This is a genomic window from Dyadobacter sp. HNCC25DJ185 (assembly GCF_056895195.1).
Genome location: NZ_JBXHAR010000010.1, coordinates 1 through 57,671, shown reverse-complemented (window position 1 = coordinate 57,671; position 57,671 = coordinate 1). Strand labels below are relative to the sequence as shown.

The following is a 57,671-nucleotide window of genomic DNA, read 5'->3' as shown; positions in this document are numbered from 1 at the left end:
ATGAGGCAGAATAAGCATAACTCACCGCAAAATCCTCAAAAAGATAAGTGCTACCTATTCCCAGCACCTCAAAGGGTATTGTGTTCAGGTCCGCATCCCTGGCAATGATCAGTCTTTTAGATCCTCCCAGGTCATCTCTGACCGGCCTGATCAGCAAATCATAAAGCCAGTTGGAAGCGGCAACACCGTCAAAGGCAAACATTTCGGGGTTGGTTTGTAACGATTTCCTGAGCGATTGAATGTTTTCGAGCAACCTGTGGTCTGTTTTTTGACGATAGGCTTGCATCTTATCCCTAAAAATCAGGGTTGTATACAAATAGTCGGAGGCTATGTAATAGGCGAGATAAGCGGTTTCCCCATCAAGCTTGCGCTGAATATTGCCGAGATTGACGGCCTCAACTTCATATCTCAGCTTGAGATAACGGTCGTCCAGCCTATTAATGCTGGTTGCCAAATTTTGGCGTTTGACAATCAGGTTGTTCAATAGCACTTCACTTTGTTTCTGCGTCTCCTTGTCCACGGATAACGCCAGTTGCCTTTTGACCGCTTGGATCTTCTGAACGTAAGCGCTTTCCTCTTCCAGTATCTCCCTGGAAAAGTTTCCGGGTTTGATCAACTGTTCATGTAAAACGTCGGATAACACTGCGTTACGGCTTCGCTCCTGCAAATCGATCAGCTTCTCAAGCCATTGTGTCTCTTTAAGTCGCTCATACAATCTATAAGTCCTGTCGATTGCTTTGTCGAAAACGGGCCGGGTCTTTTCGGCGAAGAAAACTTTGGAATCCTGGGCGTTCATTTCCTTGCGCATCCGCTCGGCTATAGACAGGGCGCTGGTGTAAGTTACCGCTGCGAGCTGCAGGTCTGTTTTTCGTTTTGTCGACAAATAGAGCTCATCAAGGCACCCGGCTTTTGAAGTAAGCGCATCGAACAACGCTCTCCCTGAAAAAATCTGCTCCGGGCCGGGGTTTTTAGAAGGCACCGTATCGTTAAATGCTATACTGGCGCTGATCACCGCCTGCTGAAAGAAATGCAAGGCCAGATCGAACTGCCTTTTGGATTGAAAAAGCCTTCCCAACCCCATCATTGCCGAGCTCAACTCTTCCGATTTATTTATACCCTCCCTGCGACTTCCCACGATCACCTGCTCATAAGTAAGCTCGGCCTCTTTACCTTTCCCAACTCCCTGGTAACTTTTGGCAATCTGAATCAATAACCATTTTTCAAGCTGCGGGTGCATTTTACCAGGATCTGCCTTAACCAACCGGCGGTATAGACTCCTTCCTTTTTCCAAAAATGCCAATCCGTCCTGATAGTGGTGCGAGGTATTTGCGTTGTTCCCCAGCGATTGGTAAATCCAGCACCGGTCAATCGATTTCACTTCAAAATAACTGAGTGCTTTCAGGTAACACTTTTGGGCTTCATGATACTGGTTAGTTTGGTTATAAAAATTACCCATACTGTTCACAGCGATGCCAATAGCCCTTTTATCACCAAGCTTTTCGGCAAGGAACAAGGCTTTCTTCATAAATAACAGCGCATGATGGGTGTCCCTTTTCTTGAGGTAGAAAGCACCTAGGTTATTGTAAAAGGCTTTGACATACGCCGCAATTTCAATCTCCAGCTTCGGATTGCTCCGAAGCAAGCCCACGCATTCGTCAAACCAGTATCCGGCCGAATCGGTCATGGGAATGTTATTGTAACCCTCGCCAATCGTAGAAATATGCTTGAAAGCCAGTGCATTCGGAATTCGCAGATGTAACAGGCTTAACCCTTTCAGCGAATAGGAAACGCTTTTTCTAAACTTGCCCGAGAAATACGCGGCCGAACTAATTTCATTGCAAACCTTCGACGCTCCTAAACTATCCTTCCGGGTAATCAATTCCTTGAGAAGCCGATCACCGAAATAAAAAACCAACTCGTAGTTGTCCTTTTCAACAGCCTCCTGAAAACTCTTTTCCAGGCTCAGTTTTGATTGTCCGCGTAACGGAGAAATGTTAAAAAGAATGAGCAAAAAAAGGCAAGCTAAAAAAGAGGGTTTCATAAATGAGGTCGGTCGAGATCGGGATGATAAATATAAAAGATGTCAACCAATTTTGTAATATGCCCGACGGACCTGACTGTTCATTTAAAGCGGACTGATATTTGCCTTATCACCAAAAATAATGGCAAAAAAGGGCCTGGGTGCATTCCATTCACGCGGCACCGCCCTCGACTGCGCCGTTCAAGTAGCTTCCAGCACCCCCGCCAGGCCAATCCCGATGCCTTTGTCAATGCATTGCTCTTTCATTGAATCGGCTACCGAATTGGAGTCATTGTTGTTAGAAAAAAGATCTGTCAGCAAAATGCTCACAGCGTCAGGATGGGTATTCCGTATGGTATCTGCAAAGTCCGTCCGGTCATTGAACGTCTGGCCGGTACAGATTTTCTTCTCATTTTTCGCGGAAATCGCGGCGGAGCGTCCTTGGTATTTTTAGTCTGTTTTTCTATTTCGTTTATTTAGTACAGGACCATGACCATCCCTTTTACTTCGTACCGCCCGTCAACAACTAACCTATATCCGTATACGCCACTCGGTACCCTGGTTCCTTTGTACTTACCGTCCCAGGGAACCCGATAATCTGGCGCGTGATAGATACATTGTCCCCAGCGGTTATATACAAACAACTCACCTGTGGGATAGGTCTGTTTTTTCAGCGGGTCCCAGGTCTCATTTGTTCCGTCGCCGTCGGGCGTGAAAACATCCGGTAACAGATTACCGAATTGCTTCGGTATGGATCTCAAAACAATAAATGCGGAATCCACACATCCTGCTTCGCTTTGGGCATATACTGAAAAGAGGCTGTCGCTTTCGGTTACCTTCACGGTCTGCTTAACCGCCTTTTGATCAGGAAAAAGGGATACCGGCGTCCAGGAAGTGACTGTAAATTCCCCGGAGCCGCTGTTTGCCGTTAGCTCTACCAGATCACCGTTATAAATGGTGCCCGTATGGCTTGCTTCCAGGCGGAGCTCCAACGGACGGATCATGATGCGGACGGTGCGGTTCACGCTGTCGCAGCCAAACCGGCTTTGCAACATTTGCTGTATGGTGGTGTCGCTCCTGAAAAATTTCCCCTCAAATTCCACCGAATCACAGCCCATCAGGTTGACAGTCTGATCATAGGGTTTATTGGGGTACACCTGTAGCGGCACCGGATCGGTGGTCTGCACTTTCGGAATAGCGCAGGGATCCGGATTGGTCACTTCCAGCGTCACCCGGTCGCCGTGCTTAAAATCCGATGAACTAAATGTTTCGGAATGAGCACCCTGTACATTTACCCCATTGATTTTCCATTGATAAACGGGGTCGTCGACATCGTTTACACGGGACGAAAAAACGATCTCCGTACCTTCGCAGACCGCGGTAGCCGACGCGGATATCGCCGCGTTCATCGGAGGTGGCAGTGGCGGTACTGTTACCCTTACACTGTCAGTAACCTGCTGATTGCAGGCGTCTTTCACCGTGACGGTATACGTGGTAGATTGCAGCGGCGCCACTTCCGCCTCGCTGCTGGCGCTGTTGGACGGTGCCCACAAAAATGAATGTGGCTTTATGCCGAAATCTGCTGTGGCTGCAAGCTGTACCGCCTCTCCGGGACATTGCGTGACATCGGGCGTCGCCAAGACCGACGTCATTTCGAGTGTCCGCCCTTCGATGGTTGTAACAAAAGGCCCTATCCCCTGCACGCAGGACGATTCGCATCCTGCAGGCCCCATACACCCCCGCAGAATGGACATGTTAAATTTGACATAGGAGAGTTCACAGCTCGCCTTGATGCAGTCATTAAAGCTTGCAACAATATTCTGATTGCCCCCAGTTGTGCCGGGAGACGCGGGGAGCCCTAGGGTTTGCCAGATAATGTCTTGCCCGCATTCCCGGTCCCCAAAGCCATAAATGATCCGCATTTTGTCGCGGGTACAGGGCGCGATGGTCAGGAACATGTCGAGAAGATAGGTGTTTGTAACGGTGATGTACGGCGGGACGGGTACCATCCAGCTGTAGCTGCATCCTTTGTTGAACTCATAGGTGCAATTGGCGCTATTGTACGAATTCATCACATTGGCAGGGGAATAAACACCGTCCGGACCGACCACAAGGGGATCTATCACGACCTTCCCTTTTTTTAGCAGCGTCCGCAGCATGCCTGCATCTACAGTCATACCTAAGCGGCTGCCTTGGACAGCATAACGGAGATAAGCGACGTTTTCCGGCTCGCTTTCCGCATAAAGAACCGCCTGCCCTACCCTCGCCATCAGCTTATTTTGAACCTTGTAGTCCACCTCACCCACCGCGGATTTCTGCCCTGGGGCAGCCACGAAAGTGAAACTGCCGTTTTGCGATGACTGGAAAGTGTCGGTAAAAAGATAGCTGTCAAAACCGCCGAAACGCCATTCCCGGATGATCAGGTTCGTCTTGATCCTGCCTCTTAAAACGCGCATTTCGGCATCTACGCCAGGAAAGATATTCCTGACGAATACGCCATCGTCCCCGGCGGTGTAATGGTCCCAATTGGCCTCTGCAAGTAATTTCACTTTTTTTCCATCGGCACCGAACAATCTCCAGTCATTAAAAAACACCTGCCCGGCAGCGGTTTTCATGTATGATTTCCTGGTTTTAAGATCGAAACCAACAGGCTCCGGCTGGTGGGAGGCTTCGAGCAACCCATTGCCCCGGTTGTCGAGCCTGCCGTCCAGGATTAGCCACTGACCATTTTTTTTATAATGGATCGGACCGTACGATCCTTGAGAAAAAACTTTCCCGGGGGTATCCGCGTCCACGTAAAACCGGGTGGTTTCCGTCCGTTTTTCTATGATCTCCGTTACATTACCCGGAGGCTGTTCTTTTGCCATGTAGCCGGCATCCGGGTGGGCAGCATACCGCGCATTTTTTGTCATCCAATGTCCGGTGACCGGCTTTTGCTTCCGGCTAAAATGGTCCAGGTTCAGTTCAGCGGCATCCGTTTTTTGGATAAAATCCGGCTTCGGCACCGGCATTGCTTCAAACTGCGCCAGGCATCGGGCCCAGCAGAAAATGAGAAAGCCGACATTCGCAAATTTGATTTTCATGTGTGCCTCAGGCTGATTTTTTTTGATAGAGTCGAAATTATGTGTTGATACCGGCCCTCAGGCACGAGGTAAAAGCTTTGCTACGGCCGTGTCGTCCGCAGGATGAATCCCATACATTTGCTGGAAGGTAACTGCCAAAAGGAAGTTTCAGCCGCTGCAGGCCGGGTCGCGGCCGTATTAATTCCAGCCGATCTTAAAAGGTAACATGGAAAAAATCAGGAATTAGCCCTGATATGCGTCGGCGCGCCGGAATTGCCGGTTTCTCTCTTGTAGAAATATTTTATTTTTCTAATCTCGTTTGCAAATGTTTTTATTTCAGATATTTAATTCGTAAAAACTCCCCCTTACTCAACAAAATGAAGAAACTTCTACGCATCGCGTTCGCGGCCCTTTGTGTGTGGGGTTGCCAAAGTGTCCCCGAGCCTGCAGTCAAATCCTATTACATCAGTGCCGCGCCAAATGATCCTGGTAAACGCCTGGAAGCCTGCGCATTCCGTTACAAGGTCGAGAATTCCTTCAGCAAGCTGGATAACACGCTTCAGCAGAAGGCGATCAGGGCAGCATTCGATCTCTGGCAGCATGCCGATCCCAACATTCTTTTTCTGCAGAAGCAGGACGCTCTCAAAACAGAACTGACCATCCGGTTTGAGCAACCGTCGGCGGAGCAAAAACAGGAGATCTCCCCCATTGGCCTGATCCGTGGAAACCTTACTACTTTATCGTCAGGCAGAAAAGAAAACGGTGCCTATATTATTTCTCTTGACGACAGCTTTGTATGGGACACACATGCGCTGACCCGGGTAGTTGCCTACCACATCGGTAAATTCCTGGGGCTGAACGATTCCGAGCAAACCGGCTCTTTTCTGAACCGCATTTATGTTGAGCAGGCGTTAAGCTTATCAAAGGATGACTCCCTGACATTGAACGCGCTGTATTCGAAACCGTGCGTGGGAGATTGTAACACGTATCTGCCTCTTTCCTTACCTGTAGGGGGATTCGTGACCAAGAGTATCCGCATCGACAAGCCCGGTAAAATTACGATCACTGCATCCAACCGTATGAGAGTTGGCTTTTGGGTTGGCTGGAGTACCCCGGAAGGACTAGAGAATGGGCTGTTCAACTTTCCTATTGGCGACTACAGCCTGGACCGGTCCATCAATCACGCTGCCCTCATTTACAAGGTCAACAATGACCAGAACTGGCGGACTTGCGGGAAGGCCTGTGAGTTCGAAACCGACGGCGTGAGCCAGTGTATCGACATCCTGTTTGCGATCAACGACAATGATTTATCCGATGACTACGGAGCATACGACATCGTGATGGATTACAAGAAATAGTCATGCTATGAGACGCTGCTTTGTTGTGCTGCTGGGCTTCCTTATGGGCATTTCTTATCCGCTTCTTGGCCAAAAAGAGCTGTCGGACAAGTATTGGCAAAAAGCGGAAAAACTGGCTATCAAAGGCAAAAATGAAGAAAGCCTTAGATTTTACGAGAAGGCTTTTGATCTGATTAAGGACATTGATCCATTTCGCGCGGCTAATTTGTGCAATGATATGAGTAGCGCGCACTTTGCCGGCGGCCATTACAATATAAGCATTCGTTATTGTTACGAAGGACTCTCTTATCTTAAAAAGCAAACGCGGGCACCGGATTCCCTTTATTTCAAACTCTACACCAGTTTGGCAACCATGCATAATGCACTGGAGCGGGCTGACTCTTCCTATTATTACTTTCAGGCAGCAGACGAGGTTCTGATCAAAAATCCAGTTGTTGAAAAGCAAATTCCACTTTATGTATTACATCACTATCTACATCAGGGAAGGGCCGTATGGCTTTTACACCGCTATCACCAAAGTATTAGTTATTTTACAAAGGCAAAGACATTATCTGAAAAATATAAGCTTTATGGTGAAAACGACTACATCGAAAGTAGTCTTGCAGAGGTTTATGATTTGTTGGGAGAACATCATAAAGCCCTTAAGTATCGCTATATAGCAATTAAGCATCCGTCCTCTGACTTCAATCGAAAGCAGTTATTGTATTCAGGGATCAGTTACACATATGAAAAACTAAATATGCCAGATAGCGCTTTGTTCTGGCAAAAAAAATCTTGGGCGACTCATTTGCAACAACCGAAACATACTTCACAATATAAAAAGCAACACGTAGAACTTCTATTTCTTATAGGCAAGCTTTATAGAAAAATGGGATTAAATCAACAAGCCTGGACATATTTGGATCGAGCTAGTCGGTACCAGAAAAAAGAGTCGTCGAGGAATATTTTGATCATTGCACTAATTCTGATTGAAAAAGGGAATCTATCGCGCTTACGCCACGACCTGATCCATGCACAGCTTTATTTTCGTAAAGCTTTCGAAGAGATTAGCTTGTCAAGCGGGGATAGTGATGCTTCTTCCATTGATCTAGTTTATCCGCAACTCGGACTTCAGGCTTTAATTCTTCAAGCAACAACATCATTTGACAGATATAAACTATCAAATGATCCAGCACATTTGTCGGCCGCGTATAAATCTTTTGTTAATGTTATTAAATTAAAACGATCCACATACATATACGCTGCCGAAGATACTGACGAAAGGCATTTCTTATCTTTTGAAAGCCACGATCTTTTCAAGGTAGCCCTACCAATAGGATACGCATTTTACAGGTACAACCCGTCCGCTGCTGTTATGCAGGAAATCTTCAATTGGTTTGAAGAGGCAAACGCGACCTACCTCTATGATGTAATTAAAGCCAAAAAGATCCACTATCAAAAGTTATCTCCTAGCGTAATTGAACAGGAGCAAATGCTCCTTCAAAAACGGGCAGCACTGGCCAGTCTTCCAAATCGCGGTTCCAATTCAATAAAAAAAGAGTTGAACGATCTCAGAATTCAATTATATAATCTTCAAAAAAAAATAAAAAAGGAACATCCTTCGATATATAACATTAAAAATGAATCCATACAATTTGAACGGGTTCAACAAATGCTTGGAAAAGAGTCCGCTTTTATTTCCTACAAATGGTTTGACGAGCAGTTATATGCTTTTGTAGTTACGAGGGAAAAGTGTAACCTACTTTTCTGGCCAGTAAAAAGGACGTTACTAAATTCATATTTATCCGACCTTCATCACGAATTAAAAAACAATCCTGGGTTTGGAAATTATAAAGGTTCACCCTCCGCTGTTGGCTGCTATAAAATACTTTTTGAGCCATTAAAAAAATGGATTTCTGCTAGGAAACGTATCGTGATCGCCAGGGATTGGCAGTTCAATTTCCTGCCTTTTGAAATCCTCGAAACAGGATCGAAAAACCATGATTTTCTTGCAAAAGATTTTGCAATCTCCTATACTTACTCAGCCGCATATTTCTGGCAACATCCCTTTCAGGCCACCAGCAAAGCAAGGACCAGTCTGACAATTGCTCCGTTTGTTAGAGAGCAGCCATTGTCGGATACAACTTGGACCGCTGTTTCTAGTCTTGCAAGCATTCTCAAACTAGGTGGTGAAAATCTTTGGGGCAGCAGGGCGACCAAACAACAGGTTCTCAAAACAGGGCTGGATTATGACATTCTCCATTTTGACACACATGCTTATTCGGCCGATGACAATCCAAATGATTCTTTTATTCAGTTATTTCCCGGAATCGACAGCCGTTTGTATCTAAATGAAATCTATGCACTCCCATTACAGTCTACCCGGTTGGTCGTATTGAGTGCCTGCTCTGCAGGAATGGGAAAAAATCTACAGGGAGAAGGAAATATTTCACTGGCTCATGCGATTGCTCAGGCTGGATGCCCTTCGGTGATCACAACAATTTGGGAAGCTAATGACGAGGTTACCAATTATTTGACGCGAAGGTTGCATACCCACCTGAATGAAGGGCTTGCCCTTGATCAGGCATTACAAAAATCCAGACTGGACTTCTTTAATAATAATGATTTCAAGCAGTATGCACATCCCTACTATTGGGCAAATCTGACTTTGATAGGTAACAACGAACCTGTTTATGCAAAACCTGAATTTTTTTTTACGTCAAGTTCAATAGTAGTCATGTTAATGATCTCTTTAGCGGTAGTAGCTATAATAATTTTAATCAAAAAGAAAGGCCACATCATGATGTAACGTGGCTTTCCGAACGCCTTTACGTTTATTTGCAGCTAGACAATCCAGTACAGTCAGATTTCGGCGATTGTTCGTCCTCAACCGATATTTTAGAAGCATTGTCTTCCAGATTTACTTTCATTTCCGAACATCTGGAAGATGGCATGGTAAAGAGAAGGAAGTTTTCATAAAAATTTAGTTGTTATTGCCTTAGTTGACAATTAACCAGCATATCAAACTCATATTGAATATGGTATATAAAAATACAGGGCGTACCAAAACTGATGCACCCTATCAGAACTCTTTGCCTAATCAGTGGCAGTTAGGTAAACCTGTACAGCCAGATTTTGGAGGTTGTTCATCCTCGACCGAAATTTTAGAGGCATTGTCCTCCGGATCTACTTTCATTTCGGAACATCCGGAAGCTAACAGAGTAAGAACAAAGAAAGAGAATAAGGTTTTCATAGTAATTGAGTTATACTGCCTTCGTTAACATTTGAACTAATATATAAACTTATATTCAATATCGTACACAAAAAATGAATGGCGCACCAAAACTGTCGCACCCTAATTTGAAACCTTTGCCTTAATCAGTTGCAATTAGGTAATCCCGTGCAATGCGATTTCGGAGGTTGTTCATCCTCCGCAGCCATTTTGGCTGCATTGGTTTCTGGTGCAATTTCTTTTTCGGAGCAACTTGATGCTAGTGCGGCGAGCAACAGGAATGAGAATAGAGTTTTCATTTTAGTTAGAGTTAGATACTACCTTCGTTGGCAGATGAAGTAATATACAAAACTTGTATTCCAAATAACATAAAGTAAAATAAAAGCAGCATTAAAATTGGCGCGGCTTTCTCTCCGATTTCACTTACAGTTTAGTAACCCGCTGCAATTTGAGTTCGGTGATTGTTCGTACTCGACCGAAATTTTAGAGGCATTGTCTTCCGGATTTACTTTCATTTCTAAACATCCGAAAGCTAACAGTGCGAGAACAAAAAGGAGAATAAAGTTTTCATAAAATCCAGTTACCACTGCCTTCGTTGACAGTCGAACTAATGTACAAACTCATATTCAATCTAGTGCATAAAAATATAGGGCCCACCAAAACTGATGCGCCCTATCAGAAATCTTTGACTCAATCAATGGCAGTCAGGCAAGCCTGTGCAACCAGATTTCGGAGGTTGTTCATCCTCCGCGGCCATTTTGGCTGCATTGGTTTCTGGCGCAATTTCTTTTTCGGAGCAACTTGATGCTAATACGGCGAGCAACAGGAATGAGAAAACAGTTTTCATCTTGGTACGATTTAGATACTGCCGTTGTTGGCAGATGAGGTAAGATATGAAACTCTTATTCAACACCGTAGACCGTAAAATAAAAGCCGCATCAAAATTGGCGCGGCTTTCTATCAAATTTCACTTGCAATTAGGCAACCCACTGCAGTTTGATTTCGGAGGTTGTTCATCCTCCGCAGCCATTTTGGCTGCATTGGTTTCTGGCGCAATTTCTTTTTCGGAGCAGCTTGATGCTAATACGGCGAGCAACAGGAATGAGAATAGAGTTTTCATCTTACGTTCTTTTTTATGAGCCCCTTCGTTGGCAGCTCGAACGTCAAGTGGAAATGGGATCTGACATTGCCCCCGGTTCTGGGCAAAAACTTTTGAAAAGAATTCGTTACTTTTTTTTAAGCCGCAGGTATCAATCAGTAAACAGGCCCAACGCTACTTATGAAGGATTTTACAGATCGCGAAATTGTGGATGCCATACTGACGCGCGAGAACTCGGCTGTCAATGAAGCAGCGAAGCAACTCTATCATCAGCACCATAAAATGATCACGCAATTTGTCTGCACCCACGGCGGTACCCGGGCCGACGCGCAGGACCTTTTCCAGGAGGTAATCGTCGCTTTCCTTGATAATGTTTGGACAGGGACTTTCAAATGGGATGCAAAGGCAAAAGTGGGCACCTATATGTACAAGATTGGGCAAAACCTGTGGTACAAAAAAATCAGGTCGGGCAAATCGACTTTTGAACGCGAACAAAATTATTCGAAGGATTTGGAAGAATCGACGCCCGATGACCCCAATCCTTTGGACCTGATGATCTCGGCCGATGAAGAAAGAACAAGCCTGTCCATTTTTCAAAGATTGTCCGAAGATGCCCAGAAAATGCTGAAAGCGTTTTATTACGACAAGCTGAGCTTCAAGGAAATTGCCGTCGCATTGGGATACCCTACCGACAATGCGGCAAAAATGCAGAAAAGTAGGTTTATGCGGGAACTAGGTAACTTAATGAAACAACCAAAAGCACTATAATCCATGGAAAGGCCAACCGACAAGACAGAGGTACAAGAATGGATCGAGCGATATTTAATGGGCGACATGTCGCCGGAAGAAATCCTTTTTTTCGAAAACGAGCAAAAAAAAGATCCCGATCTGACACACCAAATGGCACATCTCAAAAGTCTGCACCAACTCATGCAGGAAGCATTTCTTCAGGAAGAAGCGCTCGGTACAATCCGGCAGCTCCAGGCCAGGGAACGCCTGCGATTGAAAACCTTCACAGTTATACGTTACATGGCGGTCGCGGCGGCGGCTTGTATCGTGTTTGCTACCTATCTGACACTGAGCACGGTCCGCTTCCCGGATTCTGAAAACGATTTCACTGTAGTGCGAGGGGCCAGAAAATCCACCATGTCCCCGGCACAGCGTGTCATTTTCGATGAGTTTTTCGAAGGACAGGCGCATATTGTAGAAGGGCAGTATGTATTGGCTGTCCGGAATTTCGAGAATGTTCTCGAATCGGAAGACCTTCGCCCCTACTTCCGGGAGGCTGCGGAATGGCACCTCATTGTGGCCTACCTCAAAAGCGGGGACCTTTCGCGTGCCGAAAACCTCTACATGCGGTTTGATCATTGCATCGATTGCGAGTACCACGTCGGCTCCATCAACCGCTGGAAAATATGGTGGCAGATCCACATGCAGAAACTGACCTCCTGACGCCCAGCAGTCCAACTCTCCCTATCGATAACTCCCCTTCACATCATGCTATTCTGGAAACGTTCCAATGAGACCCTGGCCAAGCTTTTCCAGGGAACCCCTCTCCATTCCATTGCACTTTTATCCGACAGGGTCTCAGAAATTTTTGCAGACAACATCTCAGAGGCGATCCGCAAATCACGGCTGGAACAACACAACAGCGGAAACGCATTGCTGAAAGAAACCATCAATGAACTTACTTCCCTGCTCAGAAGTCAGCGCGATAAATGGGAAACCTGGAAACAGGCCGACGTCATGCGTCTGCTCCCGAAACTGACCGCCGCTACCCAATGGAAATTGCAGATCAGGGGATACCGCTACACCAAGGAGGAAACTTCCAGACTTGCTGAAGAAGGTATGCTTGTGTTGCCGGCACTTGAAGAGACGCTGGCCGCTTTCAAAAACGACAGGCAGGAGTCACAAGCTAAAAAGCTGGCCGTGAAGCACCTGCATTCCCGGGCGGAACATTCCGAAGTAACGGAGCGGGCCCTCAGGTGTGTGATCACCCATCTGCGAAACCCTGATAAATTCAACCAAACCATTTTTGCCTGGAACCGGAAGCATGAATTAAAATTGAAACTGCCCGTGATAGAAAGGTATCTCTATGAACAGCTAGCCCTGTTTGCCTACATGGCCAAGGGCGATTCGAATGCGCTGCCGGTGAGGGAAATAGAAATAAGGCTCCGCAGGTATATCGAACACAGGATTGGAAATGAAGAGAAAGACCAGATCGCCAGCGACATCATTCAAAACACTTTCCTCACTTTTCTGGACAACCGGAAAACATACCAGCAGAAAAGTTTTTACGTAGATAAAGCGCTTCATTCTTACTTTACCGATATTGTAAGAGATAGAAAAGAGATCCGAAAATACCATCTGGGGGAAAAGAGGAAGGACAAAGATGTATCGCCGGACGATTTCTCAGAGCCTGAACGGGACGAAGGCCTCTCCGAAATCATCCGGATTTTGAAACATTGCCTGAAGATACAGGACGACAAATGCCGGATGATGTTTGAAAAAAGGTTCTTTGGCGATTATGCAGACACGTTGTCCTATGAAGCCGTGGCCGAGCTTCTGCATGAACCCGTGCGGACGGTCGAAAATCGTGGACCTGTCTGTAACGGACGCTTGAAGTCATGTGTAGTTGAAAACTCAAATCAGCGGGGCCTGCGCCCTTATTAATATATGGATGAATCCCTGAGAACCCAGCTGATCCTTGCAGCAAGGGCTGGAAAACTGACCGAGGAACAATACCAGATCTATCTGCAATTGCTGGAAGACGATGAAGAATTCCGCGAGGAAGTTGAGTGGGAAGATTTTCTGGAAGATGCCCTGCCCGTCAGCATGGAAGCCGAGCTCTACGAGGCTTCCGAGAAAAGGGCGTTTCCCGGGCCGAAAAATGTGTTTCAGCGGTACAGCTATGCGATCACAGCGAGTGCTGCGCTGCTGTTGCTGGCCGGGGGTATGGTGTTTTATTTCGGATTGCGGCAGAGTGACCCCGAACTGGTCGGTTCAAGGAAAATCGATCTGTACAACGGCGACAACAGGACCGACGGCCAGCTGGGTTATTCAGAAGGCGACCTTCCGGCTGGAGAGCTCGTTCTGAAATGGTGGAAATCGGAAGATCAGCAGGACAGGATCAGCTACCGTTTTTGCAATGATACCTTACAGCTTTACTTTCGGGAACCGGCCGATACCGTTGTATTCAACAACCGTTTCAGGCTCTCGTACCTCACCCAATCGCAGCGCTATTATTTAGAGTCGAAAGACAGTGCCCGCATACGGCTTGAAAATTGCGCAGCGCAACCTAAATCACTCCTCAAATAGATGAAATTCAAACTTTTACTCACGTTCTTCACATTATTTAGCATAGCAGCATTTGCCCAGGAAGATGATAAAGCACCCTGCAACTGCGATGCGATCAACGGGAGCCAGAAAAAGTTCATTGGTGAACAGGAGGCAAACACTTTGCTGCAAAGCTACATCAGGCAGCTCGGGCCGCTCTCTAAGATCAAGCCGATTGATGACCAGTTTCTGATCAAAAGGGCTTTCTGTGATACGCCGGTATCCCAAATCTGCGAGGCAGACCTGCCAAACGGCACAAAAAAAAGTATACGCCTCATTTTATACAGCAAATTTTTCCTGGACAGGCTTAATGCCCAGAATAAGGCAACCACGCTGGTCGACAAGCAGGTACTGCTTCATGAATTAGGTCATCATGTGCTGGGTCACCATAAAAATGCCCGCAGCATCGAAGCATTACGCCTACCCTACCAACAGGAGACTCCAAATCCCAAGCTCTGGAATAAATATGGTTCATCTAACCCGATGGCCCAGGAACTGGAAGCAGATATTTATGCGGTTTGGGCTTTGTCAAAAATTGAACAAGGGTTTTCGGTTGAATCACTGATCAGAGGGCTGGATCGGGAAATGATCAAGGCTCTGGATAAATTGTCTACCGAAAGAAAAGAAGCTTTAAAAAAGGGTCCAGCGACAATTACTGCCGCAGAAAACGGAACGGTAGGCAAATACCTCGAACATCCGCTCTTCAAGGACCGGATCGAGACCATGAGGAAATTTGAGACAGAATTGAAAAAATCGGCCGGGAAAGTGGTTCCAAGAAGGTATTTCGCAGACATTGCCAGCACGGCATACCTCGACCTATGGCCCGAATCCTATGTGTATGATATCTCGCTCAGCGCGGGAACTTCCGTTACGGGCAAGACCGACTTTTCTGTTGACAAAGAGCAAACGGATGCATTCCTCTATCCGGTCAGCGAGTTCAAAAATTATCACTTCGGCCTTTCCATCGACCGCTTCCGCTGGGACCGGCCGTTGCAGACTGGTCTGGACGTGCAATGGTCCCAGCACAAATACGGCACCACCGTTCCCACCAACGACGGCTCCCGGCTGACTGAAACGTTGGCTGTCAGATACCTCACCTTTACTCCGAAATTAACCTGGAACAGTATTGGCATAAGCAGACAGCAATCCCTGCATTCATTGCGCGTGGGTTTTCTGGCGGGAATCGGTATCAATGCGCGGATACCTGCCGGAAAGATAAGCTACACCAACTATATCTCCAATGCCGTCACACCCAAGTTGTTGTTTTCCGTTGGGCCGAAAGTAACGGTCGGCGCGGCGATCATGAGAAAATCGTTTCTACCCAGGGGATTCAAGGTATTATTCAGCTATGATCCGCAATGGATACGCCTGAAAACGGACGGGGACCCCGTTGCCTGGTCGCATAACCTCGAATGCACATTGCAATATTCCCTGAAACGCTGGTAGTGCCTGTGACAGCTGCTGCCATTCATGTCCAGACATTCTCCAAATTTTTTTTTACCTAAACCTGTTACATTTCGTCAGCTGATTGGAATATATAGTCGTACATCTCAATTATTCCTCTCTATTATGATCAGATCTACCTCGTTAACAATTACCCTGGTCCTGCTGTTTTTGGTAGCCAAAGCCCAGGAAACAATCACCAATCCAAGCGTCATTTCGATGACGAAGGCAAAAATATCCAAGGACCTGATCCTGGATAAAATCAAGATAGGTCCAACCAAGTTCAACATGACAACGCCAAGCATGATTGAATTAAAAAAAGAAGGGGTTCACGAAGCAGTCGTAGATGCGATGATGCTCGCCTCGTCGCCGATGCCTGTCCTGCGCAACCAGGATATCATCGATATGAACCTCGGGGGGGTATCGAGAAATATCATTACTAAAAAAATCCAGTATTCCGATTCCGATTTCAGCCTGACCACGGAAGCACTGATCGCCATGAAAGCTGCGAAAGTTCCCGACGCCCTGGTCAAAGTAATGATGGTGCCTAAAAGGGCCGTTCAGCAAAGCACCAACCCTAACCTTGTGGCGGGTACCCTGCCGGCTCACCCGACTACCTTTCCGTTGCCTGCAAGAGGTAAGTTTGCGGAACCAGGGATCTATTATGAGGAATTTAAGAAGGGTATGCCCCAGTATGAACAGCTTGAACCTACGACCACAAATCAAACCCGGAAAGGCACGATTGGTGAAGGCCTGCTGAACCAGGCAACGAGCGGCATGTCAGGGACAACCCAGCGGGTAGGCCTGGCCAACCCCAGCGCCAACTTCGTCATAGAAGACAATCAACCGGTGTTCTACATGGTTTTCGGCGGAGCCCGGAAAAACATGAACGAAGTCGCGGAATCCATTTTTGAAGGGGTAGCCAGCCCCAATGATTTCACATTGCTGAGGGTAAAAGCGAGCAGCAGGGGAAGGGAGTTTATCATCGGCAGGGAATCCGCCTATACGAGCGAGACGGGATTCGGCGAAGGGGCGGTCCCTTTCAGGTTCAAAAAAATCAGCAACACGCTGTATAAGATTTATTTCGATCAGGACATCTCCGCAGCCGAATACGCTTTCTTTTATAACAAAGGCAGTGAATTCAGTTCGTCCATCAAGCTCTATGATTTCTCGCTTCATAACAATGTGAAATAAGCACTTATACACACACTGTCATCTTATCTCAGTCTAACTTTTCAAGCCGGTGCCCGCCAGTGCCGTACAGTGTCTCTTTGTCTCACTTTTAACAAAAAACTCAAATTAAACCTCATGAAAAAAATTCTCATTTCCTCTTTATTGGTCTTCGTGTTTGTCTTTAATGCATTCACCTCCCATGCCCAGGCCTTCCAGAAAGGCACCAAGTTGCTCGACGCCGGTTTCGAAATCCAGGAATCGTTTGACGAAAGCGTGATCCCCTTCTTCGCTAATTTCGAAGTGGGTGTTTCCGAAGACATTGGCGTGGGTGCAAAAATGCGCTATTGGAGCAAATATGACGTCAACAGCATGGTGGTACAGGCAACCGGAAATTACCACTTCGGCCGTATTATGAAACTTAACACAGATAAACTGGACCTGTTCGCAGGCTTGGGCATAGGTGTTAACCGGCTATGGATCACCAATTACAGTGAATATTCCGAGAATGTATTCATCATCAGTCCCGGAATCGGCGCGAGATATTTCTTCACGGAAAGGTTTGGTGTTACGAGCAAGCTTGGCCTGGACACCTACCGCTATGATTACTACGGCGACTACAACAACCGGTTTACCGACGGCAGCTTTACGGTGGGCGTCTCCTTCAAATTCTGAAGGGCGGTTCACGAAATATCACGTATGACCCCTTTATCGTAATAGAGTTCAGCACATCCGGAGGGCAATGCCCTCCGATATGTCTTATCACGAAAGGATAGAGAGAGTACGTATAAACATGAACGTTCAATTCATTCATTCTTCTAAAACCGAATCATTATGAAATTCTCCATTCAAAATTTCAGACTAGTACTAGGTATTCTCTTCTTTGTTTTCTGTCTGTCCGGCTGTAAAAAAGACGACGAGATCGTCCGGATTCAAAGCATTGTGCCACAGGATATTATCGACGACCTGAAAGCCAAGGGCATGGTGGTCAATGATGGTATTGCCCCTCCCACGATTGACGGCGCCTTCGTGTTGTCCCCCTGTAAACTAAAAGCACGCTATGGCCCTGACGACAGCTACGATGTCGGCGATATTTCTGAGGATTACTATTTCAAATTCTACAATCAGAATAAGAAAAACGAGATCAAATACGATTTTTACAGCGAAGGAAGAAGTGATCATGGTGAGGGAGCAGGTGCATTTATAGCAGGCGACGGCGACAAATTCACTATATTTTCTGAGGAAACCGGTGAAAGCAGTGACATTCCCTACAAAAGTGTCACGGTCATTTCCGGAGAGGTCTCTTCCCATGGGATCAAAAACTTTCAGTACGCTTTCATTATCAAAGATAAAACTGGCGACGACGACGATGAGGTACTGGTGGCAGTAGGAAAGGGAAGGGTATGGATTGACGGCGATTTCATATCGGAAGCTATCACCGGTTTCCGTACCTCCGCAACGTCTGTCATCACATCTTCAGCGACTGGCAAGTCCATGCGTTCAGCAAAGTAACGGGTTATCATTTATGCATGAAAACGTAAAGCCTTATCATCATGCGCTATTTCTCCTCATTTTCAAAGCACGGTGGCCGCCTGGCAGTATTTATTGCAATATGGCTGGTCTGGTCCGTACCGACATTTTCCCAGGATCTCCCGAGACCGGAATCCGCCAGCCGGGTTTCCCGGACCGCCGAAAGCGAACCGCCAGCCTCTGACGAGCGATTTGTAAAAGGCTCCGGTGATGATTTTGACCAATATCTGTACAGAAGAGACCTGGCAAATGGCAAGTTGTCCTTTCATGTCGACGTCACCAGGTACTACACCAACCTGATGAAGTTCGACAACGAGGGATTTCTGACCAATGCCGCCGAACTTGTTCAAAAAGGGCTTATTCCAAAAGAAGTCCGCCTCAGCATGCGCGTTTACGATGTGGACCATAACTCACAATACGACGGCAACGACGACGGCCTCGCCGATCCGGAAGTGGACTATGTGTACATCAATGGAAAAAGGATCAATGCTGCCAACGGACTTCCCTGGACATTGAGCTCAGGAAATGAGACATGGAGCACACCGTCACGAATGATTCCGGTAGAGTACATCAAATTCCCCAGGAAGGAAGGTACCGGACAAACCTCCCCGGTACCCGCCTCAAACCTGATCGAAATAGAGATAGATGTCCCCAACACCACCTATTGGGCCGTGGAATGCGACTGGATCAGTTTGGAAATCGAAAATAAAATCCGGCCTGTGGTTTTGGTGCGGGGTTTCGGCGCAAGCAGCGGAGGATCCGTTACCGGAACTGCGGAAGAGACCTGGGCGGCTTTCAATGCATTTCTTACCAAAGACGGAATTCCTTTTCACATTGCCCGCTCCATAGATCGCTGCGGTGCTCTATTTACGAACGCGGCCCTCTTGAATGCTGAAATTCAAATGGCCAAGAACACTTTTGGTGTCAGAAAAATTAACCTGATCGCGCATAGCAAAGGCGGCATAGACGCCAGGGCATACCTGCGCGGCATGTCGGAAGCCGAGAACCTGGTTCAAATCGGGCCACCGAATCACGGCAGCTCACTGGCTTACCTGTCAGCAGGGTGCCAGCCGGCTGGTGATCAGATGCAACCTGATTGGCTGGTTAATAATTTTAACTATCAGAATGGGAATCAGGTACTCTATTTACCAGAGCTCAGTTCGGGCACAAGGATCTTTAACATTGTAGGCACCGCTGATTGGGTGGTTTCCGCGCGGAGGGCTACCCTCCCGTGGAACGCCAGGTATGATGGCGACTTCACCAGCCCGGTGGCGGCTGTCAACAACCGGTCATTTGGTCTTGGCCACACCGAGCTTCGTAACAGCAATCCAGTCTATCAGGCTTCGATAGAGCTCATCGCTCCAAACGTCAAGACTACAAGCGGTGGACGGATAGGCGCTGAAACGGAGCAAAACGGCACAAACAGCGAGATTCCGGATTCGCTCAGTATTGTTTATGTATACGAGCAGGTACTGAAAACAGGCGTGAAGGAAACAAACCCGGTTTCTCTGTCAATCACCGGAACCGCCATTTTTCAGGGCGCATTCGGCGATCGGGATGCGGGATTTACTTTGAAAAGTCCGTCTGGTAAAATATTCAACGCCGCAAGTCCGGAGTTTAGCGCCGATCCCGACTTCGGTATCATCACCTATTCCATCCCGAATGCGGAAAAAGGGACCTGGAACATTGTCATACAGGGCGGCAAGACAGATGCACCCGCGGCACTCAGGACCTACGCGCTAACCAGTCGCCGGCTGATAGCTACCAGTGGAAGTAAATCCAGTTTTAAAATAAACGAGGCTGTCCCGGTTAAAGCAACTTTTGCCATAGGTAAAGCCCCGGTGACCAAAGCGAAGGGGATGGTGTATTTCCTGAAATTAGCAAAAAGGGATTCCCTGGAACTTTTCGATGACGGCAAACATGACGATGGTGCGGCAGACGACGGCGTTTATGGCAACAGCGCCCTGACATTCGCCGAGCCTGGCGGCAAAACACTTCTGGTAAAACTGCAGCAAGGTCCGGAAACGGTTTATAAAGACCTGCCAGTAAGTATTATTCCGGCCTCTGCTGGTTTCAGCGGCACTTTCAGTGAGAAAGTAATGGATAAGAATAACGACAACTTCAATGACTCGCTGCAGATCATGACAGGTATTGTGATCCAAGAAAAAGGGCATTATTCCGTCACGGCTTCTCTACGCGATTCCCAGAACAAAATCATCACTTCCTCATCCTGGACAAGCCTTGGTGGCAGCCCGCTCTCGCCTGGAACCTACCAGGCACCGCTTAATTTCAGCGGAGAGGCCATCGGCGCCAACGGATTAAGTGGGCCTTACAAACTGGATAATCTGACCCTGACCGACCTGACTTATTCCCTCCCGGTCGACGTCCGCCCCAGCGCATACACCACCAGGGACTACAATGTAAATATCTTCCCCCGCCTGCCTATCCAACTCACGGGCAAAAACTCGGAAGCACCTGTTGACACTGACGGGGATGGGGACTTCGACTTTCTGGACATCAAAATTCAGGTGAATGTAAACAAGGCAGGATATTACAATGTGAGCGCCGAATTGACCGACTCCCTGCAAAATACCTTAAACTGGACCGAAAGTTCCCTGCGTATGCTGGTCGGCCTGAATGTAATCACCTTGCGGTTTGATGGTCAGGAGATCAATGAAAAACTTTCCAGCGGGCGATATGTGCTGACCAACCTGCATATGTTCGACAGCGGGTCCCAGGCCTATGTGACCTTCTATGATGTTTACAAGACCAACCCCTATCTGTTTTCCAATTTCACCGGAAATTACCTGACTGGTACCGTACTGGATAAAATGACCAACAGGCCAGTCGAAAATGCGACCGTCGTCATTACCGGCGCAAAGCTCGCCACCGGCCAAACGGATCAGGACGGGAAATACGTTGTTGCAGGACTGCCCAACGGGAATTACCATGTAGAAGCTACCAAATCCGGTTTCTGTGTTTCAAAAACCATTGATGTCAGCAAGCCTGCGAATAACGACCCGATCGATTTCGTGCTGGTCCCCAATCAGATCATATTGAGCCCAACCAAAAACCTGCAGCTTTGCCAGGGCGACAGCCTGACGCTTGCTGTGACTGGAGATTGGGATCAATATACATGGTCGAATGGCAGTACCGCAGACCGGATCGTGACCCGGCAAGCCGGCAGTTTTTATGTAACGGTCTCTTTTGAAGGCTGTACGGCTTATTCGGATACCATCAATGTTCAACTTACCGAAATCACGAAACCAGAAATCCAGGTTGCCAATGCGATCGAGCTCACATCGAGCAGCGCGAACGGCAATCAGTGGATGCTGGACGGGGTGCCGATTTCGGGGGCCACATCTCCGACCTACAAGCTAAGCCGTTCCGGAAGCTATACGGTGCAGGTCACCAAGGAGGGCTGTAAAAGCGTTTCGGCTCCTTATGACATCGTGATAACGGGTGTGGAAGATCCAGGGCATAGCGCCAATATCCTGCGTGCTTCTCCCAACCCAACCAGTGGAGTGGTAAATGTGGTCATTGAACTGCCTCAACCGGGCCCGGCATCATTTCAGCTGCTGACCAGCTCTGGCCAGGCTCTCCTCGAATGGTCGTCATCGGCCAAAGTAAAAAAACACGAGGAGATCATTGACCTGAAAAATCTGCCGGCGGGCCTTTACCTGATCCGTTCAAATGTGGAAGACAAAAACTTTACCGTGAAAATCCTGAAGAACTAAAGTGTAAACCGATCATTGGAGATGATAACAAAGAACACATTACTCCTGTTTCTTGGACTTGGCTTGCTATGTCCGGGATGCAAAAAGGATCCCGATCCCGTTTCCAAAAGGATCGCAAAAGAATGGGTTGTTTCCATAGCCCGAGAGAATGGCACGGTGGTTTACGACAAAAGCAAAACAACGCAGGTCAGTCCCGGCTACTCAAAATTCACCCTGAACCTGAGCAGCACCGACCAGGTAGTGCTGACCGATGTGGATAACATTGCTTTCACAGGAAAATGGGAAATGAAAACAGACAGCGAGTTAACGCTGTCGGCGCTGCAACCGGCTCCCACAGGAACCAACGGAACGATCATTTTCACGGTAAGCAGCTTCGACGATCATGCAATGACACTTACCCGAACCACATCCAGCCTGAAAACCGGAGGTACGGTTAATTCATACGACATGGTAAGCAAATAGTGCATTTTAAACGATTATTGACTCCCGCCGTATCCGTTAAATAAGTCGCCAGTTTTAATTGGTGACTTATTTAATTCGACGAACTAACTTAAGTTCCGAAAACCGCCCTTTCACATTCAGTGCTTCTTTAAACCATCCTGATTTGAAATATCTTTTACCGATCCTGTTTTTTGTATTACTGGCCTTGTCCTCTCAAGCTCAGATTCCTGTTGATTTTACATTTTGTACCGGCACAGGAGAACTTTGCGTCGCCCCGAGCGATTCAACCTATGAGCTCTGCCTGAAGTTGAAGCCCGGGTTCTGCGCCACCAAAGAATACGAGATCCGCTGGGGGGACGGAAACACCGATAAAATAACCCTGACCAGTGAGCAGACGGTCAAGCATGTTTACGACCTGCGGCAATTCGCTAAAAACTGCGGGACGGGTACCGTAGAATACAACCTCAATATTAAAAACCAGGTTTGCAACAATGATAATAAAGGGTATTTGTTGACTTTCAACAAAAAACCCGAAGCAAAACCGCTGATCGATGCCGCCTGCGCGGGCTCACCGGTCACCATTCAAAATAATAGCTGCCCTACTTTCGATATCGACTTTTTATGGGAGTTCAGCGATGGTCAGAAAAGCACCAGCGCTTATCCGTCCCTTTCCTTCACCGACCCGAATGCGACCTACAAAGTCAAACTGACAGCAACGTCCAAAACCTGCGGGTCCAGTACGGCGGAAGCGGAATTCAAGCTGGGCAAACTGCCCGTTCCCGCATTCAATGTCAAGGGAACTACGGTACTTGACAAAGATACCGTCGTCTGTCTGTCGGGAGGCGGCGTTATAGAATTGGACGGAAGCGTTTCACAGGAGGAATCAGGGTATAATTGGCAAATAACTGGTGGAAGTTATTCTTATCAGAATAACTCCGGCAGCACGACTGCGGTGATCAAAGTGAAACTGGAAGACGCCAGGGAATACACGGTCACCCTGGTCGTTCGGAACAGCTGCGGCAGCAAGGCCATTACCCGCAAATACAAAGTAGTGAGCTTGCCCACAGCAACACTCACCCCTCAGCCCGATGTCTGCGAAGAGATCACCTATCAAATAACCAACCCCGTAGCCGGTGCGGTTTACACCCTCAATAACAGCCCGATCGCCGCGAACCAGGCAATCCCTCTCCCATTCGCGACAACTCCGTATATCGTGACGGCGACTTTACAAAATGCCTGCGGTACGCAAACGGTCAGCGACACTTTCAATGTTTCGCCGGTCCAACCTGTCAAAATCACATCCATACCAAAAGACACCGTCATGTGTGTTGGTACCGCAGGCATTCCCCTGACAGCTAATATTGCGGGTGGTGAATGGAGTTCGAGCGGCGTCGAGACGCAAAACGGGCGGAAAGTTTTTGTACCCAGAACGCCGGGCACTTATACGGTTACTTACACCCGAGGTACTGGTAAATGCCAGGTAACCGACGCAGTGAAAGTCACTGTGGAAGGGATTAAGGCTACCGTTGAAGACAAAACGATTTGTGAGGGAACACCCTTTGTGAAGCTGACAGGCACACCTCTTGGAGGCAAGTGGACCACTACTGCCTGTACCGGTTGCATCAAGGGCGACACGCTTCTCACCGCAGGTTTTCCCGGAACTGAGATCGACGTCACCTACTCGGTGGCGAATAGCACAGGATGTAAAGCAGAGGCTACGGCAAAAGTCCTTTTTGGCAGACCAAAAGCGGATTTTTTAATCGCAGGCGGATGTTCGGGCACGATTTTCAAACCGGTCAATAACTCTGCCGGCGCCCAATCATACACCTGGCTTATCAATGAAAAGCTAGCCGCCAGCACCGCAAATCCCGAATTGTCGCTATTGCCCGGGGTACAAAAAATCACGCTGATTGCGCGAGCGGGAGCTTGCTCCGACACGATCAGCAAAGAAGTGACGGTCACAACCCCGCCACCCGCGATTCGTTTCGTACCCAGTGAGACGATCGGCTGTTCTCCGCTCAATGTGACATTTCAGGTTAACGGAACTCAAACACCCGGTGTTGAATACGTCTGGTCAGTTGGCAGCACGTTTACATACACGAGCTTCCAGCTACCTGCCCAGATTCTGGAAAACAGTGGCAAAGGTAATATGACCTATCAGGTCACCATTACAGCTAAAAATGCCTGCGGGGAGCAAAAGGATACCAAGGAGATTGTCGTTCGTCCATTAGCAAAGGCAGAAATCGGGGTGGATTCCACCACACTTCGCTGTACGCCGGCCTCGCTCCTTTTTTCCAACCGTTCGTCTGGTCATGACAAGAACTTGTCCCGATGGCTGTTCGGGGATGGTACAATATTACAAACAGGCAGCGACACTGTATCTCATGTATTTTCCGCTAAAGACAGCGCGCAGACCTACATGGTAAGACTGGAAATAACCAGCGGGTGCGGCAGGGATACTGCCGAGGTGGCGGTCAGGGTCTTTCCAAGCACCGTGAAGGCATTGTATACAATGTCAAAATCGGAAGTATGCCCTGGAGAAATCGTGAGCTTTACGGATGCCTCCGTGCCAAAACCCATTCGCTGGCTTTGGAAATTCGGTGACGGATCGGTGTCTACCCTTGCCAACCCAACCCATACTTTTGCCAAAGCAAAAAGCGATTACAAGGTCACATTGATTGCCTACACACCCTGCGGGTCGGACTCGACCCAGCTCACCGTCAAAACGACCGAGGCGCCGACCGGGAATTTTGAAAGCGATGCCTTGGCATGCGAAAACACAGCCATCAAGATCACAAACCGGTCCGATACACAATTAGGTTTCATATGGGATTTCGGGGATGGGACACCGCTTGACTCGTCCAATTATTCGCCCGAGCATCTGTATGGACAACCTGGGAGCTATACCCTTACCCTGAGTGTTTACCGTGGTTCGCAAACCTGCAAAATACTCGCAAAAAAGGCCCCGGTAACGATCATTTCCCCCGCCAAGGCTAGTTTCGGTTTTAGCGGAGATTCACTCTTTTGTGCCCCAGGCCCGGTTAGTATCGTCAATCTTTCTGAGCCGGCCGACCGCTATCTATGGTATTTCAGCGACGGCCGGACTTCGGAGGTCCAGAATCCCGCACTGGCTTTTGAACCTGGCCAGTACAGCGTCAAATTGGTTACTGTAAAAGGCGGGACCTGTATGGATTCGACCGAGCGGGCGGCCGCATTTGTCGTTAACCATTGCCAGGTGGATATCCCCGAAGCATTCACTCCCAATGACGATGGAATCGGTGATCGCTACACCATTTTTGGGAGCGGAATCAAGGAAATAAGTTTGTTGCGGATCCGAAACCGATGGGGAGAACTCGTGTTTGAAATGAAAAACGTCAAACCAGGAAGCCAGCTTTCAGGTGAGTCCTGGGACGGCAAAATCGGGGATAAACGCGCACCGGCCGACATGTATGTCTATGAAGCCGAGGTCATTTACATTGACCAGCGCAAATCGGAGAGGCTGAGGGGAAACATCTATCTGGCACGTTAACATGATTAAAAAAGCGCTATCCCAGTTGTTTTTGGTCTGGTGTTCCCTGAATTGGGGTTATGCCCAGTCGCCCCAGTTTTCACAATTTTACGCCAACCCCATCTATGCCAATCCCGCTTCGGCGGGCGAAGCAGGAACGCCGCGCTTTATCGCCAATTACCGCAATCAGTGGGCAACGGTCGGTACCGCATTTCAGACTGCGGCATTCTCATTTGATACCTATGCCGAAGATCAGAACATTGGTCTTGGTGTCCAGGTTTTGCACGACCAGCGGGGCTCCGTATTAAAAAGCGACCAGCTTTCCGGCCAATTTTCCAGGCTTTTTAACCTGGATGGTCAAAAAGAATTGCGGGCGATCATAGGATTGCAGGCCGCGTGGATATTAAATAAATGGAATGGAGACGACCTGACCTATGTTTCCCAATTTCTGGGTAGCCCCGATCCTCTGGCACCGACCGCAGTTCAGCAAAATAGGTTTGCCTTCTCGGCAGGCGGGATTCTTGAGTATGTTCCTCGGGAAGAGGATTATGCTTCGTATTGGATCAGCACCGCCTTTCATAACATTGGTGTCAAAGAGGATGTCAGCATTGAACACGCCAGGATCAATGTGCAGCTCGGGTCCAAGATACCGATCGGGATCCCTTCGCTCTTCGGCAACAATCTCGGCAGTGACCTCGACCGGGAAAGCGCCTTGAACCTGGGGCTGCAAGTCAGGAAACAAGGCAACAGCCGACAGCTGGATGCGGGATTCAATATCATCCTGTCCCCGCTGGTGATGGGCGTCTGGTACCGGGGAATGATCTGGGGCGCAACCCGGCGCGACGCGCTCATTGGCACCGCAGGCTGGGCTTACGGCAATATGCTGTTCCAGGCCAGTTACGACATACCCGTCTCCTCGTTAGGGTTGGATACTGGTTCTTTTGAAATATCTGTCTGGTACGGGATGGACGCGCTGTTCCGTTTTGCAGGAAAAAAGGCCAGCGACCGACGCGGGAGAAAGTGTCTCAGGTATTGACCACGGAAGTAGATTCAAATCGGCAGAGCCTTATTTTAGCTCCAATGGCGCCTGCTCATTTAACTTCGGATCAGGCAAAGCTTAAATAAACCCAAAATGAACAGCCGCAGAAGATTTTTGAGAAACACGATGGCATTGGCCGTAGCATCCGCGTTCGACCTGTCATTAAAAAAGAGGAGACAACATCTTTCGTTTTCAACCCTGGGGTGCCCCAAATGGGAGCTTTCCCAAATACTGGACACGGCCGTTTCCCAAGGCTATCAGGCAGTCGAGATCCGTGGCCTCAAAGGCGAGCTGTTCCTTCCCAAATGCCCTGAATTTAACTCTCCCGAGCAGATTGCAAAAACACGCCAGCAATTTGCCGACCGCAAGATCAAGATATGCAACCTGGGCGCATCAACGGCACTGCACCACCTGGACCCCGAAACACGGCAAAAAAACCTGGATGAAGCCAAACGCTTCATCGACCTGGCACAACAACTCTCCTGCCCCTACGTCCGGGTTTTTCCCAACAATCTACCCAAAGAACAAGACCGTGAAAAGACGATCGATGCAATCAGCGAGGGGCTTCTGGAGCTCGGGCGCTACGCCGAAAAAGCAAAGGTAACCGTACTGCTCGAATCGCACGGGGAAGTACTAGGGAAAGACCTGTTGCTCAGAATTATGAAGCAGGCCGAGCATCCTAATGTGGGGCTCATCTGGGATATCTTCAACATGTGGTCGGTGACCAAGGAACCACCCGCAGAAGTTTACAATACCTTAAAAAAATACATCAGGCACACGCACATCAAGGACGGACGGCTGATCAATGATAAAGTCGAATACACTTTCGTCGGCAAAGGCGAAACACCCCTCACGGAGGCATTCGACGCACTCGAAAACGGCGGCTACAAAGGATATTACAGCTTCGAATGGGAAAAAATGTGGCACCCGGAAATCGCAGAGCCCGAACTGGCCTTTGCTGATTATCCTTTGTCAGTTCAGAGGTATTTCAGACCGGGAAGGTGAGTAATTGATATTGATGTTTTTAATGATCAATCGGTTACGCCATTGTCCTGTTCGCGGTCTTTATTTTCACCTCGTTCGTGGTGCAGGTGTTTGACAATCTGGAGAACCCACTGCGCCAAATGACTATTCTGATAAATTTCCTGCATGATGGTAATGGGATGCTGATAGAGCGTATCGGACCGAAAGATAGCATCCCAGTCAAGCAGATTGGGGTCGGCATCAGGCACATCCGCTTTTTGCATCACCTTTAAAAATTCGTACGCGATAAGCCCCTGGGCAATGGTCGTCGGATGAACACCATCCAGCGAGAATATTCCTCCTTGTTTCAAATTTTCGTCCCGGTCCACATGGTAATATTTGGTGTTAACGGTCGGATATTTGAAATCGAAATATTCGGGGAATTTATACTTTGGAACACCCTTATTTCTTTTAAACGCCAGTTGGTCCAGCACATCGGCAAGATCGACAATATGATACCTGCCGGGGGTTATGGCATTTCGATCGTCCCGTAATTTGAGAATGATCTTATTGTATTCACGGATACAGTTGTCGATATGAAGGACCTGCGTGAAGCTCAGATTGACACCGGATTCAAATGCATAGTCCTCATCAAAAGGGAAATAGGTATAGTATTTGAAGTAGGTAACTTTCGGGTCATCGTGCCTGCCGCTTCCAATTGGCACATCAAACTGTTCGCCAACCCCTTTGGCTAACGGCGCGATGCTTACCAGCGGTACAGTAGCCAGAAAGACTTTCGTATCCTTACCTGCCACTGCATCGTCGATCTGATCCAGAAGCACTCGGTAGTCCGCTTCAAAATCGCGGGGATGCCAAAGGTTCCACTTCTTGTCGAGAATGGTTTCCCGCGAGGCAGTTGCCGTTTCACCCGTCCCTGGTGTATAATGGATGGAAAGATCAAGTATCGTGCCCAACGCATTATTAGCACCCAGCCAAACAATTGCGTTTTCAACCCCTTCGCCCTGTGCATGGTGTTTCAGCCAGCCAATCTGCGATTTATTCGCATGCTCCGTCAACAGAGAGGGATTCAGTACTTTCAGGGCTGTACGGGCAAGTGACTGATTCGGCATCGCATAAGTGCCATCATCCGGCTTATCTTTCCCTAATAATTCCTGACAGTATTCACCGGTAACCAGCCAGGCATCGGACACATTAAAACCTCTGACAGAAACATTGTGAAAATATTCATCTCCGCCGGGATATTTTTGGTCCGCTGCTCCTTTGCCCCGCTCGTAATAATCTTCTACTTCGTCTATGTATTGAGGAATTGTAGTGGCCAAGGCAAGCGTCCATTCAACCGTATTCATGTCCGGCCCGTATTTCTTTTCAAGTCTGCGGAATAATTCTTCCAAATTAACCGGCAGACCTCCTACTTCCCAGGTTGGTATTTTATATTCTTGATAATAATCCAATACTTTGGCCAGCAATGTTGAATAAGCCAGATCTGTACTGGCAGCAGCGCCCGACATAAACCCCTGACTAATACTGTCACCTATTGTAAATACCTTAATCATAATGGAAGGACAATTAGGAAAGATTGGGAATCACTTTTACAAAATGCTTAAAACCTTATCAACCACCTGCTTGGCTGAAAACAAGTACCGATGGTGGTTGGCAAAAAGGTCGCTATGTAAAAAAGTCCGGATGTCATTGACCCCTTTGTAGGAATTTTTCTTCCTGGTATCGTCGATGATATTTTTAAATTTATCGGTGCCACCCAAGTTTACAAACCTGTAAAACAACGGGTTACCGGGATTACCCTTTGTCAGAATTTCCTGAACATGGTAAAACGCAGTAGCAGGAAACATACACTCTGCCTTCAACAACGTATCACCATAATTACCCGTGTTCCTATAATCCTCCGATGGTACAGATAAATTCACCGAAATATCACTGCCATTAAATTTCTTGGTACTCGCATAAAGAAGATAGTCATAATCATCCCAAAAAATATGCACCTCGCTGGCGATTTTTAACAGGTTGGAATAATCATAAGGAACAGGAGAACCAATCGAACCGAAATTATTTTTCATTTTTTGTCCATTTGGTGTCTTGATTGCCAGATGGGTTACGTCCGACGCAAGCAAAATGACTTTTTCAAAAGTCGGTTTGTCCAGCGGTAGGTTTTCCTTTTTTATCCCGGAATCAATCACCCTTGCATTCAGCATTCCGTTTAAAAGTTGATGAGCGAATGAATGCACGATCAGATTGAGCTTTAAACCGTGGGCTACCAGCAACTCGGATAAATCTGTAAAAAAATTCTTGAAAAGTCCGTTTTTAACGAAATCCACGCCATGCTGGACGGCCCGGTCATCCGCAACGCTTCGCTGCCCATTGGCCGGCCAGCTGAAAAACAAAACCTTCGCAATCGTATTAAAAGGGTGAGAAGTGTAATTCAACACAAATTGGGAAAGAAGATCGACTTTAAGACCTTTCAAAAAATCGTAGCCATGAATATAAATCACTACATTCTTTCGTTTTGAATCTCCCAACCTGGCGATGTCTGCAATGATGTTTTGCGCGATTTGTTGAGCTGTCAAAGCAGACACCCGAATGGTATCAGGAGACTGGGGCAAGTCAAGCGCCGCGAAACGGAGCGTTTGCGGGACGTCCTGAGATCTGATATCAGGGAAGCCATTGGTATCAGTTTCACGGTAACAAAGCATATACTGTTTGCGATCCTCTTCATTCTGATAATCACCTGGCTCTATCTCAACATCCCCGATCGCGCCACTCCATACAAACTCACCGCTCTGCAGCCGGTACCAGATGTTGTTGCCTTCGAATACATCCCCCGCAACTGCAAACTTGATAAAAACGGTATCCCCCACCTCGTGAAACCCCGGGGAAAAGGAATTGACGCTCGGATGTAATGTCCGCCGGTTCAACTCTCTTGTAACTACTCCTTTCATCCTGCTCTTCTTAAAGTGGCGTTAACATTATTCTTTTTTCCCAATGGCTCCATTTGTCCCGAGACAGCCGGAAGTGAAGACCGTAATTTGATGACTTTGTTGAGAAGATCAAACCAGAACGGGGCGCCGAGCGACAAGGCAAGAATGGTCAGTAAGTAGCCCCACAGGTGATCCATGATGTAATGATATTTATAACATGCCGGGTTAATCCTGATAAACTTTGTAGGCGCAGCCTTCAAATGAGGCATCACTTTTGCGAGAACAGTTCGATCGATGGTGTAATGAACCCGCATAAAAAGGGTTGTTTTTATTTTTTTCCTTGTTTTTTTGTCTCTATCAAAAACATTAAGTGGCAAGAATTGATAGTCGCTAAGCGGGGGAACATTCGGTGCTTTTTCAAAAAGTTCAATACGGTCGGATATGTACCAACCCGAAGAAATGATCTTCTGAGAATCCTTGATGTTTTTTTCCAGTGATTCCTTTAATTTCCTGGACACCGCGGTATCCGCAACAGCATTGACAGGTGCTGCCGCTGGCGGGCCGCCCGGGGCGTTTTGTTGCCCGCTGAAATCCGTCGCCATCTTCACCAGTTGTGCGGTGGCTTCTTCGTTGACAGAAAGTCTCTGGATAATATCAAGGGTATTGATATTGAAACTGAATGCCAGATACATCCCGATGAAAAACAAAAATAGCTGCGTGGTCCGCTTGAACCAGCCCGTCGCACGCTCCATGGTTTCGTCGTACCAATTCGCGACCAATAAATTGAACTTCACCAGGTCATTATTGGCGTCAGTCAACAGTGAATACAGTTGGGTTTTGGTATCTCCGTCATCCAAGTTATGAATCCCTTCTTCAATGGCCGAAAGCATGCCCAGGTCGATGTTCTTCGTTTTGACGGAATCAATAAGGGTTTTCGCAAAATTTTCATTTGATATATAGGAGGGCGTATTGCTGAGCCCTCCGCCAGAAAGCGTTCTGATGGATGGCTGTGCCCAGAATTTCTTATAAAGCTCAGGATTCTTTACGCCGGGAGGCCTGATACCGAACATCTGGCAAAACGATGCAATAACCTGGATACCCAGGTCAGCCAGATAATATTTCTGCGGTACATCGTCCATCAGCATCCGCCTTGTAGCATACCGCAGATTGCGCGCACGCAAGCCAAATGCGGAAGAAAAGACTTCCATCAATACCGTAGCATAGAGGCTGTAAAGCAGATAAATAAATATCAAGCCAATCACCACGTCAAAAGCCATATTACCGCCCATAAGTGATCAATTTATTGTGTTTTTTATACAGGCCGGGGAACCAGTCTGCTTGAAAATGACGCGCTAAAATTCGATACGCGCCGGGTCAGACACAATACTGATTTTTCAGTATTTTCCTCCGGGACGGCACGACGGTCAGGGATATTTGGACTAACCGCCAGGTCCCCGCACAACGCTGAAAAATTGTATTATAAAGAGCTATAATAGTAACAGCAACAGGAAATAGGGCCCTGTAATTTTGGATCAGCTATTTATTCTGACGATTACGATCCATGGCAACATTCTTAAAACAGGGCAAGAGCATAACAGAACTTCAGGAAGCAGACGCAAAAGTGCAGGCGGTTGTGAGCGGCGTCATCAAAGATATCGAGGCCAACGGTGACACCGCAGTTCGAGCATATTCGGAAAAGTTTGACAACTGGGGGCCGGGATCGTTCCGTCTGACCAAAGAACAAATTGAGGAAGTCATGCAATCAGTTCCTCAGCAGGTCATTGACGACATCACCTTCGCGCAGCAGCAGATCCGTTTTTTTGCCCAGCAGCAGAAAGACTCCATTCGCGACATCGAAGTCGAAACCATGCCGGGTGTCATACTTGGCCACAAAAATATCCCTGTCAACAGCGCGGGTTGCTACATTCCGGGCGGGCGCTATCCCATGGTCGCATCGGCGCACATGAGTATCCTCACCGCCAAAGTAGCCGGTGTAAGGCGGGTAATTGGCTGTACACCCCCTATCAAAGGGAAAATACCTGGGGCTACCGTTGCGGCCATGCATATGGCCGGGGCCGATGAAATATACGTATTGGGTGGTATGCAGGCCCTGGCGGCAATGGCCTTGGGTACTGAAACGATCATACCTGTCGATATGATTGTAGGGCCTGGCAATGCTTATGTGGCGGAGGCAAAACGACAGTTATTTGGTCGGGTAGGCATCGACCTGTTTGCCGGGCCAACCGAAATTCTCGTCATCGCCGACGAAACGGCGGACGCCGAAATGGTGGCTTGCGACCTGCTCGGCCAGGCCGAACACGGACCTACTTCGCCTGGGGCGCTGATTACGACATCGGAGAAACTGGCCCGCGAGACCCTGGTAGAAATCGAGCGGCAGTTGGCAGTATTGCCGACCGCCGACATTGCAAGCGTGGCCTGGCGGGATAACGGCTCTGTGATCCTGGTAGCAGATCAGCAAGAAGCCCTCGAGGAAGCAGAAAAGCTGGCATACGAACATGTTGAAGTCCTTACCAGAAACCCGGATTATTTTCTTGAAAATATGACCAACTACGGTGCACTTTTCCTCGGACCAGAAACCAATGTGGCATACGGCGATAAAGTAATTGGCACAAACCACACATTGCCGACCAATAAAGCCGGCAGGTACACCGGTGGGTTATGGGTAGGTAAATTCCTTAAAAACTGCACCTACCAGAGGTGCACGCCTGAAGCCAGTGCCAAGATCGGGGAATATGCCATGCGCCTGTGCGAAATAGAAGGCTTTATGGGCCATAAGGAGCAGGCTGCCCTGCGGGTGAGACGGTATGGCGGGTTAACAGAACTTAGCTGAACGCACAACCATATTATTGACTGCCCACCTCGCCGAATCCGTCGCTGATCACGGTCTGCTGAACAACACATCCCGCCAAGCCTATACATGCATTCCACCTACTACATACAGACGGAATTCCGTTTTCGTAAAATCACTTGTAAAGTCGTGTTTTAACTAAACGTAAATCTCCTTCCGACAGCTCCGATTGAATAAGGTGATGAACCATTCAAAATATTCGACGAAACACGGACGGAAAAACAACAGTTGCTTCTTGACCACCTGCGGTTCACATGTTGATGGCTGACATCCGTATCTCTACAAATAGCAGCCGAGGCAAGTCTCACTCCTGACACTACGTTGGTATTACCAAAATAAGTGGAATCCGTATCGAAAAATACTGAAATATCATTATTGCTGGTCAATTGAACGGACGTTAGCTTTGCAAATGTCAGTCAGTTAATAATGCTAAAAAAATATGTGCAAGAAGTATGCTATCAGAATTATAGCTCTATTCCTATTCTATCCTTTTTGGGCTGAAATTCTATTAACCAATAAACTACATGCACAAACACCATTAAATATCCCAGATATGAAAAGTCTGGGATACTTCAAAAAACATCTAGATACCCTGTACTCAGAGCTCTCTTTTAATGATGCCCCGCTTACCATGAATCAGATAGGCCTCATTAATAGCCCCAAAGGCATTGCATTCGCGTATTTTGACGCCAAGAGCAAAAATCGGTACATCATGATCAATTACAGATTTTTGCACAAAAAAATTTGGTGTGCCGAATTGCCCGAAAACAAAGCAGGTAAGGATAGCCTACTCCTTAAAGACAATGTACTGAGGGCAATATTTGCGCACGAATGGGCGCATCACTATATGGCCCATATATATGAGAATAAAGCTAATATTCTGCAAGAAAAAAACGCCGATATCCTCGCAGGCAGAATATTGGCGGAAAATGGCGTCTATGCGTCATCCACCATAAGAAGCCTGTTCGCTTTGCTCGACTCCAGACCAAATAACCACTACTTAAACCGGGAAGATAGAATCATGCTACTTGAAAGAGGAGCAGCCACCCATCAGATTTTACGGAATAGTTGCTCCAGTAGTCTATTTGAGTCACTAAAAGCAAAAAGGGAAATAGGCATCCGATCGGAAACCATTACAAAAATTGATAGTTTGAAGGCAACCATCAAAGACCGAAAAGAGAGCTTGGCAAATCACTTTGTGAATGACATGAGAGAAAGTCTGAGAAGAGATTTTGCTGAAAATATTAATATCCCACAAATTATTAAAGATAGCATAAGCGTCAACAATCTTTTTTGCGTATCGAATGTTAAAGGCAGCATTACCGTAAAGTTCAACGATAAACTCCGAAGCAAAATAGCTGAAATATGTAAAGTCAACTCTATACCTGACAGCATAGTATATAAAGAAATTACGGCTATTGAAAACAGACCAGCACTGTTTTATGAAGAGATTTTTATTCTGGAAACAACTACAGATCCCAGAATAAATCAATGGCAAGAAGAAGGTAATGCCAAAATCAAGAACCTACAAACTTCAAAAATTGAACCGGATTTCCTCCCCTTTAATGCCAAGGACAGGCTCCAATACGATATGCTTTATACCAAAGCATACTTCAATATCAAATCAGATGATTGTAAAATTGAAGTTCTAAAAAAATATACAAACGGAAGTAAGAAAAAACTAACATATAAATTTAGCCCTTTGAAGGATGTTACGATATTTCTAGATGTACGGGACACAACACAGACAATAAAAGGCAACAACCATGTAAAGGTACAAATTAAAAGTGGGAACGAGCTCTTGCAAACAGAATCATTCCTTTGTGATATTCTCAGAAATGGCAGCAGTAAAAAATTCCCATATAAAATTTCCTATAAAAGAAACCGGATAGATACTAATTATTATTTGGATTCAAACGGGCATCTCTGGACCGAAACCATAGCCTGTAAAACCTTTGAGGATAAAATCTTCCTGACCCCCAACATTTCAGTTCTCGATCCCAAAGACACCGGCAACATCATTCAACCCTTAACAGTTTTACCTCCAAATCATAATGGCTTATAGACTTCTCCTGTTATATGTATTGTTAAGTACAAGTGCTTTCAGCCAGAACGCATTTTATGATGCCGTATTTTGTGGCTCCATGAGATTAGAAGATGTCACAAATCTGGATAACAGCATGTCTACCGTTACCGCTGGCGATACGGTAGTTCTCGGGGAATTCCGAAAATTTCTTAACCAGCCCTTTACTGAAAGTAGGCCCGATTTTGCACGCGTTAAAGCCATTTTCAACAAAATAAATGCGGCAGATATCTCCGTCCCCGATGCAAGGGGATTTATAGGACTTGGAGCCATCGGCGCACTCGCACCTATTTTCAATCTATCAAAGCTCAACGATTCTCAGGTTGATACCCTTCTGTACGGGTTAACGATATATTTTGAGGAACAATTTCGGCGGGCCTATATGCAAACATATCTTTATGGTATTGAGAAGACAATAGGTACCAGTGGGGAATTAAAGCTACTTTTCCCATCTTCATATAAGAAAATACAGACTTTCGACCCCACAAGATATAAAGAGCTGGGAAATGAAATGAAAAATGTCTTCAAGGAAGATCTATCTTCTGTTTTGGACCATCTAAGATCTCATATAAGATCACCAGACGAATCGCTGGGCTGCAAAATCTTGAATAAAACATATTGCGATTTTCTAAGACAGGAGCCGATTTATCCCATGCTGGACATATCTTCTGGGATAGGAAGCAAACTTATCAAAGGGATGCACCCCTCCGACATAGTGAGTGAACTCGACCAGGAATATTATCTATTAAAGAATTCAGCTGATGTTAATAACAGGTTCAACAGCTCAATAGCTGGCGCTGAAAAATACGTCCAATTTGGTAAAGCAATGCACCTGATCAATATTGTTCAGAGAAACCTGCGAGATACCTCCACGGTTCAAAATGGTCAGTTTCATAATGCTTGGATAAACTCCGAAAAGCTCAATTTGCTGAACGACCCGAGAAGTAAAATTTATTTCCTGGCATTGCTGTATCAAGAAGACAAAGATTTCTTCGAGGCCGAAATCGCAGGGCTGATTCCAAACTGGCAGGATTTAAAAAATACCCAATTATCGCGATCGCTAGATCAGAGGATTGTAAACACTGCGTATTTGGAAATTAAAAACAAAAAAATTTCCAAACTTTTATCCCTTCTTACCGAGTTGGATGAATTCACAAAATTAAAAAAAGAAAATTTACTGGATGAGGACAATTTCCTGACATTTATGAAAGGAACTCTCAATATTTTACAACTAAGTTTGGGCGGATCGTTCCAACCAGAGGAAATAAAAAATATCAATACTCTTTCTATAAGCGTTTTCCAGATATATAATTCAATAAGACTAAAAAACTATGGCAATATTCCGCTGCAATTAAGCTCTGTGCTGTCGTCGGTACCACTCATTAATAATCCAAACAAGTTAGCCTTTGGGGGCCATTTAGCACATTTACTTATAGACGAAGCTAAAAAGCGGAAAAACAATATTCAGGAAGCAAAAAAAATGGTTAACAAATCACTAAAGGAGGCTGATATTTATTCCAGGAAATTAAAAAGCAATACTGAGCTCATGGCAGGAATTGTAAAATATATAAATGATCCCAATAAAGATTCTGTTCTTTTGACTTCAACAGTAATAGGTGTGCTGAATAAGCACAATATAGATTACTCCAAAGCATATGATAATCTTTTTCAAAAAATCGATCGCCTGTCAGGGTTTTCATCTGGGGTTATTAATGCTAAAACCTCGGATGATATTAAGAACGTCATCACAAGCTATGCCTCTCCACCTTCGTCTTATATTGACAAGCGCCAAAGCTCATTCAGTATTACCGCGGGTGGTTTACCAGGTTTGTTTATTGCAAGAGAGTCACTTGTAGCTAATAAAGAAAACAGTCAAACCCCTGATCCGACTGACTCAATTGAGATAAAAAGTGTTGGTACAAATTTCGGACTTTCTTTACCGATAGGTGTAGATATCAGCATCGGGTTAGGTAAAAAGAAGGTAAGTGGCGCTTCAATCGGGGTTTTCCTGCAAGCTGTCGACCTTGGCGCAATGTTGAATTATAGGATCAAGACCCAGTCAAATACACTGCCCGAGAAGGTTGGGTTTAAAAATGTTCTCTCTCCGGGAGCCTTTGTGACATTCGGGTTCCCCAAGTCTCCGCTGACACTTAATTTTGGGTATCAGTATGTTCCGGCGCTTAGGAAAATAACGATCGATGCGGGCAATCAGAAGTTAGCGAATTCGCATCGCTGGCAGCTGAGAGTGGCTTATGATATTCCATTATTCAAACTTTATTCAAGAGAAAGACAATAGCATGCATTTTAGAATGTATCGGAATAACTGATAAAAATCCGTGTTGTGCCCCTCATATCAGCAGCGTACTTATCTTGTCGGTGACGTTAGTTTTAATGCTGGTAGTTTAATAAATCATTCCCCATTTAGTGCTTTTTCAAACCTCAAAAACATCATTTCAAAGCCCATGACTTCCTCTGAAATTCTAACTCAATTTGTTTCCGGTGGTGTTATCGGTATGGCTGGCCAGACTATCAGGACCTTTGTCGGAATCACCAAAGCTAGTTCAGAAGAAAGCGAGATTAGCCTTCAACGAATTGCTGCAAGTTTAGCAATCGGGTTTTCAGCGGGAGGTATTGGCATTTTCACGGTCACGGGTTGGAAACTTGGTTATGATTTCACCTCCAGAGATTTTACTCTGCTATTAAGCATAGGATATGCGGGTACTGATTTTCTAGAGGGTATTTTTAGAGCACTTATTGCCAAGGGCGATCCAAAGCGGTCGTTCGATCAGGAAGAATTGATTGAAAAATTGGCCAACAATGATCGTAAACTGGACGATATCAAAGAAAAAGTTCAACAGGTCAATCCAGATTCAATATCCGGGTTATTTCGTGAAAATGCGATTTCAAGGACAAACCTGACTCCGGCATCTGAGATCACGAACACAAGCACCGACATTGCCCTTTCGTTTACTTCCAATGTTAATCGATCTGTTATTTCTGCTTTCGCGATAGACTTTCTAAAGGGTATGTTGCTGCATTCAGGCAACAAAAAGGCAACCATAACCAGTTCTGCCAGAACACCTTACGAACAGGCAAGAGCGATGTATAATAATATTGAATTAAAAGGTGTAAAATCACAAAAAGATCTGTATTCCAAAGCAGGTGACAGTGTTATTGACGTCTATATTTCATCTAAAAGCAATGGAAAGTCAGCCGAAGAAATCATACAGGATATGACCAGCAAAATTCTTGAAGTCGGGCCCACGAAGGTATCTCGACATTGTGCAGACTTCACAAAATTGGTGGTTATTGATATTGCCCCTAGCTCAATTTTAAATAAGGAACCTTGGGTGACCGTATTGGATGAAACGAAACAAACGTTTGCAGGCTTTAATTTTATACTGCCCGGCAATGATCCTGCTTATCATTTGGAAATACCAAATTTGGCTTTGGAAATTCCATTGACAGGCAACGAAGTATAGGGATCTTACCAACCTTTACAAAATAAGGGAAGGGACCGATCATTTTTGGCGCGGACGTAAAATATCCTTGTTTGTGCGCGTACTCTCAAGAACCTGTTGGCGTTGCCGTCTTTTGACACCTTGTTCCTTGCCAGAATGAGTGTCTTTGAAAGATTTGCTGTGATCAGCTGGTGGAATTTTCGCTGTCATAAACTCGGCACGGGCACCAGTCCCGGCTTAAAAATGGGAAACCTTATGGAACATTTCCCCGGGCAGACTGATTTTTGCCGAACTATCTATTTTTAAGTCAAATGATTTGAAAATGTTCTTATCAATCTGAAGCGAGCTGCTGTCCTGCATATTCAGCGCGGTTGAATGGATTGTATTCATCCGGTCTATTTTTGTTACGCCGCCTGAACTGACCAATGCCTGCAAGTTCCCCAGTTCATTGTCTGAAAACTGTATAGCGCCGCCTTCCTGCGCGACAGTCAAATCTTTACTTTTCCAGCCCCTGATCTTGCAGGTTACCTTTTGGGAAACAACTCCTTTTAGCTCAGCGGAAGAAATGTAGAAGGACGGTATTGAATTCAAAGCATAGTCGTAGGGCAGGTCGCGCTCATGCCAGTCTCTTTTGTAAGTGACGTTCAGCGTATCCCCTGTTACCTTCCATTCCAGGTATTTCGGATCGGCGATCATCCGGATCTCCGATTTCACGCCTGGATGTATTTCTGTTAAACCAAATGCCTTGCCATGCAGATGTAGATACTTAAATGCCGGCAGGCTGTGTTTTTTGTATCCGTACAGCGGGTCGTTTTTGTCGATCTTGTCATATTCCTTTTTAAGTATGAGGCTGGAACTCAGTACAACCAAAAGAATAAGCGAAAATAGCGCGGTGAGTATCCTGTTACTTGCTTTCATGGGCGGTGCCGTTAATGGGTGATGGGGAAGTTTTCTGTGATAAATTTGTTATACCGGGTTTCCAGTTCTTCTAAATCAATGTTGAGCAGGTATAACGTCCTGAAAAACTCTGGCAGCTCGGTTTCCAGGAAACGCTCTTTTTTATAATTCAGAATCTTTGCAGTCGCATCTTCCATCGCTGAATAGCCAATACCTCTCTTGTTGGAGATAATGTCCTTACTCTGCAGGAAGTCGTAGGTGCGCATCACCGTATTCGGATTTACCTCCAGGCTGGATGCAAGGTCCCTCACCGACGGGACCCTTTCACCAGGGGGCAATTTACCGAGCAGGATCTGTTCGCAGATATAGTCGGCAATCTGAAGGTAGATCGCTTGCTTGTCTTTAAATTCCATTTGGTTACCGGTTAAATTTCCTTTTCCCGCAGTCGCAGATAAGCAGCAAACCACAATGTCAGCACAATCAATATGGGAAAACATCGGATCATCCGGCCGATGATTTCAGGAAAAGTCACATTATAGTACCGGGTGTCCCTGATACCGGCGAGGGTACCCTCGCCCGCATAATGCCATATCTGCCAGCCGGTGATCGGGAATGTCACCACTTTGGAAGGAAAGGAAGTGAAATAATAGGCAAGCGCCAGCTGAAGAATGCCCAATGCCAGAAAAGTACCTATAAAAAAGGCGGCAGTTTTGACATAGGAAGCCTTTCCAAAATAAATCGAACCAAGAAACACAAAAGCCTGTATCATAAAATAATAGTAGCAGGTATACTGCATCACAAAATCAGGCAGGTAATTGTATTTATTGCCGTCCACGGGAATTTTTGCGTTGGCTGCGTCGATCGTTCCGTAATGCAATTGCCAGTAAAGAATGATAAACGGTACAATGAAGACCAGGTTGGTCAAGAGCGAAGTCAGGAATTTTTCAAAGGTGGAAGCGGGCACCATCAGCGCCGCAATACCCGTAGAAGTAGCGCCATAAGGCGTGAAGACGCTGCTCGTATAAAGACTGCTCCCGAAAAGGACGATCATAAAGAGCGCCAGGTACTGAAGCATTTCTTTCAGACCGCTGAATTCCTTTGAAAACGCGAGTGGCAACATCAGAAGCAACAACAAAAAAACGAGAAGCGCTGCGGTAAAAAGGTAATTTCTTCCTTTTTCGGCCAGGTCTAAACGCAGCATTAAGGTAAACCTATGGAAATCAAATGTCTGGTTCATAAATAGGAATCAATTTGCATGGCTAATAGCTGAATATTTTCTGGATGCGGGCCGGGTTTTCCATCACGGCGTTGAACAGTTGTTCGAGGTCAACCCGGCTTTCTTCCCGTTCGGAATTCTCGAAAACTGCCTTGTACCCCCGCAATGAAGGCTCGGAATAAATCACACGCTCATCGTAGTCTACGGTCGATAGCGTTCCGAAGCACAAACGCTCCGTAACCGTGTCGAGGGTGTGCTGGAGAAGCACCTTACTGTCTTCCAGGATAATGATCGAATCAATAAGGTTGTCCAGATCGCGGACCTGGTGTGTTGAGATCAGTATGAGTCGGTCTTTGTCCAATGCTGCGGAAACCAGTTTTCTGAACTGACTTTTGGATGGAATGTCCAATCCATTTGTCGGCTCGTCCATGATGAGGACCCGGGTATTGGCGGCCAGTGCGAAAGCGACCAGGAATTTCTTTTTCTGACCGAAGGACATCCCGGTCAACGTGTTCTTTTCGGGAATGTCCAGTTCCGCGATGTCCTTTCTGAATTGTATCTCATCAAATTTCGGATAAAAAGGGGCAAGCATATGGACATACTTATCGACGGTGATGGCAGGCAGGTAAATTTCCTCCGGGATGAAAAATACATCCTGTAAAAAGGCCGGCTGACGTTTTCCAGGCTCATATCCTGCCACCCTGATCTTCCCGTCCAACGGAAAAAGCAGGCCGACCATGTTTCTGAGCAGGCTCGATTTTCCGGCACCGTTTTTCCCGAGCAACCCATAAATATGGCCTGGTTCCAGGTTGAGGGTCAGGTTCTCGAAAAGCTTTTTGTGCTTGCTATATCCAAAGGATACCTGGTCGAGGTGAATCATTGCTAGAGAGATTTAGTGTTCTAGGTAAATAGTACACTGCAATAGTAAGAAAAGGATCCGGGAAAACCAAATATTTTTTCTTAACCGCTTTTTCTGCTTGACCTGATCGACAGAAATTCCCTCAAACAGCTTCCCGGATTTATTTTCTAACTGAAAAGATCAATCTCTCTTTCTATCAGCCAGCTTTTCGGGGTCTGATCGGAGACTTGCCAGGGTTTTGCCTTCGTGTCGGCGATAAACCATGTGTTTGGATTGCCCGACCACCTGGGAGGAATAAATCCCCTGATGGCCCGAAAAAAGATAAGCTGTCACACAAGCAATACCTGCATACACCCCGCAGGAAGAGCCAAACAACTCCATGGCCATCAGAGTACAAGCCAGTGGCGTATTCGCGGCCCCTGCAAAAACCGCCACGAAGCCCATCCCGGCCAGTAGCCCGGTTGGGAGCGGAATAAAATAGGAAAGCGCATTGCCAAGCGTTGCCCCAATGAAAAACAGCGGAGTTACTTCGCCTCCTTTGAAACCTGCTCCAAGCGTAACCGCCGTAAAAAGAATCTTCAGCGCAAAATCGTAAGCTGGAAGCGCTGTATCGAAAGATGCAACGATCGTGGGAATACCCAGTCCAATGTACTTGGTGGTACCCATTAAAAAAACAGCTAGCGCTACCACGCCGCCGCCCACAACTGGCCTCCATGGCGGAAACGAAATGCTGGCTTTCAGGAAACCTCCGATCTGGTGGGTCAGCCTGCTGAATGTGACCGAACAAATACCAAAAATGCCTCCTGCAGCGACGACATAAAGTATATGGGGCGCTGAAAGCTCCGGAACAAAAGGGATGTGGTACTGGGTATGTCCTACCTGCCAGGCCCTTGTAGTTATGTCGGCAAAAATGGAGGCGGCAAAGGCGGGCAGCAAAGCTTCGTATCGCAGCCTTCCCATTAAATAAATTTCGAGGCCGAAAATCGCGCCAGCCAGGGGCGTACCAAAGACAGAACCGAATCCCGCAGAAATTCCCGCAATCAGTATAAGCCTGCGGTCTCTGGGGCGCAATACGAGTAAGCGGGTAAACTGATCTGAGATAGAACCGCCCATCTGAAGTGCAGTACCTTCGCGGCCGGCAGAACCACCGAAAAGGTGGGTGATCACCGTGCTGACCAGCACCAGCGGGGCCATTTTTAGGGGGATAACCTTTGCCGGACGGTGTATGTTATCCAAAAGAAGATTGGTACCGGTTTCGACATCCCGCCCCAGGTAATGATACAGGCAGCCGGTCAGAAAGCCGGCAACGGGTAAAAGCGAGATAATCCAGACATGACTTTCGCGCCAGTTGGTGGCCCAATCCAGGGAAACCAGAAAAAGAGCGGATGCCGATCCGACCAGCAAGCCGATTATCGACGAAATGACAAGCCACTTGACCAGGAAAAAGACAATGGGCTTTTTCCAGAAAAAGCCGGCAAAAGGGCGTGAAAGACGGAAGCGAAATGCTGACATTCTATAAATATACCTATCAGATGAACAAAGATTGTTTGATCCTAATAGGCGCCATCAGCCGTGTTAAGGCGGTTTCAGCAGGAAGACACCATTTCCTGTATGGGCGCAAGTAAGCAATATCGGACAACATTTCAAATAATTTGCCCTTACCGGCCTGCATTGCCCCATACACACCACCCCTCCCCTCACCCGGGTTGTCCATGGTCACGTTTTTTCCAGGAGTAAGCCGCAACAGAATTCTTCCAAAAATACTTTTCAGCGACAAGCTGGCCCTTTCCGGCGAAGTATCCGCGGACCAGCTCCAGTCCGTTTTCGAAAGGAAGCCACTGATCACTGTTTGGCCAGTCACTGCCATACAGCAACCGGTCCTCTCCGAAAATCCCATAGAGCTCGTCGAGGCGCGCACGATAGAAACTCAATTCAGTCGGCACGCGTCCGTTCACCCGGCGCAAAACCTCCGAAATTTTTACATATACTTTTGGCCTTTGTCCGATTTCCTTCAGATTAGCTTCATAAACCTGGTGTACCGCTTTGTCTTCGGGAATAGCCATTTGGGGCAAATGATCTATCACAACCTTCAAATCGGGCACCAGGTCGGTCAGTTTCACCACGGCAGCCAGGAGTTCGGGATCGGGGTTTGCGGTATCCAACACCATTCCCGCCCGGGCAAGGGATTTGAGGTTAGAGATAAACTGGGGATTCGCCAGCTGGCTGGAAATAGCATGGCCCCAAAGGTTTCCGTAACGGATCCCAAGAAAGAGCGGATTTGCCTGAAAGCGCCCGAGCTGTTTACCGAAATCGGGTTTTCCCGGTTCCAGGTTACCGATTATCCCGACAATGATTTTATCTTTTGCAGCGACATCCAAAACCCATTGGTTGTCTTCGAGCCAGGGGCTGGCCTCCACAACAATGGCACCTGCAATTCCAAACTGGCCCGCCACACTTCGGTAACGATCCGGAAGCGCCGGTTTATAAAGGATTGGGTCAGACTTATCGGGCCAGGGTACGCCTTGCGGGCGATTGGTGTCGAACAGGTGTATGTGCGTGTCGATGACCGGGATAGGGGTGTGAAACCCCGCTCTCATTATGGGCAGGCCGCTCGCAAAAGGGACTCCAGCGGATAGGGCAAGAAATTTTCTTCTATTCATTGGCCGAAACAATAAGTTAAAATCACTTTCAGCCGGAGTTTACTCTCGTGCTGCCGAAATTTTCACTGGGTAAAAAAAGGACGGGAATATTTTAAAATAATGTTCCCGTCCAATCCATTGTGTCAAATCTTAATCCCGAAAGAAACCTGGAAACTTCTTCCGTCAGAACTCCATACCCCCGCCCCCGGATACATGGTCGGCCGTTTTGTAAAGTATTGCTTGTTGGTTATGTTATTAACCCCTGCCCTGAGCGTATAATTTTTTGAGATGTGCAACGTCGCGTTCAAGTCCAGTAAACCGTAACCAGGCACTTTACCTATTGTACCATTGGCGGATGGTGCTTCGGTATTCAGCGGATTGGCATAATTGGAGCTTACGTAGCTGTATTGCAATGTTGCCGAAAGCTTTTTCAGCAGAAATTGGATCCCGTTTCTGGAAATCCAGGTGGGCACGCCTTCCACCCGGTTGCCTGCGATGCTGGTATTTTCGCCATTGGACACCGCGGTCCCGCGGATGTATTTCGCATCGAAATACGACGAGGAGGTAAAGAATGACAATTCGGTCGGCATAGAAGTACTGTAGGTGCGATAAGCGACATATTCCAGGTAGGCTTCTACGCCGCGCGTTCTACTGTCGCCGGTAGTTGTGCGAAACAGGTAGGCATTGGCGTTGGCGTCCGTCATCGCAATGGTTCCCATTCTATGGTTAATCAGCACCTGAAAAAAACCGATATCGTATTTCAGGACATGCTGCAGGTTACCGCTGATACCCGCTTCCAGGTTATAGCCGTAAGCATCTTTCAGGTTCTTGTCAACACGCTCCAGTACCGAACCCGGAATGATATCCTTGAAAACGACCGGACGATAAGCCTGCGAGAACCCTGCGTAAATGCGGCTATTGCCATCAATACGATATTGCGAGCTGATACCGAACAAGGGGAATTTGTGCCTGATCCTGTTGGGCAGGTTCGCCGGGTCGTAATAGCTGATCTTTCCAGTCATGCTGGTCCCGCCGCTTTCAACCCTGAAGCCCGGAGATATGGTCAGTTTTTGTGTCAGGAAGATCATATTCTCTACGAAAACAGCGATGTTGTTAGTTTTCAAATACATGTCCCGTCCGAAAGCCGGATCTGTCAGGGTCAGGTCGAAATCGCTTCCTGTGGTGCCCTTGCCCAATTGTCTCCTGCGCAAATTGTTGTGCATGTATTGCACGCCCCCGGAAACGATGTTCCTGAACCCCGCGAAATTGTATTGGTGGATGAAACGCAGCTCAGAGGTATAGCTTTTGAAATTATCAATGTCGACCTGCCTGGCCTTATATGATTTGGTGAGGGCGCTGATCGTATCGGGCACATTGGCAAATGCGTCCAGCATCACACTGTTCCTGGCACCATAGACACCTGAATTCGTAAATTTCAATTGGGTCGACGGGCTGATTTTCCAATCGATCACGATAGAAGGGACATAAATATCCGGGTTAAAGTAATTCCTCGACCGGGTGGACTGACGTGGATCTGCTTCGAACATGGCGTCGGTCAGCGGACCCGGGATTTGGTACACATAAGACGAGCGTCCTAATTCCGCTTTGATCCGTAACGACTTGCCGGCTTCATAGGACAGGCTCACATATTGCGATTGCGCATCCGATTTGGCGTTTTTGCGGTACCCATCCGAATGTCTCTTCTGATAATAAGCAGAGTAAGTAAGCTTGCCCACTTTTCCGCCTATGGCATTATAGGAACTGAAAAGTCCGAATGAACCGGCTGAATTGATGGTTTCAAACGAAAATGCCCTGGTCGTATCCGGCCCTTTCGTCACGTAATTGATCATCCCGCCGAACTGTGCCCCATATTGCAGGGAAGATGTTCCGCGTACCAGCTCCACGCGCTGGATGGATTCCATCGCGGGGCTGTAATGACTGGCAGGGTAGCCGTACATATCCGAATTGGTGATCACGCCATTTTGACGGATGTTGTATTCCCATGAACGGTGCGGGTCCAGGCCTCGGGTTGAAATGTTGATCTGGTTACCGCTGCCGTCCATATCGTACACAAATACACCCGGGACCTTCGCGAAGATCTGTCTGCCCGTTTTTTCGGCAATATTTCCGTTAACGCCGTCCAGCTGGATTACTTCGCTCCTCTTGCCTGCGGTAATATAGGTGTTGTGGACATCCGGGAGACGCTCCGTGTGGATGACGTTTTTACGTTCCTCCACGGTCACTTCGTTTAAATCGAATACTTTTTCAACTTTCTCTTTTTGCGCTTTCGCGTCCTGGGCGGCTACGTCTGAGATTTCTAGGGTAAAAATCGTGAGAGACGCCACAAGGGGATATAATATCTTCATACTCCGTGGTTCGAAATGATTGGGTATATGCGCATGTACCCGGATAGCCTCATGGACAATCCGCAGGCATGCAGTAAATAATAAGGGTGTTCAACAACGAATTCCGTACAGCTCTGCTGCCGGGCCTATTGCTGGAACGTACAAAAAGAAGGGACTAGGCGATGTCGGGTGGTGGTAACGCCACGGATGGGTTTTGACCTAACAGGAATGGATCACTCTGAGCGACAACAATAGCATGATCGGGGACCCACTCCAGCATTAAGAAGATGGACCTGCGATTGTTATCCAGATATTCCTTCAGAAAATTCTTTAGAATTTGGGAATGGCTGTCATTAGGCACGTCCGACGCATCTGCGTTGGCGGCGAGGTTGATTTTGGCGACAAGATCGGCGAAGTGCTCCCTGGCATTCTGGTCGAACTGGCAATACACGTAGAGCGTATCGCCGACTATCTGCCTTGCTTTTATCTGGTAAAATTGCCCCTTTCCGTCCAGGTGGCTATCTATCGGTTCCGAGGCAGACCAATTTTTCTGATCGGGTGTTGCAAGGGGAACTTTGATGATGATATTGGGCGAATCCAGGCTACGGTCGATCATATCACCATATGGTAAGGATGCAGAAACCCGGCACTCCAAAAAATAGGTGATTGCATATCCAACCGTGTTGTAAAACAACAGGCCCAATAACAATATGGACAGTATTCTTCGCAACGTCTGTATCAGGGGATTTTAAACAAATATAAAACAAAAAGGGATTAAAATCCGTCTTCGTACCACTTGATTGGCCGATCCGAAATAAAACGGCACGACCGGGCATCGTCCCTGCTTTCAAATAACTTTATGCAATCATTTCTGTCTTTAAAAGAAAACCGGGACAGCTGTACGCCATCCCGGTTTTCAATCACATCTCGTTACCGGAAATTAGAAGTTGGCAACTTTGCCAGTATCCCACCACAGACGGGTAGCGATATCATCTTTTGCTCCTGTTCCCATTTTGGAAACCGCATCGGTAACAGCAGCTGTGTTACCAGTTCTTTCCGCATTTACGAAGGGCATCCTTTTGATCGATTCACCAGGAGGAATCACACCCCAGTCACCATTGCTGTCGTTTTTAGCAGCACTTGGAATTTTAGGATAGCCGGTACGACGGTAATCTACCCACGCTTCCAATGTGTTGGTAAAAGTGTTCAGGTATTTCTGCGTAATGATCTTTTCCAGTTTCAGCTCGTCCGAGTCTGCATTGTTCCAGGCTACGGTAACTGTCGATAACGCGGTAAAATTATTGCGCGCATCGATCGGGTCCACGTAATTGATCGGCTTGCTGGTGGCGTCGGCAAGGTAGGCGTCTACACCACCTGCACCCCAGTCAGCAAATGATGCCTTGATACCTTCTTCGTAGTTAGTTTTAGGGTCACCTGCACCAGCCCAGCCTCTGAGTCCTGCTTCTGCTTTCAGGAAGAGCACTTCTGCTGCGGTAATGTTCCTTCTCGTCTGCACAGTCTGGAAGTCCTCGCTCACTTTGGAGAAAGGCACGTGGTCTGCTTTTGCTTTGATGTAAGCACCATTACGCACTCCTTTATAAGGCATGGTAGGGTGGTCGGCATAAAGCGCAGCATTGGTAATTGGCGCAAAATATTTGGAGATACGTCCGTCTTTCAAACCAATCAAAAACGATTCCATCAAAGCACCCATGCGGGTATCATCCCACTCGTAGCAGATCTGCGCCACGGGTATCTTGTTACCATTCAGGTTGTTGATAAAGTTATCAGCGTTGGTAACGATCAAACCTGCGGGATCAGCCAAAGCCTTTTCGCCTTGCGTCTTAGCCTGGGCAGGATCCACTTTCGATAAACGCATCGCCAGTCTTAACCGCAGGGAGTTCACCACTTTCTGCCATGCCGGAATACTTCCGCCGTATTTGGTAGGGTCAAACTTCTTGAAACCGACATACTCCTTGTTGGCATTCAGGTCTGTCTGGATCGAGTCAAGCTGCTTAAAGAAAAGTGGGTACAGTTCCGACTCTTTGTCGTACAGGATGGAATTAGCAGTAGTACCGTATTGAGAATAAATGATCGGACCATGAACGGCCGTTAATTTGGACATGGCCAAAATACGGATCAGTTTCGCCCAGGTTGCGAACAAAGGCAATTCGTTGTCTTTTGCCAGCTGGATCACCTGTTTTGCGGGCGACATGACGCTTCCATATTCGCGGCCCCAGAATGAGTTCCAGCGAATGTAGTAAGTCGTGTTGTTCACGTTACCCACAAAATCCGTAGGCGTACCCATGTAGCCCATCCAGTTGTCGGCGCAAAGATCTTCCTCTACCTGGTGGCCGTTGAGGTTGAAGATCATATTTGAGAAAGGAGAGCCTACGAGGTTGAAATCCTGCTTAAGCAGCTCATCCGAAATTTGATTGGGGTTCTGGTTGGTTTCGACGAAATTATCGGTACAAGCCGCCAGCACAACCAGGGATAACAATGCTATAAATATCTGTTTCATGTCAGTGGTTTTAAAGTTTTTAGAAACTAAACTTCAGGTTCAACCCGTAAGATCTTGTGGATGGTAAACCGAATACGTCCGTAGATTGCAACGTATTGTTGGTGCTCATCGCCTGCTCAGGATCGAAAGGAGCTTTTTTGTAGAAGAAGAACAGGTTCCTGCCTACGAAAGACAATGAAGCATCTCTGAATACAGGTTTTGTACTTTTGGTTTTGAACGTGTAGCCGATCACCAGCTGGCCCAAACGCACGTTTGTTCTTGAAAACACATAAGGTTCCATAATCTTGTTCCTGTCACCGATCGCCGAGTAGTAAGTGTACGGAGCGATACTAGTAACCGCTGTTCCTTCAGGCGTCACCGCATTGATGGGCACACTTCCCGCATCTCTTGCTGCCGCAGATCTTTCGCTCACACCATAAGAATCCAAAAATGCCTCTGTTTTAGAGAATGCCACACCGCCGAATTTACCGTTAACGAGCACACTCGCGAAGAAGTTACGGTAGTTCAGGTTGTTTGTCCAGCCCAGCAACAACTTAGGGTTCACATTACCTACGATGGTTTGTGTAGCCGCCTTGGTAGGTACCCCGTTTTTATCCAGGATGATCGCGCCTGCATCGTTGCGTGCGAAATGGTAAACATACACATCATTAAAAGAACCGCCCGCTTTGATGATAGAAGCAAAACCTTCGTTATCGCCACCTACCTGATAGTTAGGGTTGGATGCGATCAGCTCAACAATTTTGTTGGTGTTTTTTGATGCGTTGACCGAAGTGTTCCAGCTGAAGTGATCTGTCCGGAGAGGCTCCGCAGTAAGGCTCAGCTCAAACCCCTGGTTGGTGATCTTTCCTGCATTCACATAGTAAGTCGTATAACCCGATCCCGAAGGCGCCGTCAGTGAAAGGAACTGGTTGGTGCTCACACCATTGTAATAGGTAAAGTCAAGTCCCAGCTTGTTTTTGAAGAACTTGGCTTCCAAGCCGTATTCGTTCGCTACGATTTTCTCAGGTTTCAGGTTGGTAAATGGTACCTGCGTATTCCTGTTGATACCACCTACTCCGGATGGACCGCCCGCACCGCCGATGGTGTTCCATGGGTTAACCACGTTATAAGGTACTTCGTTGGCAGTTTGCGAGAACGAGGCCCGTACTTTTAACAATGAAATCGCGTGTGGCAGGCTCAGCATCTGGCTGATCACCGCAGATCCACCGATAGATGGGTAGAAGTAAGATTGGTTACCGGTAAGGGCCAGGGTTGAAGCCCAGTCGTTACGTCCGGCCAGGTCCAGGAAGAGGTAATCCCTGAAACCAAGCGACAAGTTGGCAAATGCGCCCTGCTTGATGGTTTTGCTGATCGTTTTGTTAAAAATGACGTTATACGGCATGTTCGCGAATGTGAAAACATTGGGGTATTGCAATGAGACAGTACCATTGTTCACGTTCATACCGTCGTTATAGGTATTTTTCTGATAGCTCAAACCGGCCAATGCATTCAGACTGAAATCGCCAATGCTCTTGTTGTAGGTAAGGATACCATCCGTATAGATAGACTGGTCCGTGTATTTCGTATAAGCCCATGTACCGTTCGGGCTCACGCTTACTGAGTTACCACCTGCCGCATATCGTTTGTCGTCGAGCACGTTATTATAGTCAATGTTACCCCTTACTTCGAACCGCAGATTTTCGATGATGTCATAAGAAAGTTTGACATTGGCAATGATCCTGTTGTACGACTGTAGCTTCGGATCTTTATAAAGCTCCCAGTAAGGGTTATTCTGCTTTTCCTCTGTAGAATACCAGTTCATTTTGTCCATGTTCCTGGCCGAATTGAACACCGCATAGTTTTCTTTATAGCTATTGAAGTCACGGTCCCTGGCGAAGAGGTACAGACCTGTCAGCGGGTTGTTGTAGTAACCTGCACCCGGACGGTTTTTAGACACTTCGGAAGAAAGGATCACACCCGAGCTGATGGTAATCTTGTCCCGCAGCAGTTTGGTGCTTTGTCTGAACGAAAAGTTATTCTTCTTATAGGTATTGGTTGGCATGATACCCTTGGAAGAAATATTCGCATAAGAGAAATAAACATTGGTCTTCCCGTTACCGCCCGTGATGCCCACCGAGTTGGTGAATGTAGCGCCGGTCTGGAAGAAATCCTTGATATAATCCTTCTGATAATTGTCCGATTTAACTTCTGCAGTTCCTACCGGGGTCCAGCTGTAATCGCCGCCCACAGTTCCGTAACGGTACTGGAATTTAGGCAGACCGGATACTTTTTCCAAGACTGCACTTGAATTGAAGTCCACAGACAATTTGCCTTCTTTCCCTTTTTTGGTCGTGATCAGAATGACACCGTTTGCACCCTGGCTACCGTAAAGGATAGAGGCATTCGCGCCTCTCAGAATAGAGATGCTTTCGATATCGGCAGGGTTGATGGAAGAAAGACCGTCACCACCATCCGTTCCACCATAAGAACCTGGCTGTCCGCCTTTGTTGTTCACCATCGGAATACCGTCGATCACGTACAATGCCTCGCTCGATCCCTGCAGAGATTTGTTACCCCGGAGGACAGCTCTTGTAGAACCACCCGCACCCGAGCTGCTTACTTTAATGTCGATACCCGCGGCCTTACCGTTAAGGGCATCCACAAAATTGGTATTGGCAGCGCGGCGCAGTTCGGTACCGTCGATCTGCTGCGTTGCGTAGGTCAGGGCTTTCTTGTCCCTTTGGATACCAAGGGCAGTTACCACTACCTCTTCAAGGACAGCGGAGGACGTTTCCAGGACTATATTTAAGACACTTTGCGATCCGACCGCGATCTCCTTAGTATCGTAGCCGATGGAAGAAATAGTCAGAATGGCCGCATCAGTGGTGATCTCGATCGAAAACTTGCCTTCGGCATCGGTGATCGTACCTGTTTCGCTACCTTTTACGATGACGGTTGAACCCGGTATTGCCTCGCCTTTGCTGTCGGTTACTTTACCCGTAACAGGTCTTACCACGTTCTTAGATTTAACCGTCGAGGTTAAAATGCTCCCTGCCTTCGCAGGAGCAGCTAACGATGCGGTTGCCGTGGCGGCAAGCGCAACAATTTGGTAAAAAGTAAGTTTCATCCATTGCGGACACTTTACTTCCTGCTTTCTTTTCATTATTTCTGATAGTTAAATGTTGGTAAAAATTTGGCATAGAAACTCCTTTCACCCAGAAGGATGATTAAAGTGGTGAAACCCGTAAGTACCAACTTAGAGGCTTCTTTTTCGTCTTGGGGATTGGATGTAAAGGGTTAGGGCATAGGCAAAAAGATGATTTTTGTGAAACAGCAATTTTATTTGGCCATTACCAGAGGTTACAATGAATAGGTTTTGAATTTTTTTTCAAAAATAAACTTTTATTAGGCAATTAATGTAAAAAGCACGCGTTTCCGCTAATTTTTTTGAAAATTTATACGTCCTGGTGGCGAAAACGTGATGAAACGATCATTTGACCGTTCCTTTGCCAATGGTTAGACCCTGTCGTACATTGAACCGGGTAGCAATAAGTCTACATACCAACGAGCACTACCTGAAAAACTTCGATTAGCTTAAAATAGCAAATCGCAAGCGCGTAACGACTCAGCGTATACGCTTTATGGTAACGCCGCCGATCCCTGCCTTTTCGGCGGACCTTATAGGAAGGACGGCAGGCCTGTCCAGACCTTAAATGGGGAGATACACCTTAAAAGTCGCACCAAGCCCAGGCTCACTATTAGCAGTGATAGCGCCTCCATGATTCTGTACAACCTTTTCACAAATAGCCAACCCGATACCAGTCCCCGCAAATTCACCCCGGCCATGCAGCCGCTGGAATAGCTGAAAAATACGGCTCAGGTATTTTTCCTCAAACCCAATACCGTTGTCGGCTACCTCGATGCAGTGATAGGCGGCAGCGGTCCGCACCGGTTTTAATCCTGCCGGAAGATCGGCCATTGAAACCATTTCGCTTTTAACCGTAATGATCGGGATGGCGGGCTCCCCCGCCCGATCGACCCTGCTGAACTTAATGGCATTTGATAACAGATTCTGGAAGAGCTGCCGAAGCTGCGAAGCATCTCCCATGACACTGGGAAGGAGGTCAATTCTGATCTGTGCATCCGTTTCCTGGATGGTCAGCTCCAGCGTATTCAGGACCTGGCTGAAAACATCTCTCAGCGGCACAGTATCAATGATATCCTGATGCGTGGACAGGCGCGAAAAATTCAGGAGATCGTCGATCAGGGCCGACATACGGCTTGCCGCCGACTGCATGCGTTCCACGTAAAGCTGTCCACCACCCATTACATCCCCATAGCGGGCCATCAGCAAGTTGCCGAACTGCTGGATCTTTCGCAGGGGCTCCTGGAGATCGTGCGACGCAACGTAGGCAAATGTTTCCAGGCTCTTGTTGGAATTAAGCAACATGCTATTGGCCTCTTCCATCCGCTCGTTGATGGCGGCGTATTCCTCATTGCCTGCGGCGAGTTCCTCATTGGTTGCCGCTAATTCCTCATTAGCGGCCTCCAGCTCCTCGGTACGCTGCTGTACCAGCTGCTCCAGCGCCCATTGCGTCCGCCGCTGCTCGGTCATATCCCGCATGCTGCCGATCAGTTTATCGGGCTTGCCTTCCTTGTCGAAATACATTTTTGCCTGAGCCCTTACGATACGATGACGCGACCCGTCGTTTGGGTGACGACCGTGTATTCTTCGTCTAACACGCCTTCCAAGCCAGGTGTGGCTGCCGTCGCAACTGCTGCTTCGAGCCGCGCCCGGTCGTTTTCATGAATGGGGTTGAACAAATGCTCCCAATCAATGTAATCCTCGGAGAATTCAAACAACAGTCGGAGGCGCTCAGAGTAGGTCGTGATCCCCGTCTTCATGTTGAGCTCCCATATCCCCATATCTGCAATTTCAATGGCCCCTCTCAAGGTCGATTCGTTTTCTTCCAGGGCGCGCTGGATCATCACCTGTTCGGTCACGTCGATTGCGATATCCAGTATCCCATAAATTTCCCCTGCGGCGTTCCGGAGCGGAGTATAAGAAATATTGTAATAATTGTCACGCATAACGCCGTTCTGTACAATCTTAACAAGGGATGCGGGTGAAACAAAGGGGATGCCTGTTGTAAATACTTCGTCCAGAATATGCAGGAAAGGTTGCCCTTCCGTCAAAAGTTCGGGCATTGCTTCCCGAAGCGGAAGACCTTCGATGCCCGGCCCTTTCCCTACGATTTCAACGAAAGTTTGGTTGGCGCTTTCGATCACCAGATCCCGCCCGATGAACAGTCCGATCGCTGCCGGCGCAGCGGCAATAACGCCACGCAATTTCGTTTCCGTCTCTTCCAGTTTTTTCCGGGCCAATACTTGTTCGGTCATATCGGTGGCCGCCTGGATAACACCAGTGATCACCCCGCCTTCCCGCAATGGCCGGTAAGCGAGGTTGTAAAAATGCTGGCCCACGACGCCAGCCCTGCTGTGCGTCACCAAAATCTCCTTCCCATCGTATTCGATCCCTTCATAATAAACCTGCCGTACCCGCTCCCAGGCAAATTCATTGGCCAGTTCAGGCATCAAAGTCAGCATGGGTTGGCCAATGGCATCAAAGTCCTGACCGATCAGTTCCAGCATGGGCGGATTAATCTGGTCGATAACGAAATCATCCCCTCTCACCACCAGGATTGCACCGGGCATCTGTTTGATCATATTTCGGTAGCGCGCTTCACTCTCCGCCAGCGACTGGCTATTTTCCAGGAGCTGCTGCTGGGCCAATACCTGCTCCGAAACGTCTTGAGCGACGCCGGCAAAACGATCAACTTTACCCGACGCATTGAAATAACTCCGCCCATGAAATCGCACCCAGCGCAGCAACCCGTCATCCACCCCGATAACCCGGAAAGTCTGATCGTACAGGCCTTTTGATTCGGGGTTGAATGCCCACTGTGCCATCTCACGGACCCGTACCATATCATCCTCATGAATATGAGCAATCACCTCACTGTATGTCAACTGATTATCCGCAGACATTCCAAACAGCTGCCTGCACCGCTGATCCCAAAAAATCTCATTTGTAGCCGGGTTCAATTCCCAGACACCCAAACCGGCCGCCTGCAGGGCAAAGTCGACATCGAGTCGCTGATTAAGATTGGGGCCAAATTGTCGGGCCTGTTGATCGCCATTCATGGTAGGATCCGGTATTGAGTTTGCAAAGGAGCCGTATCGAAACAGTCCCAAATTAAACCAATAAGTTTAAAAAAAAGCCTCCCGGGCAGAGTTATACATCAGTTACTTTCACACCTTGGTGGAATTGATGTCTTGAGTCTTTGGAATCCGCATTTCCAAGGTCGTGTGGATATACTTTAAATGTGGCTGGATCGGCATCTTTTACTGCTTTGGTTTTATAATAAACGCGTTTGTTGTCGCTGGCGTAATTCTCACCCAAAACCTTGAATGTTGATACGTCAGCGTCTTTCATTTTCACGTCGTCCATAAAAACGGAAGCATTGTCCCTGGCATAATTGAAATCGTGCCCAAACATCCCGTTTTCCTCATACACTTGGAAGGTGCCAGGATCGGCGCCATGCACCAACCTTTCCTGGAAGAAAACTGCGTTTTGATCTTTCGCGTAACCCTCGGCCAGGATTTCGAACGATTTGCTGTCCGCATCCTGCAGTGTAAACCCGAGAAAAAAAACATGCTGATCATCTTTTGAGTACCGGTAATCGAGTATTTCGAACGATGATCGCCGGCAGGGTAAAACGGAGATGTTGTGCTGTCCCTCTCCTGCATAACCATAGTAATAAATATTATCGGCATCCCTGGCAAAATGCTGTTCTAAAAGCTCAAACGTTTTTCCGTGGCTGCCCGCAACAGGGACCTGGTTCAGATAGGCGAACATATCGTCTTTACAGAAGTACTTATTAATACTGACGAGCGACGAAACCTGGCCAACTTTAAATGCAGTTCCCCGAAAAAAAGCATGTTTTTTATCTTTTGCATAGCCATATCCCAAACTCACAAAGCTCGGGGCATCAACGTCCTGGATCGTCAGGACCCTTTGCTTTTTAGTCAGGTAGTAGTTTTGCCCTTCTCTGTATTCATCACAAAAATAAGCCTTGTCTTTGTCCCTGGCGTAATGATCGTCCAGGGCCTCAAACGTGGGCACGTCGGCATAGCTGAATGCATACTCCTTATAAAAGGCAGTTGTTGCATTCTTTGCAAAGCTGTCGTTCAATACCTGAAAATTATGATCCGCAATGACCTTTCCATTGAACCTGATTTCTCTTTCCTTCTTTTCATTGCCCAGGATTGACCTGCAAAAAGCCCCGACAATCCGGAAAAGCATTTTGAGAAGCCATTTGATCAATTTAAAAACACCGGGCATGATATATTTGGGATTAGACCTACGCAAATTAGGCCCGCTGCGGCCAGCCTCCTAATCTGCGCGGTATACAAAAGGTATACAATCTGTGATTTCAGGGTGCTGCCTTTTGTTGTCTTGTCAAATTTTTACCTGTTACCATGTTAAATCCATTCTAATGAGTCCATTTTTGATTTGAAGGAACCCTTCGGCCTAACTTCACCCATATGTATCAAATGATGATACCATTATTGCTTTTTCCGCTGGCACTGCTGCTGGCAGCGGCTGGTCAGCAAGCTCCTGCTCAAACCACCACGCGTGTAGTCCTGTCGGGGATAGATGCTTCCAGGAAACCGGGAGATGGTTTTTTCAGGTATGCCAACGGCATCTGGTATGATACCATCCGCATACCCGGCAGTCAAGCCGGTGGGTATTCCTTCCTCAATTACCCGCAGCGCAAAAGGCTGAAAGGCATCCTGGACAGCGTTGCGGCAAGTCAAAACCCGGCCGGAAGTATCGAACAAAAAGCGGGCGATTTTTATGCAGCGGGCATGGA

Annotated in this window: 39 protein-coding genes, 1 pseudogene and 1 riboswitch (1 of these 41 running past the window's edge); of the genes and pseudogenes, 21 read left to right on the top strand and 19 right to left on the bottom strand. The window is 47.2% G+C overall.

The features are described from left to right. From AC1XUF_RS25640 to AC1XUF_RS25630, 3 genes are all read right to left on the bottom strand, one after another. On the bottom strand, nt 1–2,041 hold the 5' portion of the coding sequence (locus AC1XUF_RS25640) for a CHAT domain-containing protein (RefSeq protein WP_483344715.1). The gene continues 755 nt to the left of window position 1, outside the view; only the first 2,041 of its 2,796 coding nucleotides appear in the window; its start codon is at nt 2,039–2,041; its stop codon lies off the left edge, out of view. A gap of 180 nt (nt 2,042–2,221) precedes the next feature. Further along, complete coding sequence (locus tag AC1XUF_RS25635) at nt 2,222–2,350, bottom strand: hypothetical protein (RefSeq protein WP_483344714.1); 129 nt, start codon at nt 2,348–2,350, stop codon at nt 2,222–2,224. A 146-nt stretch (nt 2,351–2,496) separates the two neighbouring features. Further along, nucleotides 2,497–5,103: a T9SS type B sorting domain-containing protein gene (locus tag AC1XUF_RS25630; RefSeq protein ID WP_483344713.1), complete on the bottom strand. Its 2,607-nt coding sequence runs from the start codon at nt 5,101–5,103 to the stop codon at nt 2,497–2,499. A gap of 356 nt (nt 5,104–5,459) precedes the next feature. Here AC1XUF_RS25630 and AC1XUF_RS25625 point away from each other — a divergent pair, with 356 nt between their 5' ends. From AC1XUF_RS25625 to AC1XUF_RS25550, 16 genes are all read left to right on the top strand, one after another. Further along, on the top strand, nt 5,460–6,440 hold the full coding sequence (locus AC1XUF_RS25625; protein WP_483344712.1) for a matrixin family metalloprotease: 981 nt from the start codon (nt 5,460–5,462) through the stop codon (nt 6,438–6,440). 7 nt (nt 6,441–6,447) lie between these two features. Beyond that, a complete protein-coding gene (locus AC1XUF_RS25620) occupies nt 6,448–9,228 on the top strand; it encodes a CHAT domain-containing protein (protein ID WP_483344711.1) in 2,781 nt (926 codons plus the stop codon). Between the two features lie 1,316 nt (nt 9,229–10,544). Beyond that, nucleotides 10,545–10,790 carry a hypothetical protein gene (locus AC1XUF_RS25615; RefSeq protein ID WP_483344710.1) on the top strand — a complete coding sequence of 82 codons (246 nt, stop codon included), beginning with the start codon at nt 10,545–10,547 and terminating at the stop codon, nt 10,788–10,790. A 140-nt stretch (nt 10,791–10,930) separates the two neighbouring features. Continuing rightward, nucleotides 10,931–11,518: an RNA polymerase sigma factor gene (locus tag AC1XUF_RS25610; protein ID WP_483344709.1), complete on the top strand. Its 588-nt coding sequence runs from the start codon at nt 10,931–10,933 to the stop codon at nt 11,516–11,518. A 3-nt stretch (nt 11,519–11,521) separates the two neighbouring features. Beyond that, nucleotides 11,522–12,202, top strand: coding sequence for an anti-sigma factor family protein (locus AC1XUF_RS25605; RefSeq protein WP_483344708.1), 681 nt, complete (start codon nt 11,522–11,524; stop codon nt 12,200–12,202). 45 nt (nt 12,203–12,247) lie between these two features. Continuing rightward, on the top strand, nt 12,248–13,423 hold the full coding sequence (locus AC1XUF_RS25600; RefSeq protein ID WP_483344707.1) for an RNA polymerase sigma factor: 1,176 nt from the start codon (nt 12,248–12,250) through the stop codon (nt 13,421–13,423). A gap of 3 nt (nt 13,424–13,426) precedes the next feature. After that, nucleotides 13,427–14,068, top strand: coding sequence for a hypothetical protein (locus tag AC1XUF_RS25595; protein WP_483344706.1), 642 nt, complete (start codon nt 13,427–13,429; stop codon nt 14,066–14,068). After that, nucleotides 14,069–15,532, top strand: a complete 1,464-nt coding sequence (locus AC1XUF_RS25590) for a M48 family metalloprotease (RefSeq protein WP_483344705.1) — start codon at nt 14,069–14,071, stop codon at nt 15,530–15,532. Nucleotides 15,533–15,655: 123 nt separating this feature from the next. Beyond that, on the top strand, nt 15,656–16,723 hold the full coding sequence (locus AC1XUF_RS25585) for a hypothetical protein (protein WP_483344704.1): 1,068 nt from the start codon (nt 15,656–15,658) through the stop codon (nt 16,721–16,723). 114 nt (nt 16,724–16,837) lie between these two features. After that, complete coding sequence (locus AC1XUF_RS25580; RefSeq protein WP_483344703.1) at nt 16,838–17,374, top strand: hypothetical protein; 537 nt, start codon at nt 16,838–16,840, stop codon at nt 17,372–17,374. A 159-nt stretch (nt 17,375–17,533) separates the two neighbouring features. Beyond that, on the top strand, nt 17,534–18,211 hold the full coding sequence (locus AC1XUF_RS25575) for a hypothetical protein (RefSeq protein ID WP_483344702.1): 678 nt from the start codon (nt 17,534–17,536) through the stop codon (nt 18,209–18,211). 41 nt (nt 18,212–18,252) lie between these two features. Then, a complete protein-coding gene (locus AC1XUF_RS25570; RefSeq protein WP_483344701.1) occupies nt 18,253–21,966 on the top strand; it encodes a carboxypeptidase regulatory-like domain-containing protein in 3,714 nt (1,237 codons plus the stop codon). A 21-nt stretch (nt 21,967–21,987) separates the two neighbouring features. Next, on the top strand, nt 21,988–22,428 hold the full coding sequence (locus AC1XUF_RS25565) for a hypothetical protein (RefSeq protein WP_483344700.1): 441 nt from the start codon (nt 21,988–21,990) through the stop codon (nt 22,426–22,428). A 142-nt stretch (nt 22,429–22,570) separates the two neighbouring features. Further along, the gene (locus AC1XUF_RS25560) at nt 22,571–25,936 is read left to right on the top strand and encodes a PKD domain-containing protein (protein WP_483344699.1); all 3,366 of its coding nucleotides are present in this window, start codon (nt 22,571–22,573) and stop codon (nt 25,934–25,936) included. 1 nt (nt 25,937) lies between these two features. After that, nucleotides 25,938–26,951, top strand: coding sequence for a PorP/SprF family type IX secretion system membrane protein (locus tag AC1XUF_RS25555; RefSeq protein WP_483344698.1), 1,014 nt, complete (start codon nt 25,938–25,940; stop codon nt 26,949–26,951). Nucleotides 26,952–27,047: 96 nt separating this feature from the next. Then, on the top strand, nt 27,048–27,959 hold the full coding sequence (locus AC1XUF_RS25550) for a sugar phosphate isomerase/epimerase family protein (protein ID WP_483344697.1): 912 nt from the start codon (nt 27,048–27,050) through the stop codon (nt 27,957–27,959). A gap of 26 nt (nt 27,960–27,985) precedes the next feature. Here AC1XUF_RS25550 and AC1XUF_RS25545 read toward each other — a convergent pair whose 3' ends face one another. Genes AC1XUF_RS25545 through AC1XUF_RS25535 form a run of 3 tightly spaced genes read right to left on the bottom strand, consistent with a single transcriptional unit; the run spans nt 27,986 to nt 32,157 of the window. After that, nucleotides 27,986–29,491 carry a hypothetical protein gene (locus AC1XUF_RS25545; RefSeq protein WP_483344696.1) on the bottom strand — a complete coding sequence of 502 codons (1,506 nt, stop codon included), beginning with the start codon at nt 29,489–29,491 and terminating at the stop codon, nt 27,986–27,988. Between the two features lie 36 nt (nt 29,492–29,527). Then, nucleotides 29,528–30,889, bottom strand: coding sequence for an alpha/beta hydrolase (locus AC1XUF_RS25540; protein ID WP_483344695.1), 1,362 nt, complete (start codon nt 30,887–30,889; stop codon nt 29,528–29,530). Continuing rightward, nucleotides 30,886–32,157: a hypothetical protein gene (locus AC1XUF_RS25535; RefSeq protein ID WP_483344694.1), complete on the bottom strand. Its 1,272-nt coding sequence runs from the start codon at nt 32,155–32,157 to the stop codon at nt 30,886–30,888. The genes AC1XUF_RS25540 and AC1XUF_RS25535 overlap by 4 nt, the downstream gene beginning before the upstream one ends. A gap of 272 nt (nt 32,158–32,429) precedes the next feature. Here AC1XUF_RS25535 and hisD point away from each other — a divergent pair, with 272 nt between their 5' ends. From hisD to AC1XUF_RS25515, 4 genes are all read left to right on the top strand, one after another. Further along, the gene (gene hisD, locus AC1XUF_RS25530; RefSeq protein ID WP_483344693.1) at nt 32,430–33,719 is read left to right on the top strand and encodes a histidinol dehydrogenase; all 1,290 of its coding nucleotides are present in this window, start codon (nt 32,430–32,432) and stop codon (nt 33,717–33,719) included. Between the two features lie 571 nt (nt 33,720–34,290). Then, the gene (locus tag AC1XUF_RS25525; RefSeq protein ID WP_483344692.1) at nt 34,291–35,802 is read left to right on the top strand and encodes a hypothetical protein; all 1,512 of its coding nucleotides are present in this window, start codon (nt 34,291–34,293) and stop codon (nt 35,800–35,802) included. Beyond that, entirely contained in the window at nt 35,792–38,116 is a 2,325-nt protein-coding gene (locus AC1XUF_RS25520; protein WP_483344691.1) for a hypothetical protein, read from the top strand. The genes AC1XUF_RS25525 and AC1XUF_RS25520 overlap by 11 nt, the downstream gene beginning before the upstream one ends. 166 nt (nt 38,117–38,282) lie before the next feature. Next, entirely contained in the window at nt 38,283–39,302 is a 1,020-nt protein-coding gene (locus AC1XUF_RS25515) for a hypothetical protein (RefSeq protein ID WP_483344690.1), read from the top strand. Nucleotides 39,303–39,518: 216 nt separating this feature from the next. Here AC1XUF_RS25515 and AC1XUF_RS25510 read toward each other — a convergent pair whose 3' ends face one another. The 13 genes from AC1XUF_RS25510 to AC1XUF_RS25450 form a co-directional block, all read right to left on the bottom strand. Beyond that, complete coding sequence (locus tag AC1XUF_RS25510) at nt 39,519–40,199, bottom strand: hypothetical protein (RefSeq protein WP_483344689.1); 681 nt, start codon at nt 40,197–40,199, stop codon at nt 39,519–39,521. A gap of 11 nt (nt 40,200–40,210) precedes the next feature. Next, entirely contained in the window at nt 40,211–40,591 is a 381-nt protein-coding gene (locus tag AC1XUF_RS25505; RefSeq protein ID WP_483344688.1) for a GntR family transcriptional regulator, read from the bottom strand. Nucleotides 40,592–40,602: 11 nt separating this feature from the next. Then, on the bottom strand, nt 40,603–41,415 hold the full coding sequence (locus AC1XUF_RS25500) for a hypothetical protein (protein ID WP_483344687.1): 813 nt from the start codon (nt 41,413–41,415) through the stop codon (nt 40,603–40,605). Between the two features lie 22 nt (nt 41,416–41,437). After that, nucleotides 41,438–42,274 (bottom strand): ABC transporter ATP-binding protein, encoded by an 837-nt coding sequence (locus tag AC1XUF_RS25495; RefSeq protein ID WP_483344686.1) that lies wholly within the window; start codon nt 42,272–42,274, stop codon nt 41,438–41,440. 159 nt (nt 42,275–42,433) lie between these two features. After that, nucleotides 42,434–43,765, bottom strand: a complete 1,332-nt coding sequence (locus AC1XUF_RS25490) for a voltage-gated chloride channel family protein (protein WP_483344685.1) — start codon at nt 43,763–43,765, stop codon at nt 42,434–42,436. Nucleotides 43,766–43,803: 38 nt separating this feature from the next. Next, a riboswitch (Fluoride riboswitch) is annotated at nt 43,804–43,870 on the bottom strand. 80 nt (nt 43,871–43,950) lie between these two features. Continuing rightward, nucleotides 43,951–44,913, bottom strand: coding sequence for an amidohydrolase family protein (locus tag AC1XUF_RS25485; RefSeq protein WP_483344684.1), 963 nt, complete (start codon nt 44,911–44,913; stop codon nt 43,951–43,953). 122 nt (nt 44,914–45,035) lie between these two features. Continuing rightward, complete coding sequence (locus AC1XUF_RS25480) at nt 45,036–47,258, bottom strand: TonB-dependent receptor family protein (protein ID WP_483344683.1); 2,223 nt, start codon at nt 47,256–47,258, stop codon at nt 45,036–45,038. 154 nt (nt 47,259–47,412) lie between these two features. Beyond that, nucleotides 47,413–47,967, bottom strand: a complete 555-nt coding sequence (locus AC1XUF_RS25475; protein ID WP_483344682.1) for a hypothetical protein — start codon at nt 47,965–47,967, stop codon at nt 47,413–47,415. Nucleotides 47,968–48,177: 210 nt separating this feature from the next. Next, on the bottom strand, nt 48,178–49,755 hold the full coding sequence (locus AC1XUF_RS25470; RefSeq protein WP_483344681.1) for a SusD/RagB family nutrient-binding outer membrane lipoprotein: 1,578 nt from the start codon (nt 49,753–49,755) through the stop codon (nt 48,178–48,180). Nucleotides 49,756–49,774: 19 nt separating this feature from the next. Continuing rightward, nucleotides 49,775–52,897 (bottom strand): SusC/RagA family TonB-linked outer membrane protein, encoded by a 3,123-nt coding sequence (locus AC1XUF_RS25465; RefSeq protein ID WP_483344680.1) that lies wholly within the window; start codon nt 52,895–52,897, stop codon nt 49,775–49,777. 546 nt (nt 52,898–53,443) lie between these two features. After that, the gene (locus AC1XUF_RS25460) at nt 53,444–54,403 is read right to left on the bottom strand and encodes a sensor histidine kinase (protein WP_483344679.1); all 960 of its coding nucleotides are present in this window, start codon (nt 54,401–54,403) and stop codon (nt 53,444–53,446) included. A 14-nt stretch (nt 54,404–54,417) separates the two neighbouring features. Then, nucleotides 54,418–55,938 carry a PAS domain-containing protein gene (locus AC1XUF_RS25455; protein ID WP_483344678.1) on the bottom strand — a complete coding sequence of 507 codons (1,521 nt, stop codon included), beginning with the start codon at nt 55,936–55,938 and terminating at the stop codon, nt 54,418–54,420. Between the two features lie 91 nt (nt 55,939–56,029). Further along, nucleotides 56,030–57,139, bottom strand: coding sequence for a DKNYY domain-containing protein (locus tag AC1XUF_RS25450; RefSeq protein WP_483344677.1), 1,110 nt, complete (start codon nt 57,137–57,139; stop codon nt 56,030–56,032). 212 nt (nt 57,140–57,351) lie between these two features. Between AC1XUF_RS25450 and AC1XUF_RS25445 the strand changes: the two are divergent. Continuing rightward, nucleotides 57,352–57,671, top strand: a pseudogene (locus AC1XUF_RS25445) (M13 family peptidase); the annotation flags it as partial.

Bases quoted from the DNA above. Each gene is read 5' to 3' on its own strand.
- AC1XUF_RS25630 (WP_483344713.1), bottom strand. From the start codon at position 5,103: ATGAAAATCAAATTTGCGAATGTCGGCTTTCTCATTTTCTGCTGGGCC.
- AC1XUF_RS25625 (WP_483344712.1), top strand. From the start codon at position 5,460: ATGAAGAAACTTCTACGCATCGCGTTCGCGGCCCTTTGTGTGTGGGGT.
- AC1XUF_RS25620 (WP_483344711.1), top strand. From the start codon at position 6,448: ATGAGACGCTGCTTTGTTGTGCTGCTGGGCTTCCTTATGGGCATTTCT.
- AC1XUF_RS25615 (WP_483344710.1), top strand. From the start codon at position 10,545: ATGAAACTCTTATTCAACACCGTAGACCGTAAAATAAAAGCCGCATCA.
- AC1XUF_RS25610 (WP_483344709.1), top strand. From the start codon at position 10,931: ATGAAGGATTTTACAGATCGCGAAATTGTGGATGCCATACTGACGCGC.
- AC1XUF_RS25605 (WP_483344708.1), top strand. From the start codon at position 11,522: ATGGAAAGGCCAACCGACAAGACAGAGGTACAAGAATGGATCGAGCGA.
- AC1XUF_RS25600 (WP_483344707.1), top strand. From the start codon at position 12,248: ATGCTATTCTGGAAACGTTCCAATGAGACCCTGGCCAAGCTTTTCCAG.
- AC1XUF_RS25595 (WP_483344706.1), top strand. From the start codon at position 13,427: ATGGATGAATCCCTGAGAACCCAGCTGATCCTTGCAGCAAGGGCTGGA.
- AC1XUF_RS25590 (WP_483344705.1), top strand. From the start codon at position 14,069: ATGAAATTCAAACTTTTACTCACGTTCTTCACATTATTTAGCATAGCA.
- AC1XUF_RS25585 (WP_483344704.1), top strand. From the start codon at position 15,656: ATGATCAGATCTACCTCGTTAACAATTACCCTGGTCCTGCTGTTTTTG.
- AC1XUF_RS25580 (WP_483344703.1), top strand. From the start codon at position 16,838: ATGAAAAAAATTCTCATTTCCTCTTTATTGGTCTTCGTGTTTGTCTTT.
- AC1XUF_RS25575 (WP_483344702.1), top strand. From the start codon at position 17,534: ATGAAATTCTCCATTCAAAATTTCAGACTAGTACTAGGTATTCTCTTC.
- AC1XUF_RS25570 (WP_483344701.1), top strand. From the start codon at position 18,253: ATGCGCTATTTCTCCTCATTTTCAAAGCACGGTGGCCGCCTGGCAGTA.
- AC1XUF_RS25565 (WP_483344700.1), top strand. From the start codon at position 21,988: ATGATAACAAAGAACACATTACTCCTGTTTCTTGGACTTGGCTTGCTA.
- AC1XUF_RS25555 (WP_483344698.1), top strand. From the start codon at position 25,938: ATGATTAAAAAAGCGCTATCCCAGTTGTTTTTGGTCTGGTGTTCCCTG.
- AC1XUF_RS25550 (WP_483344697.1), top strand. From the start codon at position 27,048: ATGAACAGCCGCAGAAGATTTTTGAGAAACACGATGGCATTGGCCGTA.
- AC1XUF_RS25545 (WP_483344696.1), bottom strand. From the start codon at position 29,491: ATGATTAAGGTATTTACAATAGGTGACAGTATTAGTCAGGGGTTTATG.
- AC1XUF_RS25540 (WP_483344695.1), bottom strand. From the start codon at position 30,889: ATGAAAGGAGTAGTTACAAGAGAGTTGAACCGGCGGACATTACATCCG.
- AC1XUF_RS25535 (WP_483344694.1), bottom strand. From the start codon at position 32,157: ATGGGCGGTAATATGGCTTTTGACGTGGTGATTGGCTTGATATTTATT.
- hisD (WP_483344693.1), top strand. From the start codon at position 32,430: ATGGCAACATTCTTAAAACAGGGCAAGAGCATAACAGAACTTCAGGAA.
- AC1XUF_RS25525 (WP_483344692.1), top strand. From the start codon at position 34,291: ATGAAAAGTCTGGGATACTTCAAAAAACATCTAGATACCCTGTACTCA.
- AC1XUF_RS25520 (WP_483344691.1), top strand. From the start codon at position 35,792: ATGGCTTATAGACTTCTCCTGTTATATGTATTGTTAAGTACAAGTGCT.
- AC1XUF_RS25515 (WP_483344690.1), top strand. From the start codon at position 38,283: ATGACTTCCTCTGAAATTCTAACTCAATTTGTTTCCGGTGGTGTTATC.
- AC1XUF_RS25510 (WP_483344689.1), bottom strand. From the start codon at position 40,199: ATGAAAGCAAGTAACAGGATACTCACCGCGCTATTTTCGCTTATTCTT.
- AC1XUF_RS25505 (WP_483344688.1), bottom strand. From the start codon at position 40,591: ATGGAATTTAAAGACAAGCAAGCGATCTACCTTCAGATTGCCGACTAT.
- AC1XUF_RS25500 (WP_483344687.1), bottom strand. From the start codon at position 41,415: ATGAACCAGACATTTGATTTCCATAGGTTTACCTTAATGCTGCGTTTA.
- AC1XUF_RS25495 (WP_483344686.1), bottom strand. From the start codon at position 42,274: ATGATTCACCTCGACCAGGTATCCTTTGGATATAGCAAGCACAAAAAG.
- AC1XUF_RS25490 (WP_483344685.1), bottom strand. From the start codon at position 43,765: ATGTCAGCATTTCGCTTCCGTCTTTCACGCCCTTTTGCCGGCTTTTTC.
- AC1XUF_RS25485 (WP_483344684.1), bottom strand. From the start codon at position 44,913: ATGAATAGAAGAAAATTTCTTGCCCTATCCGCTGGAGTCCCTTTTGCG.
- AC1XUF_RS25480 (WP_483344683.1), bottom strand. From the start codon at position 47,258: ATGAAGATATTATATCCCCTTGTGGCGTCTCTCACGATTTTTACCCTA.
- AC1XUF_RS25470 (WP_483344681.1), bottom strand. From the start codon at position 49,755: ATGAAACAGATATTTATAGCATTGTTATCCCTGGTTGTGCTGGCGGCT.
- AC1XUF_RS25465 (WP_483344680.1), bottom strand. From the start codon at position 52,897: ATGAAAAGAAAGCAGGAAGTAAAGTGTCCGCAATGGATGAAACTTACT.
- AC1XUF_RS25460 (WP_483344679.1), bottom strand. From the start codon at position 54,403: ATGTATTTCGACAAGGAAGGCAAGCCCGATAAACTGATCGGCAGCATG.
- AC1XUF_RS25455 (WP_483344678.1), bottom strand. From the start codon at position 55,938: ATGAATGGCGATCAACAGGCCCGACAATTTGGCCCCAATCTTAATCAG.
- AC1XUF_RS25450 (WP_483344677.1), bottom strand. From the start codon at position 57,139: ATGCCCGGTGTTTTTAAATTGATCAAATGGCTTCTCAAAATGCTTTTC.